58 protein-coding genes, 1 tRNA gene, 1 rRNA gene and 1 riboswitch (2 of these 61 running past the window's edge) are annotated in these 54,382 nt (G+C 72.7%); of the genes, 30 read left to right on the top strand and 30 right to left on the bottom strand.

Annotation, left to right across the window (positions count from 1 at the left end; translation table 11 throughout):
- The 10 genes from OIE51_RS12635 to OIE51_RS12590 all read left to right on the top strand — a co-directional run.
- Positions 1–116: the final stretch of a phage tail tube protein gene (locus tag OIE51_RS12635; RefSeq protein ID WP_326597749.1), read on the top strand. The gene continues 295 nt to the left of window position 1, outside the view; 116 of the gene's 411 nt are visible here — the last part of the coding sequence; its start codon lies beyond the left edge, outside the window; the stop codon is at positions 114–116.
- Positions 116–619: a hypothetical protein gene (locus tag OIE51_RS12630; RefSeq protein WP_326597748.1), complete on the top strand. Its 504-nt coding sequence runs from the start codon at positions 116–118 to the stop codon at positions 617–619. The genes OIE51_RS12635 and OIE51_RS12630 overlap by 1 nt, the downstream gene beginning before the upstream one ends.
- Positions 620–628: 9 nt before the next feature.
- Positions 629–1,036, top strand: coding sequence for a hypothetical protein (locus tag OIE51_RS12625; protein WP_326597747.1), 408 nt, complete (start codon positions 629–631; stop codon positions 1,034–1,036).
- 156 nt (positions 1,037–1,192) lie between these two features.
- Positions 1,193–3,100, top strand: coding sequence for a phage tail tape measure protein (locus OIE51_RS12620; protein ID WP_326597746.1), 1,908 nt, complete (start codon positions 1,193–1,195; stop codon positions 3,098–3,100).
- A gap of 16 nt (positions 3,101–3,116) precedes the next feature.
- Complete coding sequence (locus OIE51_RS12615; RefSeq protein WP_326597745.1) at positions 3,117–5,915, top strand: hypothetical protein; 2,799 nt, start codon at positions 3,117–3,119, stop codon at positions 5,913–5,915.
- A gap of 19 nt (positions 5,916–5,934) precedes the next feature.
- Complete coding sequence (locus OIE51_RS12610; protein WP_326597744.1) at positions 5,935–6,438, top strand: hypothetical protein; 504 nt, start codon at positions 5,935–5,937, stop codon at positions 6,436–6,438.
- 24 nt (positions 6,439–6,462) lie between these two features.
- Positions 6,463–6,723 carry a hypothetical protein gene (locus OIE51_RS12605; protein ID WP_326597743.1) on the top strand — a complete coding sequence of 87 codons (261 nt, stop codon included), beginning with the start codon at positions 6,463–6,465 and terminating at the stop codon, positions 6,721–6,723.
- 71 nt (positions 6,724–6,794) lie between these two features.
- Positions 6,795–7,799 carry a LysM peptidoglycan-binding domain-containing protein gene (locus tag OIE51_RS12600; RefSeq protein WP_326597742.1) on the top strand — a complete coding sequence of 335 codons (1,005 nt, stop codon included), beginning with the start codon at positions 6,795–6,797 and terminating at the stop codon, positions 7,797–7,799.
- A gap of 3 nt (positions 7,800–7,802) precedes the next feature.
- Positions 7,803–8,135 (top strand): hypothetical protein, encoded by a 333-nt coding sequence (locus OIE51_RS12595; protein ID WP_326597741.1) that lies wholly within the window; start codon positions 7,803–7,805, stop codon positions 8,133–8,135.
- Positions 8,132–8,479, top strand: a complete 348-nt coding sequence (locus tag OIE51_RS12590) for a hypothetical protein (RefSeq protein ID WP_326597740.1) — start codon at positions 8,132–8,134, stop codon at positions 8,477–8,479. Before OIE51_RS12595 ends, OIE51_RS12590 begins: the two co-directional genes overlap by 4 nt.
- A 90-nt stretch (positions 8,480–8,569) precedes the next feature.
- Here OIE51_RS12590 and OIE51_RS12585 read toward each other — a convergent pair whose 3' ends face one another.
- Together OIE51_RS12585 and OIE51_RS12580 are read right to left on the bottom strand one after the other, a co-directional pair.
- Positions 8,570–9,055, bottom strand: a complete 486-nt coding sequence (locus OIE51_RS12585) for a hypothetical protein (protein WP_326597739.1) — start codon at positions 9,053–9,055, stop codon at positions 8,570–8,572.
- Positions 9,056–9,083: 28 nt separating this feature from the next.
- Positions 9,084–10,520 carry a helix-turn-helix domain-containing protein gene (locus OIE51_RS12580; protein ID WP_326597738.1) on the bottom strand — a complete coding sequence of 479 codons (1,437 nt, stop codon included), beginning with the start codon at positions 10,518–10,520 and terminating at the stop codon, positions 9,084–9,086.
- A gap of 150 nt (positions 10,521–10,670) precedes the next feature.
- On the opposite strand from OIE51_RS12580, the gene OIE51_RS12575 reads away from it, so the two are divergent.
- The 3 genes from OIE51_RS12575 to OIE51_RS12565 all read left to right on the top strand — a co-directional run bounded on the left by OIE51_RS12575 (position 10,671) and on the right by OIE51_RS12565 (position 11,836).
- Complete coding sequence (locus OIE51_RS12575) at positions 10,671–11,222, top strand: hypothetical protein (protein WP_326597737.1); 552 nt, start codon at positions 10,671–10,673, stop codon at positions 11,220–11,222.
- Positions 11,219–11,509 carry a hypothetical protein gene (locus OIE51_RS12570; RefSeq protein ID WP_326597736.1) on the top strand — a complete coding sequence of 97 codons (291 nt, stop codon included), beginning with the start codon at positions 11,219–11,221 and terminating at the stop codon, positions 11,507–11,509. Before OIE51_RS12575 ends, OIE51_RS12570 begins: the two co-directional genes overlap by 4 nt.
- A gap of 147 nt (positions 11,510–11,656) precedes the next feature.
- Entirely contained in the window at positions 11,657–11,836 is a 180-nt protein-coding gene (locus OIE51_RS12565; protein ID WP_326597735.1) for a hypothetical protein, read from the top strand.
- Positions 11,837–12,467: 631 nt separating this feature from the next.
- On the opposite strand, the gene OIE51_RS12560 is transcribed toward OIE51_RS12565, so the two are convergent.
- From OIE51_RS12560 to OIE51_RS12515, 10 genes are all read right to left on the bottom strand, one after another.
- Positions 12,468–13,169 (bottom strand): hypothetical protein, encoded by a 702-nt coding sequence (locus OIE51_RS12560; RefSeq protein WP_326597734.1) that lies wholly within the window; start codon positions 13,167–13,169, stop codon positions 12,468–12,470.
- Positions 13,166–13,723, bottom strand: coding sequence for a hypothetical protein (locus tag OIE51_RS12555; RefSeq protein ID WP_326597733.1), 558 nt, complete (start codon positions 13,721–13,723; stop codon positions 13,166–13,168). Before OIE51_RS12555 ends, OIE51_RS12560 begins: the two co-directional genes overlap by 4 nt.
- Entirely contained in the window at positions 13,723–14,208 is a 486-nt protein-coding gene (locus OIE51_RS12550) for a hypothetical protein (protein ID WP_326597732.1), read from the bottom strand. Before OIE51_RS12550 ends, OIE51_RS12555 begins: the two co-directional genes overlap by 1 nt.
- Complete coding sequence (locus OIE51_RS12545; protein WP_326597731.1) at positions 14,205–14,366, bottom strand: hypothetical protein; 162 nt, start codon at positions 14,364–14,366, stop codon at positions 14,205–14,207. Before OIE51_RS12545 ends, OIE51_RS12550 begins: the two co-directional genes overlap by 4 nt.
- A gap of 2 nt (positions 14,367–14,368) precedes the next feature.
- Positions 14,369–15,721, bottom strand: coding sequence for a hypothetical protein (locus OIE51_RS12540; protein WP_326597730.1), 1,353 nt, complete (start codon positions 15,719–15,721; stop codon positions 14,369–14,371).
- Entirely contained in the window at positions 15,718–16,008 is a 291-nt protein-coding gene (locus tag OIE51_RS12535; RefSeq protein WP_326597729.1) for a hypothetical protein, read from the bottom strand. Before OIE51_RS12535 ends, OIE51_RS12540 begins: the two co-directional genes overlap by 4 nt.
- Positions 16,005–16,205 (bottom strand): hypothetical protein, encoded by a 201-nt coding sequence (locus OIE51_RS12530; RefSeq protein ID WP_326597728.1) that lies wholly within the window; start codon positions 16,203–16,205, stop codon positions 16,005–16,007. The genes OIE51_RS12535 and OIE51_RS12530 overlap by 4 nt, the downstream gene beginning before the upstream one ends.
- Positions 16,202–16,375: a hypothetical protein gene (locus OIE51_RS12525; RefSeq protein WP_326597727.1), complete on the bottom strand. Its 174-nt coding sequence runs from the start codon at positions 16,373–16,375 to the stop codon at positions 16,202–16,204. Before OIE51_RS12525 ends, OIE51_RS12530 begins: the two co-directional genes overlap by 4 nt.
- Positions 16,372–16,527, bottom strand: a complete 156-nt coding sequence (locus OIE51_RS12520; protein ID WP_326597726.1) for a hypothetical protein — start codon at positions 16,525–16,527, stop codon at positions 16,372–16,374. The genes OIE51_RS12525 and OIE51_RS12520 overlap by 4 nt, the downstream gene beginning before the upstream one ends.
- A gap of 100 nt (positions 16,528–16,627) precedes the next feature.
- Positions 16,628–16,858, bottom strand: a complete 231-nt coding sequence (locus OIE51_RS12515) for a hypothetical protein (protein WP_326597725.1) — start codon at positions 16,856–16,858, stop codon at positions 16,628–16,630.
- Positions 16,859–17,067: 209 nt separating this feature from the next.
- On the opposite strand from OIE51_RS12515, the gene OIE51_RS12510 reads away from it, so the two are divergent.
- Positions 17,068–17,155 (top strand) — tRNA-Lys (locus OIE51_RS12510).
- Between the two features lie 115 nt (positions 17,156–17,270).
- Here OIE51_RS12510 and OIE51_RS12505 read toward each other — a convergent pair.
- From OIE51_RS12505 to OIE51_RS12490, 4 genes are all read right to left on the bottom strand, one after another.
- Complete coding sequence (locus OIE51_RS12505) at positions 17,271–17,879, bottom strand: DUF305 domain-containing protein (protein WP_326597724.1); 609 nt, start codon at positions 17,877–17,879, stop codon at positions 17,271–17,273.
- Between the two features lie 81 nt (positions 17,880–17,960).
- Entirely contained in the window at positions 17,961–18,329 is a 369-nt protein-coding gene (locus OIE51_RS12500) for a DUF6153 family protein (protein WP_326597723.1), read from the bottom strand.
- 5 nt (positions 18,330–18,334) lie between these two features.
- The gene (locus OIE51_RS12495) at positions 18,335–18,880 is read right to left on the bottom strand and encodes a DUF4396 domain-containing protein (RefSeq protein WP_326597722.1); all 546 of its coding nucleotides are present in this window, start codon (positions 18,878–18,880) and stop codon (positions 18,335–18,337) included.
- Between the two features lie 189 nt (positions 18,881–19,069).
- Positions 19,070–19,564, bottom strand: coding sequence for an NUDIX domain-containing protein (locus OIE51_RS12490; RefSeq protein ID WP_326597721.1), 495 nt, complete (start codon positions 19,562–19,564; stop codon positions 19,070–19,072).
- A gap of 141 nt (positions 19,565–19,705) precedes the next feature.
- Between OIE51_RS12490 and OIE51_RS12485 the strand changes: the two genes are divergently transcribed.
- The 3 genes from OIE51_RS12485 (at position 19,706) to OIE51_RS12475 (ending at position 23,446) form a co-directional block, all read left to right on the top strand.
- Complete coding sequence (locus tag OIE51_RS12485; RefSeq protein ID WP_326597720.1) at positions 19,706–19,984, top strand: heavy-metal-associated domain-containing protein; 279 nt, start codon at positions 19,706–19,708, stop codon at positions 19,982–19,984.
- A gap of 53 nt (positions 19,985–20,037) precedes the next feature.
- A complete protein-coding gene (locus tag OIE51_RS12480; RefSeq protein WP_326597719.1) occupies positions 20,038–21,036 on the top strand; it encodes a hypothetical protein in 999 nt (332 codons plus the stop codon).
- A gap of 85 nt (positions 21,037–21,121) precedes the next feature.
- Complete coding sequence (locus OIE51_RS12475) at positions 21,122–23,446, top strand: heavy metal translocating P-type ATPase (RefSeq protein WP_326597718.1); 2,325 nt, start codon at positions 21,122–21,124, stop codon at positions 23,444–23,446.
- A 258-nt stretch (positions 23,447–23,704) separates the two neighbouring features.
- On the opposite strand, the gene OIE51_RS12470 is transcribed toward OIE51_RS12475, so the two are convergent.
- Positions 23,705–24,532: an endonuclease/exonuclease/phosphatase family protein gene (locus OIE51_RS12470; RefSeq protein ID WP_326597717.1), complete on the bottom strand. Its 828-nt coding sequence runs from the start codon at positions 24,530–24,532 to the stop codon at positions 23,705–23,707.
- A gap of 657 nt (positions 24,533–25,189) precedes the next feature.
- Here OIE51_RS12470 and OIE51_RS12465 point away from each other — a divergent pair.
- Entirely contained in the window at positions 25,190–26,296 is a 1,107-nt protein-coding gene (locus tag OIE51_RS12465; protein WP_326597716.1) for a PP2C family protein-serine/threonine phosphatase, read from the top strand.
- On the opposite strand, the gene OIE51_RS12460 is transcribed toward OIE51_RS12465, so the two are convergent.
- A complete protein-coding gene (locus tag OIE51_RS12460; protein ID WP_326597715.1) occupies positions 26,293–26,781 on the bottom strand; it encodes a pyridoxamine 5'-phosphate oxidase family protein in 489 nt (162 codons plus the stop codon). The two genes, OIE51_RS12465 and OIE51_RS12460, sit on opposite strands and share 4 nt — an antisense overlap.
- Before the next feature lie 15 nt (positions 26,782–26,796).
- Positions 26,797–28,263, bottom strand: a complete 1,467-nt coding sequence (locus OIE51_RS12455; RefSeq protein ID WP_326597714.1) for an MFS transporter — start codon at positions 28,261–28,263, stop codon at positions 26,797–26,799.
- A gap of 75 nt (positions 28,264–28,338) precedes the next feature.
- Between OIE51_RS12455 and OIE51_RS12450 the strand changes: the two genes are divergently transcribed.
- From OIE51_RS12450 to OIE51_RS12440, 3 genes are all read left to right on the top strand, one after another.
- On the top strand, positions 28,339–28,800 hold the full coding sequence (locus OIE51_RS12450) for a winged helix-turn-helix transcriptional regulator (RefSeq protein WP_326597713.1): 462 nt from the start codon (positions 28,339–28,341) through the stop codon (positions 28,798–28,800).
- A gap of 213 nt (positions 28,801–29,013) precedes the next feature.
- Positions 29,014–29,184, top strand: a riboswitch (cyclic di-AMP (ydaO/yuaA leader).
- Positions 29,185–29,194: 10 nt separating this feature from the next.
- Positions 29,195–30,262, top strand: a complete 1,068-nt coding sequence (locus OIE51_RS12445) for a M23 family metallopeptidase (protein WP_326597712.1) — start codon at positions 29,195–29,197, stop codon at positions 30,260–30,262.
- A 60-nt stretch (positions 30,263–30,322) separates the two neighbouring features.
- Positions 30,323–31,264, top strand: coding sequence for an aldo/keto reductase (locus OIE51_RS12440; protein ID WP_326597711.1), 942 nt, complete (start codon positions 30,323–30,325; stop codon positions 31,262–31,264).
- A 461-nt stretch (positions 31,265–31,725) separates the two neighbouring features.
- Here OIE51_RS12440 and OIE51_RS12435 read toward each other — a convergent pair whose 3' ends face one another.
- Genes OIE51_RS12435 through OIE51_RS12420 form a run of 4 tightly spaced genes read right to left on the bottom strand, consistent with a single transcriptional unit; the run spans position 31,726 to position 34,442 of the window.
- Complete coding sequence (locus tag OIE51_RS12435; RefSeq protein ID WP_326597710.1) at positions 31,726–31,860, bottom strand: hypothetical protein; 135 nt, start codon at positions 31,858–31,860, stop codon at positions 31,726–31,728.
- A 28-nt stretch (positions 31,861–31,888) separates the two neighbouring features.
- A complete protein-coding gene (locus OIE51_RS12430; protein WP_326597709.1) occupies positions 31,889–32,410 on the bottom strand; it encodes an NUDIX hydrolase in 522 nt (173 codons plus the stop codon).
- Between the two features lie 58 nt (positions 32,411–32,468).
- Positions 32,469–33,194, bottom strand: coding sequence for a bifunctional diaminohydroxyphosphoribosylaminopyrimidine deaminase/5-amino-6-(5-phosphoribosylamino)uracil reductase RibD (gene ribD, locus OIE51_RS12425; RefSeq protein ID WP_326597708.1), 726 nt, complete (start codon positions 33,192–33,194; stop codon positions 32,469–32,471).
- A 36-nt stretch (positions 33,195–33,230) separates the two neighbouring features.
- On the bottom strand, positions 33,231–34,442 hold the full coding sequence (locus OIE51_RS12420) for a helix-turn-helix domain-containing protein (protein WP_326597707.1): 1,212 nt from the start codon (positions 34,440–34,442) through the stop codon (positions 33,231–33,233).
- Positions 34,443–34,682: 240 nt separating this feature from the next.
- On the opposite strand from OIE51_RS12420, the gene OIE51_RS12415 reads away from it, so the two are divergent.
- The 3 genes from OIE51_RS12415 to OIE51_RS12405 all read left to right on the top strand — a co-directional run bounded on the left by OIE51_RS12415 (position 34,683) and on the right by OIE51_RS12405 (position 36,537).
- Entirely contained in the window at positions 34,683–35,135 is a 453-nt protein-coding gene (locus OIE51_RS12415) for a hypothetical protein (RefSeq protein ID WP_326597706.1), read from the top strand.
- Positions 35,132–35,362, top strand: a complete 231-nt coding sequence (locus OIE51_RS12410; protein WP_326597705.1) for a hypothetical protein — start codon at positions 35,132–35,134, stop codon at positions 35,360–35,362. The genes OIE51_RS12415 and OIE51_RS12410 overlap by 4 nt, the downstream gene beginning before the upstream one ends.
- Before the next feature lie 68 nt (positions 35,363–35,430).
- The gene (locus OIE51_RS12405) at positions 35,431–36,537 is read left to right on the top strand and encodes an MrcB family domain-containing protein (protein WP_326597704.1); all 1,107 of its coding nucleotides are present in this window, start codon (positions 35,431–35,433) and stop codon (positions 36,535–36,537) included.
- On the opposite strand, the gene OIE51_RS12400 is transcribed toward OIE51_RS12405, so the two are convergent.
- A complete protein-coding gene (locus OIE51_RS12400) occupies positions 36,445–37,119 on the bottom strand; it encodes a hypothetical protein (RefSeq protein ID WP_326597703.1) in 675 nt (224 codons plus the stop codon). The two genes, OIE51_RS12405 and OIE51_RS12400, sit on opposite strands and share 93 nt — an antisense overlap.
- A gap of 132 nt (positions 37,120–37,251) precedes the next feature.
- Here OIE51_RS12400 and OIE51_RS12395 point away from each other — a divergent pair, with 132 nt between their 5' ends.
- On the top strand, positions 37,252–38,211 hold the full coding sequence (locus OIE51_RS12395) for a hypothetical protein (RefSeq protein ID WP_326597702.1): 960 nt from the start codon (positions 37,252–37,254) through the stop codon (positions 38,209–38,211).
- Between the two features lie 54 nt (positions 38,212–38,265).
- Here OIE51_RS12395 and OIE51_RS12390 read toward each other — a convergent pair whose 3' ends face one another.
- Entirely contained in the window at positions 38,266–39,432 is a 1,167-nt protein-coding gene (locus OIE51_RS12390; RefSeq protein ID WP_326597701.1) for a PrsW family intramembrane metalloprotease, read from the bottom strand.
- Positions 39,433–39,473: 41 nt separating this feature from the next.
- The gene (trmB, locus tag OIE51_RS12385) at positions 39,474–40,250 is read right to left on the bottom strand and encodes a tRNA (guanosine(46)-N7)-methyltransferase TrmB (RefSeq protein WP_326597700.1); all 777 of its coding nucleotides are present in this window, start codon (positions 40,248–40,250) and stop codon (positions 39,474–39,476) included.
- 128 nt (positions 40,251–40,378) lie between these two features.
- Between trmB and OIE51_RS12380 the strand changes: the two genes are divergently transcribed.
- Entirely contained in the window at positions 40,379–41,722 is a 1,344-nt protein-coding gene (locus OIE51_RS12380) for an outer membrane protein assembly factor BamB family protein (RefSeq protein WP_326597699.1), read from the top strand.
- Between the two features lie 755 nt (positions 41,723–42,477).
- Here OIE51_RS12380 and lhgO read toward each other — a convergent pair.
- On the bottom strand, positions 42,478–43,722 hold the full coding sequence (gene lhgO, locus OIE51_RS12375; protein WP_442812053.1) for an L-2-hydroxyglutarate oxidase: 1,245 nt from the start codon (positions 43,720–43,722) through the stop codon (positions 42,478–42,480).
- The gene (locus OIE51_RS12370) at positions 43,722–45,203 is read right to left on the bottom strand and encodes an MFS transporter (protein ID WP_326597697.1); all 1,482 of its coding nucleotides are present in this window, start codon (positions 45,201–45,203) and stop codon (positions 43,722–43,724) included. Before OIE51_RS12370 ends, lhgO begins: the two co-directional genes overlap by 1 nt.
- A 587-nt stretch (positions 45,204–45,790) precedes the next feature.
- On the opposite strand from OIE51_RS12370, the gene OIE51_RS12365 reads away from it, so the two are divergent.
- Positions 45,791–47,866, top strand: a complete 2,076-nt coding sequence (locus tag OIE51_RS12365; RefSeq protein WP_326600610.1) for an asparagine synthase-related protein — start codon at positions 45,791–45,793, stop codon at positions 47,864–47,866.
- Between the two features lie 57 nt (positions 47,867–47,923).
- On the opposite strand, the gene OIE51_RS12360 is transcribed toward OIE51_RS12365, so the two are convergent.
- Both OIE51_RS12360 and OIE51_RS12355 read right to left on the bottom strand, forming a co-directional pair.
- Positions 47,924–49,765 carry a sigma-70 family RNA polymerase sigma factor gene (locus OIE51_RS12360; RefSeq protein WP_326597696.1) on the bottom strand — a complete coding sequence of 614 codons (1,842 nt, stop codon included), beginning with the start codon at positions 49,763–49,765 and terminating at the stop codon, positions 47,924–47,926.
- A gap of 211 nt (positions 49,766–49,976) precedes the next feature.
- The gene (locus OIE51_RS12355; RefSeq protein WP_326597695.1) at positions 49,977–50,678 is read right to left on the bottom strand and encodes a TetR/AcrR family transcriptional regulator; all 702 of its coding nucleotides are present in this window, start codon (positions 50,676–50,678) and stop codon (positions 49,977–49,979) included.
- Between the two features lie 190 nt (positions 50,679–50,868).
- On the opposite strand from OIE51_RS12355, the gene OIE51_RS12350 reads away from it, so the two are divergent.
- From OIE51_RS12350 to OIE51_RS12340, 3 genes are all read left to right on the top strand, one after another.
- Positions 50,869–52,227 (top strand): NAD(P)/FAD-dependent oxidoreductase, encoded by a 1,359-nt coding sequence (locus tag OIE51_RS12350; RefSeq protein ID WP_326597694.1) that lies wholly within the window; start codon positions 50,869–50,871, stop codon positions 52,225–52,227.
- Between the two features lie 119 nt (positions 52,228–52,346).
- Entirely contained in the window at positions 52,347–54,035 is a 1,689-nt protein-coding gene (locus OIE51_RS12345; RefSeq protein WP_326597693.1) for an ATP-binding SpoIIE family protein phosphatase, read from the top strand.
- Positions 54,036–54,373: 338 nt separating this feature from the next.
- Positions 54,374–54,382: ribosomal RNA gene (locus OIE51_RS12340) — 16S ribosomal RNA — on the top strand (it continues 1,521 nt past the right edge of the window).

Here is a 54,382-nt window from a genome sequence, read left to right as displayed (position 1 = left end):
ACACGGGCAGCGTGCTGATCAACGGGTGGAACCCGATCGAGGGCAGCGTGGGTGATGAGGCCAGCGTCGGCGTCGGGTACCCGACGTCCGGCGCGGTGACCCGGGCCACGGCCTGATGGCCGGCGATGGGCCGCCGTTCGACGTGTCGGTACAGCCGGAGGGCCTGGACGCCCTGGTCCGCCGCATCCGCGACGAGGAGGACGGCAAGAACCTCCGCAAGGAACTCGCGAAGAACCTCCGTGAAGAACTCAAGCCCGCCGCGACGCTCGCGAAGTCCGGGATCATGTCGATGAGCAGCAGCGAGCCGGGTACAGCCCCGGCGCTGCGCTCCTCGATCGCCAAACGCATCAAGCCCGAGGTGAAGCTCGGCGGCAGGTGGACCGGCGCCCGGGTCAAGTCCCGCAAGACGCCGGGGATCAGGGGCTTCGCCAACGCGCCCAAGCGCACCCAGGCCAAGGCCGGATGGCGCACCCAGTCCTGGGGCAACGGCACCTGGCGCACCCAGCAGGGCAAGGTCGACTGGTTCGACCGTGCGATGGAAGGCCGCCTCAACCAGTATCGGCAGGCGTGCATGAAAGCGATGGAAGCGATGGCCGCGCGGATCGCGGGCCGAGGATAGGAGCAGCCCGTGTATCTCGTCCACCACCCCGAAGGCCAGGAAGAGCCGACACGCTACAAGTACCTGCCGCGCAAACTCCGCGCCGTCGACCGGGAGGAACTGGAGCGCCGCTCCGGCATGAACTTCGCCGAGTTCACCCAGGCCGTCGTGCAGGGCAACGCCCTGTGCCGGCGCGCGCTGCTGTTCATGTTCCAGCGCCGCGACCACCCGAGCCTGCGGTTCGATGACGTGGACTTCGCGTGGGACGAGCTCAAGCTGGAGTATTCCCGGGGCGAGCTGGCCAAGATGCGTGAGGGCATCGAACAGTCGGTGCCGGCCGCGCAGCGCGCCGCAGTCCTGGCTGCCCTCGACGAGCAGATCGCCACCGCCTACAACGAGGTCGACGAGGGAAAAGCGAGTCTGCCGATCGCCGACTGAGGCGACTCGGCGACGCCGCGCACCTCCTCGGGATCAAGGCCCGTGACTGGGATGACCTGACGGTCGAGGAAACCGACCACTACCTCAACTGGCTCGACGCCTACGAAAAGGCGCAGCGCGAGGCCAGCGAAAAAATGAAGCGGGGACGGTGACCTGATGAGCTCGGATACGTCCCTGATCTTCAACATCATCGCCAAGGACAAGGCGTCCGCCGCGCTCGCGAGGTTCCAGGAGCGGGTGGACACGGCGGCACCGGCGATCGGCGCGGGCGTGGCGGCTGGTCTCGCCGCCGGGCTGATGTCCGAGCTCGACGTCTCCGCGGCGAACGACCGGCTCGCCGCGCAGCTCGGCGTCGGCCCGGCGGAGGCCGCCGAGCTGGCCGAGGTATCCGCCTCCGTCTACACCCAGGCGTGGGGCGACAGCACCACGACGGTCAACAACGCCATCCGCGGCGTCTACCAGAGCATCGGCGACACGTCCGAGGCCGAGGGCGGCTTGGAGGGCGTCACCATCAAGGCCCTGGCGCTGGCCGACGTCCTGGAGCAGGACGTCGGGCAGGTCACCACCGCAGTGGGCCAGATGCTGTCCACCGGCCTGGCCGACAACGCCGACCAGGCGTTCGACCTCATCACCGCAGGCATGGAGGCCGGGGCGAACCGCGCCGGCGACTTCCTCGACACGCTCATCGGCGGCGCCGACAACCTCAAGACCTTCGGCTTCGACGGGGCAACCGCGACCGGGCTGATCGTGCAGGGCCTCGACGCCGGCGCCGAGTCGGCCGACTCCGTCGTCGGCCTGTTCGAAGAGCTCGTCGGCAACGTCGCCGCGGGCGGCGACGACCTCGCGCAGATCTTCACCGATCTGGGGCTGAACGCCGCCGAGGTGACGGCCGGCCTGACCTCCGGCGGTCCCGAGGCGAACGCCGCCCTCGACCAGCTCCTCGACGCCCTGCGCGGTGTCGAGGACGGCACCGAACGCGCCGCCCTCATGGCCAGCCTCTTCGGCGAGGAGGGCGCAGCCATGCAGAACACCCTCATGGCGATCGACCCCAGCAGCGCAGTGCAGGCCCTCGGTCAGATCGAGGGCGCGGCGGGCGAGATGGCCGAGACCCTCGGCGACAACCCCGCCGCCGCGCTGGAAAGCTTCAAGCGCCAGGCGCTGATGCAGCTCGCCAGCATCGCCGGCGGGATCGCGTCGTGGGCGATGAACAACCAGGGCATCGTCCGTCCCCTGGCCGTGGTGCTGGGCGTGGTGGCCGCGACGATCCTGCTCGTCAAGGCCGGCACCATGGCGTGGGCGGCAGCACAGACGATTGCCACAGTGGCTACGACCGTCTGGCAGGGCGCGCAGTGGCTCCTCAACGCCGCCCTGTGGGCGTCGCCTGTCACGTGGATCATCGCCGGGATCATCGCCCTGATCGCGATCGTGGTCCTGATCGCCACGCAGACGACCTGGTTCCAGGACATCTGGCGCGTCGCCTGGGACTGGATCAAAGACGCGGCAGCCGGAGTGTGGAACTGGATCACCGGGCACTGGCCGCTGCTGCTGGGCATCCTGACCGGACCGATCGGCCTCGCGGTCGGCCTGATCACCGACAACTTCGATCGCGTCGTGGGATTCGTGCGCAGCCTGCCGGGCCGCATCAGCTCCGCCGCGTCGGGCATGTGGAACGGCATTGAGGACGGGTTCCGCTCGGCGGTCAACGGCATCATCTCCGGCTGGAACAGCTTGAGCTTCACCGTCGGTGGCGGAAGCTTCATGGGCGTCGGAGTCCCCTCCTTCACGCTGGACACCCCCAACATCCCGATGCTCGCCACGGGCGGCATCATCACCCGCGCCGGAGCGGCGATCGTTGGCGAACGCGGCCCGGAACTGCTGTCCATGCCGCGCGGCGCCGCCGTCAACCCGCTGCCGCGCGGCGGGGGCCGGGGCGGAGGCGGGGGGATCTACCAGATCAACCTCAACGTCGACGGGCGGACGCTGGCGCGGCTGCTGATCGACCCGATGCGCGGCGAGATCCGGCACATCTCCGGCGGCAACGTCCAGGCAGCACTCGGACAATAGACAGGGGGCGAGCACCGTGACGACCTGGCCGCAGGGCCCGCTCGGGCAGCGCTACACCATCTGGGACGGCACGCAGTGGGTGGACGTCACCGGCGATGTGCGCACAGTGGAGAACACCGTCACCACCCGGGGCCGGCCGGACGAGGCGAGCCAGCCCACCCCCGGCCGCTGCGCCTTCCACATCAACAACCGGGACGGCCGCTACACCCCGCGCAACCACCGCAGTGACCTGTACGGGCTGATCGGCCGCAACACCCCGATGCGGCACGAGGTACGCGGCCCCGCGCCCTACCTGCTGGTGCCCGACCTGGCCGGCGCGCGGGCCCGCGTCGCGTCCACCAGCGCCCTGAACATCTCCGGTGACCTGGACGTGCGCGTCGACGCCGCGCTGGACAGGGTCGCCGCCCAGGACCCGGTGCTCACTCCCTTCGCTCCGTTCGCCCAGGAGGTCATCGCCCGGTACAACGTCACGGGCAACGCCCGCATGTGGCGCCTGCTGATCTCCAGCCTCGGGAGTCCGGTACTGACCTGGTCGACCACCGGCGCGGACCTGAAGGAGCTGGCGGCCACGGAGGTGCTCCCGGTGGCCGCCGGGGAGCGGTTCGGGCTGCGCGTCACCTTCGATGTCGACAACGGCGCCGGCGGCCACACAGCCCGGTTCTTCATCGCCCGCGACCTGGACGGGCCGTGGCAGGAGCTGGGGCTGCCGGTCACCGGCAGCGGCACCACCAGCATCAACACCACCGGCACCGCCGACCTGGAGATCGGCGACATCGCCAGCATCGGTTTCTCCCGCGGCCCCGGCCGCTACTACCGCGCCCAGATCCGGTCCGGGATCGACGGCACCGTCCTCGCCAGCCCCGTCTTCAGCAGCCAGATCACCGGTACGACGAGCTTCAGCGACTCCGCCGGCCGCACCTGGCTCATCTCCGGAGGCAGCGAAATCACCGACTATTACCAGAGGTTCAGCGGCGAGATCCCGTCCTGGCCGCCACGGTGGGACGTCTCCGGAACGGACGTATGGACCGGACTCGAGGCCACCGGCCCCCGGCGTCGGCTGAGCCAGGGCCAGAAGGCACTGAAATCGACGCTGAGCCGGCGGGTGCCGTCCTACAGTCCGGTGGCGTACTGGCCGATGGAAGAGGCACGCGAAGCCACCCAGGGATACAGCCCCATCGAGGGCGTGACACCGCTGGCAGCCACCGGCCTGTCCTGGGCAGCGGACGACACGCTGCCCGGCTCATCGGCGCTGCCGACCATCAACGCCGGGGCCACGATGCGCGGCGCTGTCCCCGCCCCCACCGGGGCGCCGACCAGCTGGCACACGGAGTTCGTCGCCCGTCTGGACTCGGCGCCGGCCACCTACCGCACCGTCATCCGCTACCAGAGCACCGGCACCATCGCGGACTGGTGGATCCAGCTCCAGACCGGGATCGCCAGAGTGCAGGGCTACGACGCCGACGGCAGCCTGGTCGTGGACCAGGCCGTCGGCATCGGCTCGGACGTCTACGACGGCCGCTGGAACCGGTGGCTGTTTTACGCCTCCCAGTCCGGCGGTACCGTCTCGTGGACGATCCGATGGCTGTACGTCGGATCCGGCGGCGGCTCGTTCTCCAGCTCCTATACCGGGACTCTCGGCCGGATCACCGGCGTGTCCTCACCCCCCGCCTGGCATTCCGACCTGGCCGGGATAGCGATCGGGCACATCGCGGTCTTCGCCCCGCAGCAACTCGACGCGTTCGAGGCCGCCGACGACGGGTTCGCCGGCGAGGCCGCGACCATCAGGATGCGCCGCCTGGCCCAGGAGGAACGCCTCCCCCTCAACGTGACCGGCGCCGCCGCGAACGCGGCGGCGATGGGGCCGCAGCGCCCGGCCCCCCTGCTGGCGCTCCTGGACGAGTGCGCAGCCGCCGACGGCGGCCTGCTCACCGAGCGGCGCACCGGGATCGCGCAGGAATACCAGATCCGCCGGCTGCGCTACAACCGCCGCCCCGCGCTCCAGCTCGACTACGCCGCCGGGCACATCGCCCCGCCCCTGGAACCCGTCGATGACGACCTCGACGTCCGCAACGACGTCACCCGCACCCGCCGCGGCGGCTCCTCGGCCCGCGCCGTCCTGGAAACCGGGACCCTGTCCGTGCAGGACCCCCCGGCAGGGATCGGCCTGTACGACGAGGCCGTCGAACTCAACGTCGCCCGCGACGACCAACTCGAGGGCCTGGCGTGGTGGCGGCTGCACCTGACCACAGTCAATGAGACCCGCTACCCCAAAGTCACGCTCAACCTGCGCAACCCCGCCAGCCAGGCGTGGCTCCAGGAATACCTCGACCGCGTCGACATCGGCGCACGCATCACCATCGCCAACCCCCCGCAATGGCTGCCGGCCGACCCCATCGACCTGATCGTGCAGGCGTACACCGAGACGGTCAACGAGTACGACTGGACCGTGGAGCTGACATGCACCCCCGCCTCCCCATGGACGGTGGCCACCACCGCCCCCGACGCGCCCACGGCCACATCCCCGCCCCACCGCGCCGACACGCTGCTCTCCACGCTCGCCGCCCCCGCCACAGCCGCCGCCACCACCCTGTCCGTGGCCACGGACACAGCCGCCGGCGGCTACACCTGGACCACCAACGCCGCCCACTTCCCCTTCGGGATCGTCGCCGGCGGCGAGCCCATGACCGTCACCGGCATCACCGGCACGTCCAGCCCGCAGACGTTCAACGTCACCCGCACCCCGGCCTGGGCCGCCGACCACAACCCCGGCGAACCCGTCCACCTCGCCCCGCCCGCACCCGCCATCGGCCTGTAGAGAAGGAAGGGGACCCCCGATGCCCTGGCCCTACCGCCCCGGCGAACCGATCCTCGCCGAGGAACTGAACACCGCGCTCGGCAAACGGGTCGAACTGATCGCGGACAGCGCCGGCGTCACCAGCTCCATCGCCCTGGTCACCACCGGCCTCGCCGTCCCCATCGCCGCGAACGCCCAGTACGACTTCCGGGTCCGCGTCGCCTACAGCAGCTCCCAGGCCGGCGGCGCCCGCTTCGCCTGGACCGTACCCAGCGGCGCCGCCATGTCCCGGCACGTCCTCGGCGTCACCGACGGGCAGTCCGCCGCGTCCGGCACCGTCGTCATGCGCGCCCGCGACATCGGCACCGAACAACTCGTCGGCGGCGGCCTCACCTTCGGCTCCTACTGGGAAGACGTGCGGGTCGTGACCGCCGGCACCACCGGCAACTGCACGCTCATGTACGCCCAGGCCAACAGCAACGCGACCGCGACCATCATCCGCGCCCTGTCCTTCGTGGAGTACCGGCGCGTCAACCCAGCCTGAACACCGAAGGGGACCACCACCGCCATGGCCGCACCGAACGGCGCCACCAGCGTCATCTACACCATCCACCTGTCCGAGGGAAACCCCGACCTCGAACAGGACTACACCTTCCCCGTCGGCACCGGATCCGTCGGCGGCGACCTCCGCGACGACCTCGCCCAGACCGCCGCCAACGCGATGGTCGCCTTACTCCAGCAGCGGTACCCCAGCCGCACGGTGTACGCCTCCCGCCGCTACCAGGGAGCCATCGACGGCACCCCCTGGCCCACCCCCGAGGAAGCCTGACCCACCCTCCACCCACGCCCCCGAAGCCGTCCCGGCCCGGGGGCGCACTGCTGCCCGAAGGAGGCACCGCCATGCCCTGGTATCCGGGGGCCACCCGTATCGAGCTGAAGCCGGAGAGCAGCCAGCCGCATATCCAGCCGACGCAGCTCATCCTCCACTCGATCGTCGCGCCCTGGTCGCCGCGCAGGCTGTACGAATACTGGGCCAACTCCACGTCGCTGGAGTCCCACTTCGGCCTGGGCTACAGCGGCGACCTGGCCCAATATCTGCCGACCACGATCCGCGCGGACGCCAACGCCGCCGCCAACAGGCGGCCGGACGGCACCGGCGCCATCTCCGTGGAGACCGCCAGCAACACCTCGGCCTCCGACCCGTGGACGGACGAGCAGGCCGAGGAACTGATCGCGCTCGGCATCTGGGTCCACCGCGAGCACAACGTGCCGCTGAGGATCTGCCGCACCGCGTCCGACCCGGGCTACGGCGTCCACAAGCTCCACCGCGCGTGGTCGACTTCCGGCACCGCCTGCCCAGGGCCGAAGCGGGCCGACCAGTTCGTGCACGACATCTTCCCCGAGATTGTGCGCGGCGCCGGTGGCAGCCAGAGCGGCGGCGGGACGTACACCGTCCGCTCCGGCGACACCCTGTCCTCCATCGCCCTGGGATTCAAGGGCGTCACCTGGCAGGACATCGCCCGAGCCAACCGCCTGACCGAGCCCTACGTCATCCACCCGGGGCAGCGCCTCACCATCCCGGCCGGCGGGAAGACCGCCCCGGCGACCCCGCCGCCCAAGCCGGTGGTCGACCTCTCCCGCCTCCGCGAGGCGGCCCGGACCGATCCCGCGAAGCGCGGCACCGCCGTGTCGTACAGCGGCGCCCAGGTCGTGGAGCTGGCGCTCGTGGCGGAGGGCCTGCTGTCGCGCAGCTACGCGGACGGGCACTTCGGGACCGCCACCGTCCGCGCCTACGCCCAGTGGCAACAGCGCCTCGGCTACACCGGCACGGCCGCCGACGGCGTGCCCGGCAAGACCTCGCTCACCAACCTCGGCAACCGCCGCGGCTTCACCGTGAAGGACTGAACCATGGACGTTGAACTGGATACCGCCTACTGGCTCGGGCTGGCCATCTCCGTCGCGCTGCCCGTGCTCGTCGGCCTGGTCACCACCCGCGTCACGCACGCCGGATGGAAAGCCGTGCTGCTGCTCGCGCTGTCCTCGGCGAACGGGCTCCTGGTGGAACTGTCGGCGGCCGGCGACGACTACGACCTCGGCACCGCCGCCGTCGCCACGCTCGTCAGCTTCGGCATCGGTGTCCTGACGCACTTCGGGCTGTGGAAGCCCACCGGCATCGCGGGCGCCGCGCAGGACATCGGCCCCCGCCGCGACCCGCTCACCGGCTGGAGGGCAACCCGGTGACGATCGACCGTATCGGGCTCTACACCGGCGCCGGTGTCGGTGTCCTCGGACTGCTGACCCTGGCCTGGCAGCTCGTCCGCGGCGCGGTCCGGATCGCCGCCCGCGTGGACGAGGTCGTGGACGACTGGCAAGGCGTCCCCGCCCGGCCGGGAGTGGCAGCCCGCCCCGGCGTACTGGAGCGCATCTCCCACATCGAGGAGCGCGTGTGCGACGTCGCCGACCGCGTAGGGCGCGTCGAGGCCCAGCTCCGTCCCAACGGCGGCAGCTCACTGCGGGACGCGGTCAACAGGGTGGACGCCCGTACCGCCCAGATCGCGTCGGACATCTCACCGGACACCGAATAGCCCGCGCATACGAAGCCCCCGTCCGCCAGGCCCTCACGGCCCGGCGGGCGGGGGCGTTTCATCGTGTCTCGGATCGGACGGCGCGGGGCGTCAGCTGCGTCGCTCGGCCCCGTCCGGCCACACCACGTCTACCGGGATGCCGGCCGCGCGTGCTTCGAGCACCACATCGGCGGTGCCACCCTTGCCGTTGGGCGGTGAGCCGCTCCATACCGCGACCAGCCGGTCTGCCCGCTGAAGCAGTTCCTTGCCCGCAGCCTCGTAGGCTTCCCTGCCAGCCCGTTCGTGCGGCATGGTGACCACCTGCGCTGCGGACAGGACGAGCCGGTCGAAGATGGGTGCCTGCTCCGGGTCGACCTTCCGGGCCCGGTAGTCCTTGGAGGGAATCACCAGGATGAGCCGCCCGCCGACGTCCAGTACGGCCTCGGCGAAGAGGGTGTCCGCCCCGGCGGCGACGCAGGAGACCCCTACCAGGTCCCCCGTGTCGTGGGCGGCCAGCAGGTCGCGCAGCGCGTCACGGACCAGTGGGACCGTGGCGTCGGTGATGTCCATGTGCCCGGTGACGGCGATGGTCGTCATGCGGTCCTCGTTCTCGTTCTCGTGCGGGTCAGGTGGACAGTAGATCGCGGATGCGGTGCCGGGCCTCACGCACCTTGCCCGACGCGGAGTGCCCCACGGTGTAGGGGTACAGCCGACCGAGCTTGGTCCGCACCTGGGTGGACTGGGTCAGCGCGGCCACGTCGATCGCGTGGTGCGTCTGCTCCAGCGCGATCCTGATGTCGCCCATGAGCCACGAGCACTCGGCCAGCCCAGCCCAGTCGAGTGCGTGACTGCGCGCTGCCTCAGTGCCCCGCGCTTCGACTGCCGTCCTGATCTTCTCGGCGGCAGCCCCGGCGTAGCGGGCGGGTTCGTGCCGCGCCATGTCCAAGAGTCGGCCGCCGGTGACCCCGGCGAGCTCCGCGGCGCCGAAGTAGTCGATCCAGTAGGGCTCTTCGCCGTCCCGCGCGTCCGCCAGAGTTTCGGCAGCCTCCTCGGTGGCGCGGTGAAAGGCGGCCGGACGGCCGCAGGAGGCGTAGGCCCACGCCTCGCGGGTGAGGAGCATTGCGCGGACGCGGGGGCCGGCGACACCGCGCGCGCCGGTCTGCGCGAGCCTCACCAGCTCCAGCGCGTCTTGCGGCCGGTCCTGGTCCCGGTAGAGCATCTGCCGCGCCATGGCGGCTAGGACGTTGGCGCCGAAAGCGCGGTCATCCCCAGCGTGCGCGGCGCGCAGGGCCAGCCGGTAGTAGTCCTGCGCTGTCCGGTGCATCCCGCTGTCCCATGCCATGCCAGCCGCCGTGCCGGCGAGGTCCGCCATCACGCAGTAGAGGCGCCGTTCGATCTCCTCGGCCTGGGGCTCGCGGAGGGCATCGGCCACCTCGGCGAGTTGGCCGACGACGGCCCGGCGGCGGAGGCCGCCGCCGTGCTGGCGGTCCCACTGGCGCATCAGGCGTGCGATCTCCTCAAGCTGCTCGATCTCTCGCTGGCCGAGGCGCCCGACGCGCCTGCGTTCGCCTGCGGCGGCGGGCTGAAGCCAGCCCTCGACCCCGTCGAGCAGGGCGGCGCCTATGGTGACCGTGGCGATAGAGCGTGAGGCGGTGCGGCGGTCCATTAACAGGTCTGTCCTCGTCATGCGGGCCGCGAGCTGCACAGCGGCGGCCGGGGTCCAGGGTGCTGCCGTCCCGGCCGGCACGGTTGGTTCTGGCGGTGGGCCCTCGGTGTCGTCGTGGGTCTCCCAGGGGCGGGCGGTGAGCCCGACCATGTGCCCGGGGATGCGCAGGCCGTCCGCGATGCGTGCGATGACGTCGTAAGACGTCACCTGGTGGGTGCCTTTGATGATCATGGAGACCTTGCCGGGGGTGAGCTGGCAGGCGGTTGCGATTCGGTTCTGGCTCAGGCCGCCCCACTTCTTCAGCAGGGAGAAGACGGCCGCGAAGTCGTGTTCGATGAGGGCATCTTGTAAGTCCTTCCGCTTCAGCAGCTCGGGCTTGACGGGACCTTGAGTCATGGCAGCCACCTCCCGGCAGCGATGACCATCATCGCCGCCTTCCGCGCGGAGACTATTACCGACTAGGTAACCCTCGTCGGGTATCCCGGAACCTTTCGCCCTCGCGGAACTCTGTGACTGTCAGCGCACGACAGCTCACAGGAGAGCCGTATGGCGACACCCGCTCAGGCAGTACCGCCCCCCCTTCCGGTCTGGGTCCCTTCCGGCCGCCTCGCTCGGCCGCACCCCTGCGGCGAAAGCTTCGACGCCGTGGGCGTCGGCTACTTCGAGGGCATCTGCGCGATAGGGCGTCTCGGTCTCGCGTCCGCGGCGGTGATCGAGGACGCGGAGGCCGGCCGGATCACCTGGCTCGTCACGCCGGGCTCGGCCGACGGCTGGGACCTCCCTGACGTCGTCGTGCTCGGCCAGGGCCGGCGCATCTACATCCCGCCGCTGGACCCGCCGGACACCGCGACCCTGCGGTGGGCGATCAGGCCGGACGCGGACTTCCTGACGTGCCCCCGGGCGCTCTACCGGGCGCTCGTCCATGTGACCGGCGGACGGCCCGACGCGCGGATCCTGTCTACGTACACCAGCCCGGAGTGCGCCATGGCGGAGCACGAGGTGTGTTCCAAGGGCGAGGTGCGGTCGACGCCGCCGGATACCGGGGTCGTGGAGGAGCCGTGCGTGTGTACCTGCCACAGCACGGGGGCGGGTCGGTGAGCACCGCCACCGCCGAGCGGATACCGGAGTTGGTGGAGCTGAGCCCGCTTCAGCTCCAGGCGCTCGCCTGCGCCCTGTGCGGCGTGGACCTGGAGCCGGCGTGGACCTGGGACTGGGCAGGGTTGCGGCTCCTCGGGCCGGTGACGGACGCAGACGGCGTCGAGCACGACCTCGCGGCGTGCGCGCCCCGGTGCGTCCCTCCGCAGCGTGCCCCGGGCCAGCACTGGCCCGCTGGCGGCCCGCCGCGCGTCCAGCCGCTCGGCACCCGGCCGCTGGCCGGGTCCTGATCTCCTGCGCCCGCCCGGTGCGGCACCCCCCTCAGCCCCTGGTGCCCTGCCCTCGGTTCGGGCTGGCGCAGGCCACCGCCCGCCTCCTGGCACCACCCACCCCTGCCGGGGGGCGGGCACCCACCCACCACAAGGAAGGACAGCCGTATGGCGATATTCAGGCGGAACACGAGCCGGCCAACGGTCCAGGCCGCGCGCTCCACGGCGACGCGCGAGTCGACGGACCGCGAGCAGGCGCACGAGCGGCAGAACCGCGTCGTGGGCCGCTGGGCAGGCCGCCGACACATCACCGACGACGACGAGGAAAGCCCGGAAGACGCGGGCTGACCTGAAGGCCCCGCCCGTCCCCGGCCCCGCTGGTCCCCGGGGATCGGGCGTCCCGCTCCGGCGGTGGCTGCCATACCGGCCGCCGGAGCCGGGCCCCGGCCGCTGTCCCTCCGTGCGGCCGGGGCCCACGCACGGTGCTCCTTTGCTCCCGCGCGCCCCTGCGCGGGCCCTGTCCGCTCCCGCACACTGGGAAGGAGGTGAGACCCCCATGCCCGATGAGGTGAACGGCTACGACGTGGCCGAGCAGGAGATCGTGATGCCTGCCGAGCCGCCGCAGGACGACCAGCCCCAGCAGGACACCGATGGCGACTAACCCTGTTGATCCCGATCAGCCGCCGCGGGTCAAGGACATGTTCCACCGCCCGCTGATCGACACCGCGCCGGAACCCCCGGTGTGCGAGCGGCACCCCGATGTCACACCGCGCCGTGTGCTGCGCGCCGGGTGGGTGTGCGTCGCTTGTGTACGCGAGGGCCCGGCAGGTATCTGACAACGCGCCCCGCTCGCCGGAAGATCCGGCAGGCGGGGCGCGTCGTGTGTGCGGTCAGCCGTGGCGGTGGCGGTCGGGGTACCACCATCCGCAGTGCGAGCAGTAGTGGGTCTCGAAGCCGCGCAGGACGGCGGCCAGGCGCTTCACCGCCCGCCCCGCACAGTGTGGTGCCGGGCACGGTCGGCGGGGCGGCGGATGATCGCCAGCCCCTCTCCGTGCCGGTCGACCGTCACGTTGTCGCTGTTGTTGTTGGCGGTCTGACCTGCGGCAACAACCCCGGAAGGGGCGGCGCCGACATCGGGGGAGGGGGGCGGCAGATCCCGCGCGCGGATGCCCGTGCTGGATCCCGCGCGGGTGCGGGAGCGGGTGGGGTTGACCGGGACCCCGGCGAGCGCGGCCAGCTCCCGCACGTCCGCCGTGTCCCAGGCGCGGCCCGGCTCCACTTCGGCCAGCCGCTCGGCGACCTCGGCGAGATGCACCCCGGAGCCGGGCCCGATCAGGGCGCGGACCAGCTCCACGAACTCCGTCCCGGTGATCGTCCCGGCGTCGTCCGGCTGCTCCTGCGCCCCGTCCTCGGGGCCGCTGCCTCCCCCGGCGCGCCACGCGGCGTAGAGGCCGATGCCGGTGGCGGGCCACATGAGGCGCGGATCGCCCTGGACGGCTGTGGCGCCCCAGCTGGTGAGGAGCCCGGATCCGGCGAGGCGGAGCGCCAGTGCGGTGACGGACCGGCGCTCTTCGTCCCTGGGCCACAGCCAGCGGCCGTAGCGGCGGGCGAGGACTCCCCCGCCGTCGTAGGCCCGCGCGGCCGGGCCGGTGATGGCCGGGCCCGGCCGCAGGCGGGTCACAGGACACCCACCAGCGGGTCACCCAGCGAGTTGAGGAACGGGGAGACGGTACGGCCCAGGACGCCGGACGCGCCGGCGCCGAGAGCGAGGGACGCGCCGGCCCACAGCCCGGAGCCCAGTTCGACACGGGTGCGCTTGGGGAATTTCTTCCACAGGGCGATCAGTGCCACCAGGCCGAGGGCGACGATGATGGAGCCGCCGCCGTTGAGGTAGGTGATGCTGTTCTGCGGCATGGCGTCGGACTGGGCGCCGGTGGTTCCGGCGAGTGCGCGGTCGCCGACGGAGCTGTTGATATTGCTGATGGTGTAAGCGGCCCAGCCCAGGACCCCGCCGACGCAGGCGACGCAGGCGGAGCCGAACGCGAGGCCGTAGCCGAGGGGGGCGAGGTCGCGCCAGTCGCGGCGGCTGCTCTCGGCGGTGTCGTCGCCGCCCTTCTTGCTCTTCTTCTTGCGGCCCTTGTACCACCAGGGGATGAGGTGCCAGGCGAGGATGCCGAGCCCGATGAGGATGCCGCCGAGGCTGACCCGGCCAGTGGGTGAGTTGAAGAGGTCCATCAGGGGTTCACTCCGGTGAGCAGGGAGACGGCGGTGTCGAAGACGGGCAGCGTCAGGCAGGCGCCGGAGATCGCGGCGCACAGCACGGCGCGGGCGAGCCATGCGGGGCGCCAGGCGTACTTGTCGGGGTCCCAGCGCCGTCGGCCCCGGTCGGCGGCGAACGCCCCGGCGACGGCGGCTGCGGCGATGGTCCAGGCGGCGCCCATGGACTGTTCGGCGGCGGCGTCGCCCAGGACGAGGGCCCAGCGGGCGGCGGGGGCGCCGATGTGCGGGAGGGGGGTGAGGCCGATCGTGGCGGCGAGGGCGGTCCGCAGCGGGTAGGCGGGGCGCCACCACGGGGTGTCGGCCTCGACGGGCCTGGGGTCGGGCTCGCCGGACGGCAGGTACACGTGGACGTGGACGACGTCCGGCGGCGGCGCGGACGGCGGCGGCGGCTCGCCCGGGGCGAGGATGCGGCCCTCCAGCGGGCGCGGCTGATCGGTCATGGGGTACCCCCGAGGAAGACGACGGCCACGGCCGCCACGAACGATGTGATGAGCAGGCCGGTGCCGAGCACCGGCAGGAAGGCGGCGCGGTCCACCACGGCCAGGGCGACCAGCGCCCCGCCGGAGACCAGCGCCCACCCGAGCAGGGAGGGCGACACGGCTACTCCCCCGCTCGGTCGAGCTGCTGGCGGATGCGCTGCGCGCGGCGCTGGCCGATGCGCAGCTCACGCTGGAGAGTGCGCAGCCCGATCGGGCGGCCGTGCCCGGCCAGGTGCGCGGCGTCCAGCGCCCGCGCCTCATCGAGCAGCGGGTCGGGATCCAGACCCGGACCGTCCTCATCGGCGCTGTCCAGCTCGGCGTCGCACTCGTCCGGATGCGCATCCGGGTCGTCCGAGTGCGCAGCCGTGCCCTCGCCCGGGTCGTACCGGGCATGGACCGTCAGACGGCGCTGACCTGCGGCGGATGCGCGGGCGAGTGCGCGCGGCTGCGCATCCCGCAGCGCGATCTCCACCGCGTTCGCGGACACCACCACGCCGTGCGACACAGCGATCGACGCCAGCTCAGGCGCGTCCGCATCCGGGTGCGCATCCGCCAGCAGATGCACCGCATCCCACGGGTCCATCCGGCGGAGCTGCGCACCCGCCACGGCGACCGGGGACCGCCCCGCCGGGTGCGGGTCCGGCACCCACCACGGCGAGCTCAACTCGATCGTCGCCAGGGCGGCGGAGTGCCGGCGCGCGGCCAGCAGCTCCAGCAGGCGCCGCCGCTGCCCCATGCTCGCGCCGACCCCTGCCCGGCCCACCGCGCGGGACAGGCGCCGCTTCGTGCGCCGAGCCCGGCGACTGCCCGACTTCGTGTCGGTCAGTTCCGCGGCCAGGGTCACGGCCCGCTCCGTCCACCGGTCGCGGGTGATCTGCTCCGCGGTACGGTTCCGCGCGGCGACGCCGAGGCGGGACAGCGCCCGCTCCCGCGCCTCCCGGGCGAGGATGGCGAGGAGGCCCTGGGAGGCGGCGTCGGGGCGCTCGTGCCGGATCTCCAGGCCCATGGCCAGGTGCCACAGCACCGCCGCCCCGACGGGGCCGAACGCGGCCCGCAGGAGACCACCCGCGACGCCCGACTCGGCGAACGCCGGGACGAGCTGCACGACCGTGATCGCCCAGACCAGCACCCCGGGCATGCCGGCGGTCTCGGTCTGGCGGACGTTCTCCCGGGCCATCAGCGCGCACGCGAACAGCGCCAGCTCCCCGGCGAGGAACAGCCCTGCCCGCTCGGCGGTGTTGACCATGTCCAGGTGATGGGCCGCGAACCGCCAGGACGTGTCACCGCTGTACGCCGTGCACGCCACCGCCGCGACCGCCGCGACCCGCACGGCACCCGGTGTCTGCGCGAGCCCGGCACGGGCCGCAGCCACCGCGCGGGCCAGGACCCACGCGGCGGCCAGCAGCACGAGCAGCAGCAGCCCGACGACGAACAGCCGGTACTCCTCCGGCACGGAGGCGAGGAAATCCGTCACGTCTCCGCCCCCGTCTCGTCGGGCCGCTGGTACGGGGTGTAGGTGACGGGGTACTTGGCCATCAGCTCTCGCAGGCCCTCGGCCAGCCGCGCGGGCGGGGACGTCGGCGCCCCGGCGGCCGGGCCGGTCAGGTATCCGCTCACCATGGCGGCCCGGGTCGCCAGCAGCATCCGCTGCTGCTCGCGGTCCTCCCACCGGTCCGCGATCGGAACGTCCAGCGCCTCGACGATCGCGCCCAGCAGGTCGCACACACCGCGCGGCAAGGGCTTCGTTCCGTAGCTCGTCATCGTCCGGCCTCCCGCTGCTCCTCCACGACCTCGATGAGGTCGCGCAGGGACTGGGCGAGGCCGCCGCAGATCCTCGCGAGGACGGCCACGTTCGTGGCCTCCAGGTCGACCTTCTCCGCGTCGGCCAGGTGCCGACGGGCGACGATCATGACCACGTCGCGGAAGGCGTCCGCCGGGACGCCGGCAGGGCGGCTCACCGCACACCGTCCGTCCGGTCGATGACCGTCACCGCGGCGCGCATCGCCTGCGTCAGCTCGCCGACGCGGCCGGACAGGCTCCGCACCCGGTGGGTGCTGCCGGTGTCCTCGCCGCCGAGGGCGTCCATGAGGAGGTCGCGGACGAGCTGGAGGGCTTCCTTCTCGCTCATCGGGCCACCCCCGCCCGGATGATGCGGCCGGTGACCCCGGCCTGGGTGGCGGTGAAGGTGAGGGTGCGGCCGTCACGGCGGCGGACAACGCCGACGGCGATAAGGCGGCGGGGGTTGGAAGCGCGCGAAGACGCGCGCATGCGAACATGCATGGTGCCGGCTCCTTGGTGTTGTCAGGGAGTTCGGAAGGGGGTCGGGCGGTGCGCGCGCCTCGGGTGTTCCAGCACCCGGGAGCTACCGTCCGGCCCTTCTCTATTCGGTTGTGGCAGGGCCCGAGCCGGGCCCGTGCTTCTTGATGGCCTTGTCGATGGCCTGCCAGCTGCGGCCGAGGTCCTTGGCGACCGCGTACACGCTGCCCAGCTCGGCCACGCCATCGGCCAAGGCCGCAGCGCGGCGCTTCGCGGCGTGCGAGGTCTGAAGTCGGAGCCGTTCCAGCAGCTCTTCCTCCGCTCGCACCCGCTGGCGCCAGGATGTGGTGTCCATCGCTGCCACAGTATCTAACCTAGGGCTAGACATCAAGGGCGGGGGAGTCATTGCCCGTCTGCGCCGAGTGCGAGACAATGGGAAGTGCCTGGTCAGCGCCCCTGCGGGAAGCTCTTCGTGCGTGAGCGATGCGTGAGCAAGCGTCCCGGAGTGGGGTGGAGTCCGGTGGAGCGAGGTGGAGTGAACCCCTCCTAAAACCGGGCAATATGGAGCCGGATAGGGTCGGATGGAGCGGGGTGGAGTAGGACCTGAGGACTTTTAATCCTTTGGTTGTGGGTTCGAGTCCCACACGGCCTACTCCTCCTCCTCTCGGCCGGGTGCCGTGCCCCGGCGTTCCGCCCCTGGGGCTTGTCTTCCGAGGGGCGGCCATCATCTGATCGCCGCCCGCCGCCCCGGGGACGCGGGTGTGGGGTCAGTCGGCCGGGAGCAGCTCGGCCATCCGCTCGATCTCGGTGCTCTGCGAGGTGACGATGGCCTCGGCCAGGGCGGTGGCGGGCTCGTAGGAGCCTTCGGTGCGTTCGGCGCGGGCCATCTCGATCGCGCCCTGGTGGTGCTCGATCATCAGCTCCAGGAACGCGGCGTCGAAGGCCGGGCCGGAGGCGTTCGCCAGCTCCGCCATCCCGTCCATCCCGTCCATCCCGTCCGTGCCTGGCATGTCGTGGTCGGCGTGGCCCGAGTGGTCCATCGCGGCGGCGGGCGCCTCCTCGCCCCAGGTGTCCAGCCAGTCGGTCAGCGTGTCGATCTCGGGGGCCTGGGCCGCCCTGATCTCCTCGGCGAGGGCCCGGACCTCTTCGGAGGACGCCTGGTCGAGGGCGAGTTCGGCCATCTCCACGGCCTGCTGGTGGTGGGGGATCATCGCCTGGGCGAACGTGACGTCCGCCGCGTTGTGCTCGTCCCCGTTGTCGCCACCGCTGCCACCGCCGCCGCCGTTGTCGCCGTTGTCACCGCCGCAGGCGGACAGGGCCAAGGCGGTGGCGAGGGTGACGGCGGCCGAACGGTACGGGGTTCTGTGCGTGGTCATACGACTGCTTTCTGCGCGTGATGAGGGAAGAAACGGCATGCCGGGGCGCGGCGCCGGAAGTCCGGCGCCGCGCGGGCGCGCCTATATGCGCGGGGTTCGCGGTCCGCTCGGGGGCGGTGGCGGGGCCCAGCCGTCGGCGGGCGGGGCCGAGGAGTGCGCGACCCACGCCGGTGCGGCGTCGGCGGCGAGGGCGGGCGCCGGCGCGGGGAGCACCGGGCCGGCGGTCACCGCGCCCGCCGCGCAGGTGGTGTCCGCGTGCGCGGCGGGCCCGCCGTGGCCGGCGTCCGCGTGGACGCGGTGGTCCTCGGCGGCGGCCGACATCGGGGTGGCGGGCGTCCCGGGCGAGAGTCCACGCATCGCCGGCAGCCCGGCGAGGACCGCCGGCACGAACAGCGCCCACCGCCTGCGCGCCCGGCGGGGCGCGGTCGCTGGTGGGCGCGGCTGGAACATATCGGTCATCGTATGCCGTGGTACCGGTGCGTCACCGCATGTCCCTTGCCGCGGCCGATCAGCCACTTGTTGACGGGCGTGGTGACGACGAACGCCACGGCGAAGGCGAGGGCCAGGGCGCCCCAGAACAGGGCGTCCGACAGGTGCGCGTCCATCGCGCCGGGGACGATGAGGATCGTCGCGTTGTCCACGATCTCCATGACCGTGATGGACAGCGTGTCGGCGGCCAGGGCCACCCCGATCGCGGCACCGAGGGCGACCCCGGCCCGGGTCACGGCGTAAAGGGTGAACGAGTACCCGAAGATGAAGGCCAGCACGATGGCCAGCGCCATCGTCGGGGCGGTGCCCCAGCCGAGCGACGTGCCGATGACCATGCCGAGGACTTCGCCGATCGCGCAGCCGGTGAGGCAGTGCAGGGTGGCGCGGGCGGCCATGCCCCAGCCGGTGGCGGCGGGGCCGTGGTCCGCGTGGTGATCGCCGTGGCCGTGGCTGTGGTCCGCGTGGTCCGCGTGGTCCGCGTGGTCGTGCCGCATGGAATGCCCCAAAGTCATCGGATCGTGCGCTGACATCGGGGAATTTATACCCCCAGGGGGTATAAAGCAAGCAGATTCGATCTCCGGCGCCCGGGTGCGCGCGCCCGGATGGGTGCTCTTCTCGCGCTGGTGTCGGCGGCTGCTCCGGCGTCGTCGACTTCGCCGGCGGCCCGCTGTCCCGCCGGTCCCACGTCACCGTCGTCACGTTCACCGGCCAGGTCGGCCGGCCGGTGGTGGGGAGGCGACGTAGCCCAGGTCCACCGGTGGCGCGTGCGGTGTGCGGGACGGCTGGGCGGGGAGCTGCGGCGGCCACAGTGGCTCGGGTGCGGCGGCCGGCCCGTCCGGGGGCCACCAGCGCCACGCCAGGATCTTGTCCTCGGTGTGAGCCGCCGCGAGGTGGTCGGCCGGGCCACGGCGTGGGCCCGCGGCGCGGTCAATGTGCTCGTGTTGCCGAACGGGAACGCCCGCGCGCGTGTCATCGTGCTCCCAGGCGCACAGCGGCGGGCCGGGCTCCAGTTCGGTCCAGCCGGTCTCCTCCCGCAGCTCGCGGCGCGCCGTCTTGTGCGGCGTCTCGCCGGGTTCGAGGCCGCCGTCCGGCATGGCCCAGTGGACGCCGACCCCCCTCGTTGTCGTGGCGGAGCAGGAAGACCGCGCGGCCGGGTCGAGTAGGGCGACGCGGGCCGCCTCCCGGGGGATTCGCATGGCAACATCCTGTTCGCGGCTTGACAGATACCCCCCTGGGGTATTTAGTGAGGGCGTGCCGGCCCATCCTGAGGTCGGTGCGGCCCAAGAGACGCGAGCGATCGAGAGATCGCCGGACGCAAGAGACCAGGAGAGTCCGTCATGAGCACTTCCGCTCCCGCCCCGGCCACCGTCGCCACCTACGCCGTCACCGGCATGACCTGCAGTCACTGCGTCGGGTCCGTGACGACCGAGCTCGGCAAGATCACGGGCGTCGGCGGCGTGGACGTCGACCTGCAGGCCGGCACGGTCACGGTGACCAGCGCCGCGCCGCTCGACGACGCGGCCGTGGCCGCGGCCGTCGAGGAGGCCGGGTACGAGGTCGTTCCGGCGCCGGACGCCGAGGCGTCGAGCTGCTGCGGGGGCGGCGGCTGCCACTGAGGCATCGCCCGGAGAGATGTGAAGCACGCGGAGAGCAGGAAGGAGAACGAACGATGAACGCCGCGACCAAGGTCGGCGCCTTCGGGGCGGGGCTCGTCCTGACGTTCGGCGTCGCGTTCGGCGTCGGCAGCGCCTTCGGCCCGATCGGTTCCGACCCGGAGCCGTCCCGGCACGGGGGCCACGGGGACGAAGCGGACGACGGGAACGACGGGGATCAGGAGACCCACGGCGGCCACGGGAGCGCCGGCCCAGACGCCGGGGCCTCGTCCGCGACCTCCGCCTCGTACCGGGGGTACTCGCTCGTCCCCGCCGGCGAGCCGCTGACGTCCGGCGAGCCGGCCGACTTCCGCTTCCGCGTGCTCGGCCCGGACGGCGACCCGCTCACCCGTTACGAGCGGGCGCACGGCAAGGACCTGCACTTGATCGTCGTCCGGCGCGATCTCTCGGAGTATCAGCACCTCCACCCCGCGCTGGACGACGACGGCACCTGGTCCGTTCCGCTGACCGTGGACGCGGCGGGGGAGTACCGGGTGTTCGCCGACTTCGTGCCGGCCGGTGACCCGGACGGCCCCCTCACCCTGGGGGTGGACGTGCCCGCCGCCGGGCCGTACGAGCCCGAGCCGCTGCCCGCCCCGGAGCGCGCCGCGACCGTCGACGGCTACACGGTCACCCTGGACGGCGACCTGGCGGCCGGTGCCGAGAGCGAGCTCACCCTGTCCGTCAGCAGGAACGGCCGCCCGGTCACCGATCTGGAGCCGTACCTCGGCGCCTACGGCCACCTGGTCGCGCTGCGCGCCGACGACCTGGCCTATTTGCACGTTCACCCGGAGGGCGCGCCCGGTGACGGCGAGACCCCCGCCGGGCCCGGCATCACCTTCCACGCCCAGGCCCCGAGCGTCGGCGCCTACCGCCTCTACCTGGACTTCCAGCACAACGGCACGGTCCGCACCGCCGAATTCACCGTCGAAGCCGTCGAAGCCGTCGAGACCACTGAGACCGCTGAGACCGCTGAATCCGCCGAGGGCGGGAACGCGGACGGGCACGTCCACTGAGCCCGTTCCGGCGTCCCGGAACGGGCCGGCGGCTGACCCCTGGATACCCCTACCGGGGTATCCATCGGACCAAGGAAGAAGAGCGATGAACGTGTCCGCCAACCGGACGAACCGGACCGACCCGACCGACCCGACTGGCTCGACCGACCAGACCGACCAGACCGACCAGATAGAGCTGGCCATCGGGGGCATGACCTGCGCGTCGTGCGCGGCGCGCATCGAGAAGAAGCTCAACCGGATGGACGGCGTGACCGCCACGGTCAACTACGCCACTGAGAAGGCCAAGGTCTCCTTCGCCTCCGGCGTCACCGTCGAGGAGCTGGTCCACCAGGTGGAGGCCGCCGGCTACACCGCCGAACCACCCCGGCCGCCCGCCCCGCCGGAGGAGGGCGCCCCCCCGGAGGACGACCGGCTGCGCGGGCCGCGCGACCGGCTGCTGATCTCGGCCGTGCTGACCGTGCCGGTGATCGTGCTGGCGATGGTCCCGGCCTGGCAGTTCACCAACTGGCAGTGGATATCCCTCGCCCTCGCCTGGCCGGTGGTGGCCTACGGCGCCTGGCCGTTCCACAAGGCGGCCTGGACGAACCTCAGGCACGGCTCCTCCACCATGGACACGCTCGTGTCGGTGGGCACGCTGGCCGCGCTGGGCTGGTCGCTGTACGCCCTGCTGTGGGGAACGGCCGGAGTCGCGGGCATGACGCACCCCTTCGAGCTCACCGTGGAACGCACGGACGGCTCGGGCAACATCTACCTCGAAGCGGCGGCCGGGGTCACGACGTTCCTGTTGGCCGGGCGGTATTTCGAGGTGCGCGCGAAGCGGCGGGCGGGCTCGGCGCTGCGGGCGCTGCTGGAGCTGGGCGCCCGGGACGTGGCGGTGCTGCGGGCGGACGGGCGTGAGGAGCGCGTCCCCGTCGAGCAGCTCGCCGTGGGGGACTCGTTCGTGGTCCGGCCCGGGGAGAAGATCGCCACCGACGGGGTGGTGGTCGAGGGCTCCTCGGCGGTGGACGCCTCCATGCTGACCGGGGAGTCCGTCCCCGTGGAAGTGGGGCCGGGGGACGCGGTGACGGGCGCGACGCTCAACGCGGGCGGCCGGCTCGTGGTGCGCGCCGTCCGGATCGGCGCGGACACCCAGCTGGCGCGGATGGCCCGGCTGGTGGAGGAGGCGCAGAACGGGAAGGCGGCCGTGCAGCGGCTGGCCGACCGGGTCTCGGCCGTGTTCGTGCCCGTCGTCATCGCCCTGGCGGTCGCGACGCTCGGGTTCTGGCTGGGCAACGGCGCCGGACCCACCGCCGCGTTCACCGCCGCCGTCGCCGTGCTGATCATCGCCTGCCCCTGCGCCCTGGGTCTGGCCACTCCGACGGCTCTGCTGGTGGGCACCGGGCGCGGCGCGCAGCTCGGCATCCTCATCAAGGGGCCGGAGGTCCTGGAGTCCACCCGCCGCGTCGACACCGTCGTCCTGGACAAGACCGGCACCGTCACCACGGGCCGGATGACCCTCCAGGCCGTCCACGCGGCCGAGGGCGAGGACGCGGACGAGGTGCTGCGGCTGGCCGGAATCCTGGAGAACGCCTCCGAACACCCCATCGCCCAGGCCGTCGCCACCGCCGCCGCGAAGACCGGCGGCCCGCTGCCGGCCCCCGGCGAGTTCACCAACGTGCCCGGGCTCGGCGTCCAGGGCCTGGTGGAAGACCACGCCGTCCTTGTCGGCCGCCCTCGTCTGCTCGCCGACTGGGCGCTGACTCCACCGACCGAGCTGGAACGCGCCCTCGCCGCCGCCGAGACCGAGGGGCACACCGCCGTGGCCGTCGCCTGGGACGGGCAGGTCCGGGGCGTCCTCACGGTCGCGGACGCGATCAAGGAGAGCAGCCCCGAGGCCATCACCCGGCTGCGCGCCCTGGGCCTGACCCCCATCCTCCTCACTGGCGACAACCGCACCGCCGCCGCCTCGGTCGCCCGGCAGGTCGGCATCGACGCCGAGCACGTCATCGCCGAGGTCCTGCCGAAGGACAAGGCCGATGTCGTCGCCCGCCTCCAGGCCGAGGGCAAGGTCGTGGCCATGGCCGGCGACGGGGTCAACGACGCCGCCGCGCTGGCCACCGCCGACCTCGGCCTGGCGATGGGCACCGGCACGGACGTGGCCATCGAGGCGGCCGACCTCACCCTGGTGACCGGCGACCTGCGCGCGGCGGCCGACGCCATCCGCCTCGCCCGCCGCACGCTGGGCACCATCAAGGGCAACCTGTTCTGGGCCTTCGGCTACAACATCGCCGCGCTCCCGCTGGCGGCGGCCGGCCTGCTCACCCCGATGCTCGCCGGCGCGGCCATGGCGTTCTCGTCGGTGTTCGTGGTGAGCAACAGCCTCCGCCTGCGGACGTTCCGCCCGGCCCCCGCTCAGGCCCACGCTCAGTAGGTCACGACCGCCCCCACCCCGGCGGCGGCGACGGCGACCGCGTAACAGGCGGTCGCCGCCGTCGCTGCCGCTGCCGCCGTGTCGCTGCCGCCGTCGTCGTCGCTGCCGTCGTCGTCGTCGCTGTCGCTGTCGCTGCCGCCGCCGTCGCTGCCGCTGCTGCCGTCGCTGCCGTCGCCGTCGCCGTCGTCGCCGCTGGCGCCCTGGCGGGTCGGCGCCCGGCTCGCCGCGCGGCCCGGCTCGACGTGCTGCGCGCCATCGCTACGGAGTAGCGGCGAGCCGCACCAGGGCCTGCACCGGGGTGTGGTCCGAGGGCCAACGGCCGTCCACGCGGAAGGTGTTGATGGCGACCTTGAGGACCTCGACGTGCCGGTTGACGAGAATCCAGTCGATGCGCGTGCCGCCGGGCACCGGGTCACCGTAGTGGGGGAACGTGCCCCACGCCGGGGTGACCCGGCGCCCGGCGAGCCACGTGTCGGCCAGGACGCCGTCGCCCGTGAGCGTCCGGTACGCCTCGGAGGTCTCGGCGGGCGCGTTGAAGTCGCCGGTCAGCACGACGGGCAGGGCCGGGTCGAAGCCCGCGATCCGGTCCCGGATCAGGACGGCGCCGCGCTGCCGGGCGTGCTCCGACCGATGGTCGAGGTGGGTGTTGACGTGCGCGAACAGCCTGCCGGTGCGCCGGTCCCGGAAACGTACCCAGGTCGCCATGCGGACGATGGTGTTGCCCCAGGACGTGGACCCGATGACGTCCGGGGTGTCCGACAGCCAGAAGTGGTCGTAGTCCAGCGGCTCGACCCGGCGGGTGTCGAAGTACACGGCCATGAACTCACCCCGGCCGCCGCCCTCCCGCCCCAGCCCGATCCAGTCGTAGTGCCGGGGCAGGTCGGCGGCCACTTGCCCGACCTGGTGATAGAGCGCCTCCTGCACCCCGAGAACGGTCGGCCGCTCGCCCCGGAGAAACGCCGCGAGCACCGGCCGACGGTCGGCCCACGAGTCGGGCGTGCCGACGCCGGCTCCGGCGTCGTACCGGACGTTGCAGGAAACGACGTGCAACCGGTCCCCACCGGCGGCCCCGATCACTGTCGCCATGGTCGTCCTCCAGGTTCCACGCCCCGGGAGAACTCTCCCCCACAGCGCTGTCTCCCCCACCGAGGCAGGGGCCCGATCACCCATCTGCCATAGGTGGCGCCGCCCCACGAGACGGCCGGATGACGCGCGCTCGCGCCGCTCGGGCCCTCTCACGGCTGGGCGCCTCGCATCGGGCGGCGTGATCCACAGCCGCGGACGGATCCGCCGCCGCCGGCGGATGACACCGGCGTCTCGGGCACCGAGCGGACACCGCGCCCGGCCACCGAAGCACGGGGCCCGTCCCACCCGCGCGGCGTGGTCCTCAAACCCGCGAGCGTGTCCTGCTCCTGCTCCTGCTCCTGCTGCTGCTGCCGCCGCCGCCGCCGCTGCCGCTGCCGCTGCCGCCGGGGGCCGGGGGGCAGGGGCAGGGGCAGGGGCGCGTCATCGGTCGCGCACGGCGAGCGGGAGCGCCCACCCACCTTCGGCCGGGCGATCGGGCGATCGGGCGCCCGACGCTCGTCGGTCGCGCGCGGCGGCGGGGTCGAGCCCGCACCGCGAAAGCGCCGGCCCGGACACCTGGCGCGCCCGGCCCGGTGCCTTTCTCGCGACCACCCATACCAGCACATACCACGTGAAGATCGACTCGCCGTCCCTCCCGCCCGGCGGCAGATTGGGACCGTGCAGACGAGAGCGCCGTGGTGGGCCGGGGGACGGGCCTACGCCCTGCTGCCCGCGGCGTTGATCGCCATCGGGCTCATGCTCGACTTCGTCACCCCGCCGCGCCTCACCCTCACGCCGCTCTACGCCGCCGCGCCGCTGCTCGCGGCCCCCGTGCTGTCCCTGGTGGTCACGGCCGGATACGGCCTGCTCGCCACCGCCGCCGTCGTCGCCGAGATGACGTGGCGTTCCACCGTCCAGTGGAGCGAGGTCGGCGTCAAAACCGGCACGGTCGCGACCATCTCCCTCATCGCCATCGCCGTCAACCGCATCGTCGCCGCCCGCGACCAGCGCGTCGCCTCCGCCCGCGAGATCGCGGAGGTCGTCCAGCGGGCGGTGGTGCCCGAGCCACCCGCGCGCGTCGGCGCGCTGCGCGTGGCCGCCCGCTACCAGGCCGCGCAGCGGAACACGATGGTCGGCGGCGATCTGTACGCCGTCCGGGAGACCCCGCACGGCGTGCGCATGCTGGTCGGCGACGTGCGCGGCAAGGGCCTGGCCGCGACCGAGGCGGTGGCCGTGATCCTCGGCGCGTTCCGCGAGGCCGCCGAGTGCGAGCCGGAGCTGGCCACGGTGGCCGCCCGGTTGGAGACCGCGCTGGCCCGCGAACGGCGGACCCGGACGAACCTCGACCCGGTCGAGGGCTTCACCACGGCCGTCCTGGTCGAGGTGCCGGACGACCCACCCGTGCGCGTCCGCTTCATCAACCGCGGCCATCCACCGCCCGTGCTCCTCGGTCCCGGCGGTGACGCCAGCTACCTCGACCCCGGGCAGGCCGCCGCCCTGCCGCTCGGCCTGGGGGACCTGCTGCCCAGCCCCGACCGGTCGGACACCGTCCCGTTCCCGCCCGGCACCCACCTGTTGCTCTATACGGACGGCGTCAGCGAGGCCCGGGACGCCCACGGCGTCTTCTACGACCCGCTGGACGGGCTGCGCGGCCTGGTCTTCCCCGGACCGGCCGCGCTGCTCGACCACGTCGTCGCGGACGTCATCACGCACACCGACGACGGACTCCAGGACGACATGGCCCTGCTGGCCATCCAGCACCCGGCGGAGGCGGCGGTCGGCTAGCCCCAAGGGTCGTCCGCGCGCCAGATCGTGTTCCGCAGGTCCGCGCCGCGCACGATCTGCACCCGCCAGGGGTCCAGCCGCAGCAGGTGGTACCGCGGATCGTCGGGCCCGCTCCAGAACGCGCCCGGGTCGTAGCCCACCCCACCCGGGCTGCCGGTGCGGAACAACTCCCACGCCCGCCGCTTCGCCGCCGCGTCCTCCACCCACACGGCGGTCGCGTCGATGAAGACGGCGTTCTGACGGGGGCTCCAGTAGGAGAACGTGGTGTGCGGGTTGGCGGCCAGATGGGCGGCCTTGACCGGCGTCCGGTAGGTGACGAGCCAGCCGAGCGGCCGGCCGTCGACCACCTCCCAGACGGCGACCAGCACCCGGGCCCGGGGGCGCCCCTTGGCGTCGACGGTGATCATCGAGGCGTAACGGATCTCGCTGAGGTAGTCGCGGAACCGCGGCTCGATCTCGGCGAACGACTTCACGGTGGCGGTCATGACGGAACGCGCTCCCTAACGTGAGACGGACGGAGCCGGCACGGACTCCCCAGCCGGTGGGGTGGCCACCGTCGCCGCCGCGCCCCCCACCACCGGGGCCGGACGCCGCCGCGTCGGCCCCGCCGCGATGACGGCGGCGGCGAGGATCGCCGCGCCCAGCGGCACGAGCAGCGCCGCGTGGAAGCCGTCGAGCATGGTCTGCGCCGAGGCGGCGACGCCGCCCGCCTCCGGCGCGACGGCGACATTGACGGCGGTGGCGGCGGAGAGGCCGAGCGCCGCGCCGAACTGGAAGGAGGTGTAGAGCAGCCCACCGGCCAGCCCCTGCTCGGACTCCTCGATGCCGTCGGTCGCGGAGATGGTCAGCGGCCCGTAGGCGAGGGCGAACGAGAGCCCGACCAGCAGCATGGACGGGAACATCGCCAGGTAGACGGTGTCCAGGCCGATCGGCAGGAACAGCCCGTACCCGGCCACCGCCAGCAGCAGCCCGCCGAGGATGACCCGCGCGTTGCCGTAGCGGTTCACCAGGCGGGGCGTCAGCGTCGGCGCGAGGACCGCGTCGATGCCCATCACCAGCATGGCCAGGCTCGTCTTCATTGTTGACCAGCCGCGGAGCTCCTGGAGGTAGAGGACGGCGATGAACTGGAAGGCGAAGAACGCGGCGGCCAGCAGCAGACCGGCGGCGTTGACGCGCAGCAGCGTCCCCGAGCGCAGGATGCCCAGCCGCAGCAGCGGGGCGGCGGAGCGGCGTTCGACGGCGACGAAGGCGGTGAGGGCCGCGAGCCCGGCGGCGAGCGTCGCCGCCGTCCAGCCGATGCCGGTGTGGGTGGCGCGCTCGACCGTGACGGCCAGCAGCATGAGGGCGACGGTGATGAGCAACGCGCCCGTGATGTCGACGGGTTGGCTTCCCGGCGCGACGGGCTGCTCCGCCGGGCGCGGGATGAGCACGAGGGCGGCGAGCAGGACGACCAGCGAGACCAGGACCGGGGCGAAGAAGACCCACCGCCAGTCGACCGAGGAGAGCAGTCCGCCGAGGACGAGACCGAGCGAGAAGCCGCCGGCGGCGGTGCCGGAGTAGATCAGCAGGGCGCGGTCGCGCCGCGGACCCTCCGGGAAGGTCGTCGTGATGATCGACAGGCCGGCCGGGGTCATGAACGCGGCGGCCACGCCCGTCACGAACCGGGCGGCGATGAGCATCCAGCCCTCGGTCGCCAGCCCGCCGAGGCCGGAGAAGAGCAGGAAGACGCTCAGCCAGCCGACGAACATCCGCCGCCGGCCGAGGAGATCGGCGGCCCGGCCGCCCAGCATCATGAAGCCTCCGTAGCCGAGGACATAGGCGCTCATCACCCACTGGAGTTCGCCGGTGGACAGACCCAGATCGGCGCGGATGGAGGGGAGGGCCACGTTGAGCATGGCCACGTCGATCCCCTCCAGGAAGATGGCGCCGCACAGGACGAACAACATGCCCCAGGCACGAGTGGACATGGGCAGGTTCCCTTCGGGGCAGATCAGAGACGGTTCCTCCTTGTAACCGACAGCATCATGGGGAACCATCTCCGCATGGAAGAAGGCACTTCGAAGTCCCTCGGGAACACCGGGGATACCGTGGGCCCGACCTGCGATGACGGCGGCGGCTCCGACGCGTACGCGTATGACGTGAAGCAGTGGGATGTGCGCGAGGACTGCGAAGTCCGCCAGATCCTCGACCGGATCGCGGACAAGTGGTCGCTGCTCGTCATCGCGCTCCTCGACTGCCAGAGCCTGCGGTTCACCGAGCTGCGCCGCGAGATCGACGGCGTGAGCCAGCGGATGCTGACCCGGACGCTGCGACACCTGGAGCGTGACGGCCTGGTGAGCCGGACCGTGCGCGCGACCGTGCCGCCGCGCGTCGACTACGCGCTGACGCCGCTCGGTTCCACGCTGCACGCGACGATCCAGTCGTTGGTCACCTGGACCGAGGAGCATCAGCGCGAGATCGCCGCCGCCCGTGCCACATACGACGCACGCGACCACGAGGGGTGAGCATGTGGCGCTCCTCACATAACAATTGACGTACTGTCAGATGCTCAGCCCCCTATAAATCGGCGTCGATTTGCCGGATTTGCAGCGCTTCGGGACTGAAAATCCTGGTCAAGGGCTCGGGTTTATTCCCTCAAGCACTTGGAATCTGGCGGCAGCTTCTATTAACGTTCGATAACGCAGCGCGGTCGTCACCGCCGTCACAAGAGACGGCGCCGTGCTCACTCGCCGAATCCGGCACGTGCGAAACAACTGCACCAATGGAACCGGGGACCCACCACTTGGGGTGAATCGGACTGTCGGCAGCCACCAGCCGCCGCCCTTCCGTAGGAGACCTTCCTGCTCCGAACCCGTCAGCTAACCCGGTAGGCGGAAGGAAGGAAAGGAGAGCGCCTCCGTGGCGTCGAACCGGCATGCCTCGATAGAGGGCACGCACTTGGACACGTACGGCTCGCCCGGCACGTACCCGGCCTACTTCGGGCCGAAGGCCGACGACGGCGAGACGTACGGCGAGTGGAATCCCAGCGAGGACACCCTCCTTCCGGTGCGCGGGCGGCACCGTGTCGCCCGCCAGCGTGGCGGCACCATCGCCCGCAGCCGCGCGGTGCTCGGCGTCGGCGTGTTCGCCGCGGTCGGCGCGGGCGGCATGGCCACGGCCAACGAGGAGGGCGCGAGCGCCGTCGCCGGCGTGGACACCGCCGCGGACGAGATGGCGACCATCCCCGTCCTCGGCGACCTGCTCACCGGCACGGACTCCGGTGCCGACACCGCGACCGCCGACACCGCGACCGCCGATACCGCGACCGCCGACTCCGCCGCCGCTCTCGCCGAGGCACCGTCCGGGCCCGCCGGTGTGCTCGACGCGGGCGAGGCCCTGCGCACCCGCCTCCTCCAGCAGGCCGACCAGCAGGACGCCAACGCGGAAACCCAGGCCGTCACCGCCGCCGTCCAGGAGGCCGAGGCCGCCGCCGCCGAGGAAGCCGCGGCCGTGGCCGAGGCCGAGCGGGCCGCCGAGGAGGAGCGGCGGCGCGAACGCGAGGAGGCCGAGCGGCTGGAGCAGCTGCGTGCCAGCTTCACCCTGCCCCTCAACGACTACCGCCTCTCCACCTACTTCGGTGAGAGCGGCTCGATGTGGCAGACCACCCACACCGGCACCGACTTCGCCGCCCCGACCGGCACGCCGGTCAAGAACGTGCACACCGGCACCGTCACGGAGGCCGCCTGGGCCGGCTCGTACGGATACCGCGTCATCGTCGAGTTGGAGGACGGCACCGAGGTCTGGTACTGCCACCTGTCCTCGATGAGCGTGTCCACCGGGCAGGAGATCGTCACCGGCGACACCGTCGGCCGCGTCGGCTCCACGGGCAACTCCACCGGTCCCCACCTCCACCTGGAGGTCCGCCCCGGTGGCGACACCGCCATCGACCCGCTGCTCTGGCTGCGCGACAAGGGCATCACGGTCTGACGCCTCCGATGGCCCTGGCGGCTCCCCTGACGCCAGGGCCACCGAGTTTACGCTGGCCGCATGACTGCACAGAGGCACGCCGTCGGCGCTTTCGAGGTCTTCCCCCTCTGCCTGGGGGGCAACGTCTTCGGCTGGACGGCCGACGAAGCGGAGTCGTTCGCCGTTCTCGACGCCTACGCCGAGGCCGGCGGGAACTTCGTGGACACCGCCGACAGCTACTCCGCCTGGATCGAGGGCAATGCGGGCGGCGAATCCGAGACGATCATCGGCCGCTGGCTGGCCCGGCGCGGTCGGCGCGACGACATTGTGGTGGCCACGAAGGTGGGCGCGCATCCCGACTTCAAGGGCCTGTCCGCCGCCACCATCAAGGGCGCCGCCGAGGAGTCCCTGCGCCGGCTCGGCACCGACCGCATCGACCTGTACTACACGCACTTCGACGACGAGTCGGTCGAGGTCGCGGAGATCATCACCGCCCTGGACGACCTCGTGCGGGCCGGCAAGGTCCGCGAGATCGGCGTCTCCAACATCTCCCCGGCCCGCCTCGAAGCCTCCCTGGAGTTCTCCACCCGGGAGAACAAGGCCCGTTACGTCGCGATCCAGCCCCACTACAACCTCGTCTCCCGCGACACCTACGAAGGCCCTCTCGCCGACCTGGCCACCCGCTACGGCCTGGCCGCCATGCCGTACTTCGCGCTGGCCGCCGGCTTCCTCACCGGCAAGTACCGCCCGAACGCCGCCGTTTCGAGTGCCCGCGCCGGCCGCGCGGCCCAGCACCTGGAGACGGAGCACGGCCGCCGCGTGCTCACCGCCCTGGACGAGATCGCCGCCGCCCACCAGGCCGAGGTCGCCACGATCGCCCTCGCCTGGCTCGCCGTCCAGCCCACGGTCGCCGCCCCCATCGCCAGCGCCCGCACCCTCGACCAGCTCCCCGCCCTGCTCGCGGTGGCCGATGTGACCCTCACCGACGCCGACGTCACCCGGCTCACCGAGGCGTCGCTCTGACGATGCGACTCTTCCGCCACCGCCGGCCCCAGACCGACCGCCTCCTGGCCTGATCAGACGCGGCTCAATGTCGTAGCGCGCTTTCGCCGCTTCCAGCAGCGCTTCACCAAGGGCGGTGCGTAAGCGTCGTAGGTGCCGCGGTCGCGGTGGGCCGGGGCCGCCGTGAGATCAAGGCCCGCGTATCCGGCCATCGGGTCCAGGTGTGGCGCTCGGCGTCGGGGTAGGTGGTGCGGGAGAGGCGGAGGGTGTCGATCACGCCTGCCGGTTGCCGGCCCGGAAGGTGGCGGCCGAGGGCGCGGTAGTCGGCGGTGGCGTTGTGGGCGGCGGATCCAGGTGTCGTCCAGCATGGCCGTACCTCGTCGGCCACGGCCGTCCAGGGCGGGCAGGTGGTCAGACGCTCGTTCGTCAGCTTGTGGACGCCGGTGGCGAACGGGGTGACGGATCACGGGCGGTTGGATGAGTCAGGACCCGGCGGTGGTGGTGTCGGGGGTGCCGTTACGGATGGCCAGGGCGGCGACTTCGGCCAGGTCGGGCGGTGTCGCGCTGTTGCCCTCGACGTCCACGACCAAGAGCCGGGGCCAGTCCTCTGAGGTCACGGTGATGTGGGTTCCTCGAAGCGGGATTTCAGAGTGATCCCCAGTCGGCCGCGCCATCGCGAAGATACGCTGGCTGTCCGCTGCCGAGGGCGCGTACGGCCGCGTCGAGTCTGCGGCGCAGTCTTGGATTGAGCAGGTCGCGGGCTGTTTCCAGGGGCATGAAGGCGGTTGCGGAGAGTTCGGTGTCGTGAGGCCGCAGGTGGGCGGCCTGGGTGTCGGTGAGGGTGCCGCCGTCGAAGACGAAGGCGAGGAGGTCGTCCCAGGGGCCGTGGGGCGGGACCCAGTCCACGACGAGCAGTTGACGGAGGTTGGGTGTGTGGCCGAGTTCTTCGCGCAGTTCGCGTACCGCAGCGTCGTGGGGGGACTCGTTGGCTTCGGCCATGCCGCCGGGAAGGTCCCAGCCGGGTTTGTAGGTGGGGTTGACCAGAAGGAGTCGGTCGGCCTGGTCGCGCAGGAGGACATCGGCGGCGACGCGTTTGCGTGCCTGCTTGGCGTTGCCCTCGGCGAGGTAGGCGTTCCACGCGGCCGGGTCGGCGGGGCTGGGCCTCATCGGCGGGGTTCTCCGACTCGGCACAGCCCCGGACTGAGTACACACCGGGAACTCGCCGTCAGGGCCGCTGAGGCCGAGCGAGGAGCCGTACGTCGGGCCCGGATCGCGCGACGTCCAGCAGGTCACAGCGCAGAATGTCCGCCATGGTCTCGACGGTCCCGCCCTGGAGCGCGCTCTTGCCGTTCCCCAGCAGGGCGGGCGCGATGTACGCGATGATCCGGTCCACCAGCCCGGCCGAGACGAACGAAGCGGCCAGCGTCGGCCCCCCTTCCAGGAACATCCCGCGCACCCCGCGCGCACGCAACTCCTCCAGCAACGCGGGCAGTTCCAGACCGCGCCCGTCGGCGGCGCGCGGCAGCCGTACGACGGTGGCCGCATCTTCGAAGTGCCGTGCGTCCGCGTCCTCCGCGACGGCGATCAGCGTGGGCGCGACATCGTCCAATACCCTCGCCCCCTTGGGGGTACGGGCGTTGGTGTCCACCACAACACGCCACGGCTGCCGCTCGACCTGGACGGGGATCTGGAGCCGAGGATCATCCCAGCCCGACCGAACCGCGAGGTGCGGGTCGTCGGCCTGCTGGGTCCCCGAGCCGACGACGGTCGCCTGACAGGCGGCGCGCAAGGCGTGAACCTCCGCCCGCGACTCCGGACTCGTGATCCACTGACTGGTGCTGTCCGCCGCCGCGATCCGGCCGTCCAGCGTCGCGGCGTACTTGTAGACGACATAGGGCCGCCCTTCGACCGTGCCCCATTCATCGACCCCGACCAACTGGCTGATCCGCACAGACCCTCCCGACGACTGTCCCGGAACAGATCCTAGTTACAGCACGGAGACCGCCTCGGTAAGGTCGCGCACCGCAGACATCCGACGCCACGGCGCCAGGCCCGTCACCACACGCTGCAACTCCGCCTTCGTGCGCCGCGATGCCGTCTCGCGAATGATCTCCAGTGCTTGGCCGCCTACGGCACACGCCTCGTCCGGATCCCGATTGGCCGCGTGAGCGTTGGCGAAGCGCGCAAGATGCAGGCCGCGTTCACGCTCGTACTGTGACGGCCAGGTGCCGAGGGCCCGTTCGTAAACGGTCACGGCCTCGGCGGGTTTACCCAGCCGCAGCAGGCAACTCGCGCGCTGTATCTCAACGTAGGCGGGCACGCAGTAGCCGCCGAGTCCATCAGTCGGCGTCTCACCGTCATCGACCATCTCCCGGGCGGCGTCCAGAGCTCGGGCGGTCTCGGTCTGGTCACCACCCCACGCATGGCCGTGAGCGAGCTGAAGATGGGCCGAGGCCCGGACGCGTTGCGCGACGTCGCCTCTCACCCGCAGGGCGGCGGCGGCAAGACCAAGAGTCCGTTGGGGCTGCGACAGGTTGGCGGACTGCTGAGCCTTTCGCATGAGGATGAAGGACTGCCGGGCGGGATCGTCTGCCTCCTGCGCCCACTCCATCGCTCGGTCGGACCACCACAGACTGCGCTCGGGCTGACCGAGATCCTCGTGCAACCAGCCGGCGAACTCCGCCCATTCGGCACTCGTCTGAAGCAGGGCGCGGCGAAGCCGGCCCGTGGTGGCCGGGAGGAGCTGTTGCGCCAGAACCTTGAGGTGATCCTGCACCGTGCCGATGACCGAACGAGGTCCGTACAAACTGTCCGACTGCACGAGTGTGGCCCGCAGACGCCGCAGATGGTCGACCACGGCGGGGTTCACAGCCCGATGAGCCGTCGCGATGTCGTCAGGGAGGGCGGGCATTCCGAGCGCGGCCGACGCGCCGAGAAAGTGGCGACGATTCACACGCTCATTCTGCGTCGATGCACCCTCGCTCGACAGTCCCACTCGCTCGTGAGCGATACCCAGCCGGTCGGCGACCAGCGCGAGCATGCGGACGTCGTGGACCGACTGAAGACCTCGTTCGAGCCGGCTGATCGTGCTCTGGCTGTATCCGCACAGGTCGGCCAGCTGCCGCTGCGTGAGACCACGATCTCGCCTGGCCTCCGCGATGGTCTCGCCGAGTCTGTGATTCCGTGCGAAGAGCCCCATACGCGGTCCTATGAGCAGAGGGGGGAAGTACGACGCAGAATACCCAACGTAGTGGAGCGCTCGCGTGCTGATGCGTCTCTCGCATACGGTCGTCGTTCCCCGCATCGGGAGCTGCGCTCCGAAGTCTCGCCGCGCTTCTGTGAACGCATGAGACCGCGAGAGACCGCAGCGGCTCCTCCGTGGATTCCGCTGGATGACCAAGGCGTGCGCGTTCTGCCATGCGGAAGGTGGTGGGATGCCGTGCGCGTCGTCCGTTCCGACGGCGTACGCGCGATCACCTGGCTGGATGGTCGATCGGGCCCGGTGGTCGAAGATCAGGCCCAGGGCACGATGTGCTGGCTGGTCGAGCGGGGCACGACGGGCACGTGGCGGCTGCCCGGCGTCCAACTGCTCGGCAGCGGCAGCGTGATGCCCATCCCCCCGCCGACCTGGATCAAGGGCCCGGCGACCCGCTGGCGCATCCCGCCGCGCGGGAGCTGCCTGACGCACCCCGGTCGGCTGTACGAGGCACTGGTCGTCGCCACCACTGAGCGACCTCGTCCGATCGAAAGCTTCCGCACGGCCGAGTGCTCCATGAACAGCCATGCCGCATGCACGAAGGCGGAGGCACCGCCGTCCCCTCGCGACAGCGCGGTGATCTATCAGGCGTGCGACTGCTGGTGCCACGCCTGGCGAGAGAGGAGGGGCCGATGAACGCCTCGAACGTCGGCGTGATCGTGACCGTGGAGGTCGACGCCTCCACGGTCCAACGCGGCGACCAACTGATGGTCGGCGGCTACCTGTTCACAGTCAGCGACATGATCACGCTCGCCCAGGGCGCGAAACGCCTGGAGTTCACCACCGGCGAGTCCTTCACGATGCGCCCCCCTACGATCCTCTGGGCCACCCGCCGTTCCCCGGCTCGGCGTAGGGGGAGGTAGCTATCGTGTGGCTGTGGAGATCACCCATTCGGGTACCGAAGGCGAGCTGTGGTTGACACCATGGGGTCATGTCGGCCAACGAGATGGACCTTCGCGACCTCCTCCTGCGTGTCGCGAGCACGTACGATCGGTCAGCGAAGACTACTAAAGGCACCCCTGGGCAGGAGTTGCTACGTCGGGTGAGCCACATGTCCCTACCCCTTCCTATCGGAACGTTCGCGGAGGGGCATGGCGGCCGAGGTGGTTCCGCTTTCTGCCCGTGGATTGGTGTCTTCGATCCGGACATCAATGAGAAGCCCCGAGAAGGGCTGTATTTGGCCTATATCTTCGCGAAAGACCTCACATCGGTGACGTTGACCCTGCAACAGGGTGTGGAAGGGGCGGGGGCCACTCCTCGCAAGAACCGCGCGGTACACAGGCGGCTCCGGGCTAACGCCGAGAGATTGCAGGCGGCTATGTTGCAGGACGCTCTCGACGGTTGGCGTGAGCGGCCTCGACTTGGTGTGAAGACTGCGGACTGGCGGCCAACTGCCTACGAAGAGGCAAGTATCGCCGCTCGCCGCTATGAGATACCGCATCTGCCCGCCGAAGCGGACCTTCGGGATGATCTCTGGGAAGCAATGGCGATTCTGCAACTCGCGGCTGCCGTCGATCGCGAGACGTGGAATTCCGAGGTGGAGGATCAGCTGCCCGCCAGTACGGCGAGGAAATGGGTTGACCAGGCGCCACGTAAGAAGCTGAGTGGCTTCCGGCCTAAGGATGATAGTGACTACCGAGTTCATACCCCGGAGCGCGATCAGGTGAGGACGCGTCGACATGAGACCCTGATACGTGCGTTCGGCGAATACATTCAGGCTCAGGGATTCGAAGCCGACACCGAAGTGCATCCCAGGGACCTCATGCTGACGTCCGTCGGAGGAGAATGGCTCGTTGAGGGTAAGGTTGTCAGCGCTCAGAATCCGACGAAAGCGGTTCGGGAGGCGGTTGGGCAGCTCTTCGAGTACCGACATTTCTACTGCCGCGAGAGCAACCCCTACCTCTTGGCGCTCTTCACCGAGGACATCGTCGCCTACGCGGACTATCTAGAGACCCTGCGCATTGGTTCTGTCTGGAAGACCCAGGAAGGCTGGGCGGGATCCCGCTCGGCCGTTGAGTGGGGGATCGTCGCTCCCTGACCGCTCCCGTGACAGCAGCGTCAAATCCGTGCTCGTCGCCACCGCCAGGGTGCGGCCCGTGGGGGAGAAGCCCACCGCGCGGAGGGGGGCGTGGGTCGTGTGGTGGATGTGCCACCAGTCGCCGCCCGCCGGGCCGTGGTAGAGGCCGCCGTCCGTGGAGAGCAGGACGCGGTGGTGGGGCCAGTCCGGGCTGACCACGTCCAGGGTCCAGCCGTCGTCCGTCGTCGCGTGCAGGCCGCCGCCGTGGAGGCCGGCGATGTGGACCGGGGTGCCGGTCAGGGGGCCGAGGCCGGGGCAGGTCAGGTGGGGGCCCGTCGGGTCGGTCGTGTCCGGGTCGGGGTCGCGGTCGCGGGCGAGCAGCGTGCCGGTGGCGGCGTCGAACAGGCCGTGGCCGTCCAGCGAGACGACCATCACCAGGTCGTGCCCGGTGTCCGGGGCCTGCGCGAAGCCGATGCCGAGCAGGCCGCCGATCGGGATCGCCGGGAGGGACGGCCCGAAGACCGGGTGCCACGGGGCCGGGGCAGAAGAGACGGGGGCCGCGAGGAAGCGCTCCCGGAGCTGTACTTCGTACTCGGTGAACATCGCGCTCCATCCCACGCTTTCTGTGAGAGAGACGTTACGGTCGGTCGCCGCGACGCGCTAGACAGGTAACGTTCACCTTGTCGGTGTTTGCGAGTCACGTCCCGAGTCCGCCGCGCGGGCACAGTCGGGAACATGAAGGTCAGGCTGCGACCGGGAAGTGTGGCACGCGCGGAGGACTTGGTCACCGCGTGCGTGCGTGAGTGCGCCGGCTATCTGACGGCGCTCGACGGGCTGGGCGGGACGTTGGTGCCGGAGCGCGCCAAGCTCGTGTCGGCTATCGGGACGCTCGTGGCGGAGCACGCCGCGTACGAGCCGTCCCCGGATCGTTCGTTCGACGCCCTCCTCAACGTCGGCCGGATCGCCCTCGACGCCGGTGAAGTGCGGCTGGCCCGCCGGGTCGCCGACGCTGGGGTGGCGCTGCGCAGCCGGTCGCAGGACGCCTGGCGGCTGCGCGCCCAGGCGCTCGCCGCGGACGGGCGCGAGGCGGACTCCGTCCACGCCCACGGCCGGTCGGACGCGCTCGCGGGGGAGGAGACCCGGCACATCGGCGTCGAGGCGTTCCGCGCCCAGGTCGCCGGCCGCGCGGTCTGCGTCGTCGCCAACGGCGAGGAGGTCGCCGCCAGTGACCTGGGCGGGGTCATAGACGGCTACGACCTGGTGATACGCCTCGACTCGTTCCAGACGCACACCCCCGGCACCGGCGACCGCACCGACGTGCACGCCGTCTCGTACCGCAGCGACGGCCCGGGCTGGCGGCGGCGCGTGGACACCCGGCTGGTCTTCGGGGACCGGCCCGCCGAGTGGCAGGCGGCCATCGCGCGGCACCTCGTGCCGGGCGCGCAGTCCCGCGTCGGCGATCGCTCGCTGAGCCGCCCCCTCCGCGACCCGGCCCTGATCGGCGAGACGAGTTGGGCGGCCGACGCCGGCACGGGTTTCACCATGGCGCGGCTGCTCGACTTCCTCGACGTCAGCCCGCGCATCGACCTCATCGGTTTCGGGCCGCCCGGCCAACTCCGCGCCGAGGAGCGGCAGTGGATCCTCGCCCGGGCCCGCGGCCGGAGCGCCGACGGCATGCGGCTCTCCCTGCGCTGACCGCTGACCGTGGATCCCTGACCGCTGCCGCCTTACCGCTGACCGCGGACCGCTTCAGAGCCGGGCCGCCGCCACCGTCGGCGGCCCGGCCAGCTCGCGGTGGCGCCGCACGCGGTCGAGCAGTTCACGCTCCCGGGCGGCGAAGTCGGGCGAGGCCGCGCCCCGTTCGGCCTGCTCGCGCAGCAACGCCAGTGACGTGGCCGCCGCCTGGTACCCGGCGACCGCCCGCCACCCCGCCTGTCCGTGCTCCTTGTGGGCCAGCCGCCGCGCCAGCGAACGCCGCCGCGCCGAGCCCAGCATCGGCGGCTCCGCTGCCGACAGCCACCCCGCCGCCGCGTACAACGGCAACATCTCGCGCACGGCACTCAGTTGGCGCTGCCGTGCCCACACTGTCAGCCAGCACAGCAGGCCGAACGCCGGGAGCATCACCAGCCCGTACATCGCGCCGAAGCCCGACAGGTCCATGGAGGCCGAGGCGTTCCACGCCGAGTGCAGGCCCATCGCCGCGGCCAGCCCGCCCAGCGGCAGCAGCGCGCGCGGTGCCCGCCGGTGCCGGGCCAGCACCGCCGCCAGCCCGAAGCCGACGCCGGTCAGCGCCGTGAACATCGGGTGCGCGGCGGGCGCGACCACGACGCGGACGAAGAACGTCACCGCCGTTCTGGAGCCCAGCAGATCGACGCCGACGAGACCCGCCGACCGGTCCTGGGCGAAGGCGCTGCCCAGATACAGGATGTTCTCGGTGAACGCGAAGCCCGTCGCCGTGACGCCCGCCGTCACGATGCCGGCCAGGATTCCGTTGAACGCGTGCGGTCGGCGCAGGAACAGCAGCAGCACGGCCACGGCCTTGCTCGTCTCCTCCACCACCGGGGCGATAACGGTGAGTTCGAGCGTGTTGGCGTGCCTGGGCGCGATCGTCGCTGCCTCGTCCGTCAGCCAGCGCACCAGCAACCCGTTGGCCAGCAGTGCGAAAAGCGTCGCCGCGCACGCGCCCCAGCCGAACGCGAACGCCAACGTCCGCCATGGCTTGGGCGCTTGGGCATCCACCCAGCGCAGCGCCCCGAGCAGGAACGGCACCGGCAGCAGCGCGAGCAGCAACCCCGTCCAGAACCCCTCGGCGCCCGTCTCCCGGCACACCAGACCGGCCACCACCAGCCCGCACAGCGGCAGCGATACGGCGATCGCCCGGCGTGCGGTGAGGCGTGGGGGGAACGGTGAGCGCACCCGATGACCTTACGGCGCGCGGGGGGCGCGTCGACAGGCCGTCACGCGGGGGAAGTCCGGCGGAAGAGAACGTCGCGCACCACATGTCCCTTGGCCAGGCCCTGCCGTTCGAAGCGCGTCAGCGGACGGTCGGCGGGCCGCGGCGCGAAGCCGTCACCGGCCGCGTTGGCGAACGACGGGCTGGCCGTGAGCACGTCGAGCATCGACTCCGCGTACGGCTCCCAGTCCGTCGCGCAGTGCAGCAACGCGCCCGGGGCCAGGCGGGAGGCGGCCAGCTCGACGAACTCCGGCTGCACGATCCGCCGTTTGTGGTGCCGCTTCTTCGGCCACGGGTCGGGGAAGAACACCCGCACCCCGGCCAGCGCGCCCGGCGCGATCATCTCGCGGAGCAGGATGATCGCGTCGCCGTTCGCCACCCGGACGTTGGTCAGGCCACGTTGCTCGGCCAGCCGCAGTAAGTTCCCCTGGCCCGGGGTGTGCACGTCGGTGGCGAGGATGCCCGTGCCCGGGTCGGCCGCCGCCATCTCGGCCGTCGCCTCGCCCATCCCGAAGCCGATCTCCAGCACGACCGGCAGCCCGCCGAACAGCGCGCCCAGGTCGAGCCGCTCCCGCCCGTCGATCTCCAGGCCCCAGCGCGACCAGAGCCGCAGCAGCGCGTCGCGCTGCGCGGACGTGACGCGGCTGCGGCGCGGCTGGAAGCTGCGGATGGTGCGCTCGTGGCGCCCGCCGACCGGATCGGCGGCCGGACCGACGCCGGGCGGGAACATCGGGGCTCGCTCGGTCGTGGTAGGCGTGAGACGGTTGCTGCCGTTGGTCATTTCAGTCACAATGCGTCCGATTTTACGGCGAAACCGCGAAACGGTGATGCGGTGATTCGAACATGGAACCGGCCGGCCGGCCGTTGACGTCGAACTCCGTGACGAAGCTCGTGACTCGGGGGAGTGTCATGGCGGAGGGCAACAGTCGAATGGGGCTGATCGTGCTGCCCGTGGGGATGGCCCTGCTGGCGCTGCTGACCGTGTGGGTCGTGGTGTTCAGCCGCGAGGCGGGGCGCACGGCGACCGAGGACGTGGACGGCGGTCTCGTGGCGGGCACGGCGGCCACCACGACCGGCGACGAGCCGCCCGCCGAGCTGGCCCAGGTCTGGCACGCGCCCGCGATCGCGGCCGGGATCGGCGCCCAGGACGCGACCGCCACCCGGCTATGGGCGAACGATGAGACGGTGACGGTCGTCTCGACGGCGGGCGTCAGCGGCTACGGAGCGGTCGACGGCGAGCCGCTGTGGGACGCCCCGCTGCCGGAGGGCGCGACCCGGCCCTGCGCGGCGGCCGAGCGGGTCAACGCGGCGGGCACGGGCGCGGTGCTCTACGCCGCCGCGGACCCGGTCGGCGCGGACCCGCCGGGAAGCTGCTCGGTGCTCGGCGCGATCGACACGGAGAGCGGCGAGCTGCTCTGGTCGGCCGACCTCCTCACCCCGGACGGCCGGGCGGTCGAGGCGGGTGGTGTGACGGTGACGGTCGGGAACGACACGGTCACCGTCAACCTGGACACGGCGGGCAGCCCGACCGGCTTCCACCGCTTCGAGGCCGAGACGGGAACGGAGCTGGCCGCCCCCGAGCCGCCGGGCGGCCTGGCGTGGGACTGCGCGACCGGTCGCCAGACGCTGGCCATCCGGCACGCGGACTCGCGCGTCGTCGCGCTGACCCGCTGCGGCGGGGAGCCGGAGCTGAGCGTGTACCACGCGGACACGGGCGGGCTGGAGTGGACGCACCCGGGGTCGGACCCGGACCTCGGCTTCACGGACATCGTCGCGGGCGACCCGGTGCTGCTGCACCAGGACGACGACCTCGTGGGGTATTCGGAGAACGGCGACGAGCTGTGGCGCCTGCCGATGGCCGACCTGGTGCCAGCGGAGTCGGCGGTGGTGGGCGAGGTGCTGGTCGCCCGCCGCGCCCCGGCCGAGGAGGCCGCGGACGCCGCGGTCTTCACCGGCTACGACCTGACCGACGGCTCGCCGCTGTGGGAGGCGGAGCTGCCCGAGGACGTCCGGCTCTTCGACGCGGACGACAACGGCCGCCTGCTGCTGGGCCACCCGACCGCCGACAGCCTGGAGCTCCTCCGCCTCTCCCCGGCCGACGGCACGGACACGCCCGCCGGCGCGGTTCCCCTGGACACCCGCCGGACGAACGACGAGCCGTACATGGTCCACGACGAGCACCAGCTGTACGTCATGGCCACGATCGAAACCCCCACCGCCCAGGGCCTGCGCCTGCGCGCCTTCGAACGCTAGAACGCACCGCGCGCCGGTCCCTCCCGGCCCGGCCCCGGGCAACGGCCCCGGCCCCGGGCAACGGCGACCCCCACCGCCCAGGGCCTGCGCCTGCGCCTGCGCGCCTGGCACCGCGCCTGCGCGCCGCGCTGCCCGCGCTGCCCGCCCTTCGGCCCCCCGGCCCCCCGTACCTCCCGGCCCGGCCCCGGGCAACGGCCCCGGCTCCGGGCAACGGCCACCCCCATCGCCCAGGGCCTGCGCCTGCGTGCCGGCACCGCGCCTGCGTGCCGGCACCGCGCCTGCGTGCCGGCACCGCGCCTGCGTGCCGGCACCGCGCCTGCGCGCGGGCACCGCGCGTCCGCTCCGCGCTGCCCGCGCCGGCCCCCCGTACCTCCCGGCCCGGCTCCGGGCGACGGCCCCGGCTCCGGGCAATGGCCACCCCCACCGCCCAGGGCCTGCGCCTGCGCGCTGGCACCGCGCGTCCGCGCCGGCACCGCGCTTCCGCTCCGCGCTGCCCGCGCTGCCCGCGCGGGCCGCCCCCCGTACCCCCCGGCCCCCCGTACCTCCCGGCCCCGGCTCCGGGCGACGGCCCCGGCCCCGGCTCCGGGCGAAGGCCACCCCCGCCGCGGGCCTGCCCCCGGGCCGGGTCGGCCACGCTTCCCTTCACGGCGGCGGGGGCCCGGCCCGACCGCGCGCCGTCCCCGCCACCCGGGCCGCGTCGCGCCGCCCCGCCGGGCCGGGCCGCCGCGCGGGCACCCGCTCCACCCGGCCCCGCCTCAGCTCTCCTCCAGTCCCCGCAGCAGTCGGGTCGCCACCTCCTGGCCGATCGGGAGGCAGGCCGTCGCCGCTGGGGAGGGGGCGTTCAGCACGTGGACCGTGTGGGGGGCCTCCATGATCCGGAAGTCGTCCGCCAGCGTGCCGTCCGGAAGCACCGCCTGGGCGCGGACCCCGGCCGGGGACGGCTCCAGGTCGTCCTCCGTCACCTCCGGCAGCAACCGCCGCACCGCCGCCGTGAACGCCCGCTTCGACCACGACCGCCGCAGCTCCTCGGCGCCCGCCCGCCAGTGGTGCCGCGCCATCCGCCACAGCCCTGGGTACGTCAGCGCGTCCGCCAGGTCGCGCGGCCGGACCGTGCGCCAGTCGTACCCCTCACGCGCCAGCGCCAGCACCGCGTTCGGCCCGATGTGCACCTCGCCGTCCAGGCCCGTCGTCAGGTGCACGCCCAGGAACGGGAACGCCGGGTCCGGCACCGGATAGACCAGCCCCCGCACCAGCGACGCCCGTTCCGCCCGCAGCTGGTAGAACTCGCCGCGGAACGGCACGATCCGCAGCCCCGGATCGTCCCCGGCCAGCCGCGCCACGCGGTCGCTGTGCAGGCCCGCGCAGTTCACCAGCGCACGCGCCCGCAGCACCTCGCCGTCCGCCGTCCGCACCGCGACACCGTGCCCCACCCGCCGGTCCACGGCGACCACCTCGGCGCCCGCCCGCACCGTCACGAGCTTCGCCAACTCCCGTGCCACCGCCGCGAAGTCGCACTGCCCGGTCGTCTCCACCCGCAGCGCCGCGACGCCGCGCACCGCCGGCTCGTGCTCCGTGATCTGCGCGGGTCCCAGCTCCCGCACCGGCACGCCGTTGCGCCGCGCCCGCTGCGCCAGCTCGTGCAGCCGGGGCAGCTCGGCCGGCTCGGTGGCGACGATCAGCTTCCCCGGCACGGCGTGCGCCACGCCGTGCTCGGCGCAGAACTTCACCAGCGCCGCCGCCCCGCGTACCGCGAACGTCGCCTTGAGCGAGCCGGGCCGGTAGTACACCCCGCTGTGGATGACCCCGCTGTTCCGTCCGGTCTGATGGCGGGCGAGCCCGGACTCTTTCTCCAGGACCGTCACGCTCAGCCCGGGGCGCGCGGCGCGCAGCGCGTGCGCGGTGGCCAGGCCGACGATCCCGCCGCCGATCACCACCACGTCGCAGTCGAACCGTCCCGGCCCACCGGACCGGTCCCGAGATGCCCCTGTCATGTGCGCCATCATGCCGGAGCGGTCAGCAGCGGACGCGCCCGCTCCTGCAACTCCCTGACCAGCGGCTCGTCCCCGTAGGGCGCGAGCCGGTGCAGCAGGTCGCGTACATAGTCCGTGGTGCGCGCCGACGAGATCCGCCCGGCCACCTCCACGGCGCGCGTCCCGGCCGCGCAGGCCGCGTCCAGGTTCCCCGATTCCAGCTCCGCGACGGCGGCGACCACCAGCCGCAACCCGTGCGAGCGGACGAACTCCTCGGTCGGCTCGGACAGCGCCTGCTTGGTGAAACGCCGCACCTGGCCGGGCACCTTCAGATCGATGTAGCACTCGGCGGCGTCGGCGGCGAGCCGGTCGTAGGCGTAGAAGTCGAGCCAGCTGGGGTCCCCGTCGCCCTCGCGTGAGCGCTCCAGCCAGCCCTCGGCGGCCGACAGCGCCGATCCGCAGCCGGCCGCGTCGTTGGCCTTGGCCAGCGCCCGCGCCTCGACCAGCTTGAAGAAGCTCATGGTGCGGGCCGTGGCCAGCGAACGGTTCCGCTCCAGGGCCGCCTGCGCCAGGTCGACGCCCTCGTCCGCGAAGCCCCGGTAGACCGCCTGCAACGCCATCGACGCCAGCACATACCCGCCGAGCGGCACATCGGCGGCGGCCCGCGCCAGCCGCAGCGCCTGGATGTAGTACCGCTGGGCGGCCTCGTGCTGGCCCGTGTCGAACGCCATCCAGCCCGCCAGCCGCGTCAGCTCCGCCGTGGCGCGGAAGAGGGAACGGCCCACGTCGTCGCTGTAGCCGCTCTGGAGCAGCGGCGCCGCGTCCGTCCGCAGGCACTCGGGCACCATGGACGAACGCCAGTCCCCGCCACCGTACTTGGAGTCCCAGCGGCGGGCCTCCTCGGCCGCCTCGCGCAGCTTGGACACGTCCGAGTGCCCGACCCGGACCCGGGCCGCGCTCTCCCGGTCCCGGTCCCGCTCCGGGCCACCGGGCCCACTCTCCCGCGCCAGGCCCTCCCGCGAGAGCGGGGGGCGCGGTGGCGGCGCGTCGCGGGCGACGGAGGCGTCGGCGGGCGTTATGAGCCAGCGCGACACGGGAGTGGCGTACGCGCTGACCGCGAACGACCCCGCCAGCGACTGCCAGACCCCCTTGCCCGGCGTGACATCGAGCCGGTAGAGCTCGGTCGCCGAGTCGACGGCCGAGGGCACGTCGCGCGGGAACGCGAGCCCCACCTCGGGCGTCGGATCGGTGTCCGCGAGGCCGATCTCCTGCAACGGCACCGGGCGGCCCAGCTTGCTGCTGATGGCGGCGGCGATCAGGTGCGGAGCGGAGCCCTGCGGCACCATGCCCTTGGTGACCCACCTCGCGACCGATGTCTTGTCGTAACGCAGTGTCAACCCCCGCTGAGCGCCGAGGTCGTTGACGCGCCGGGCGAGTCCCGCATTGCTGATTCCCGCAAGAGCGAGAACCGCCCCCAGCTTTTCGTTCGGCCCGCGTGGATCCCTGGACATGCGCGCACCCCTGACACACCAACGGCAGCCCCGCGACCAGCGCAGGGCTTTCCCGTACCTCCGCGAACCCAGCGTAGTTCGGCGCCTGCTGACCGTTAAGGGGTTGCCTCCCGGATGGCGGATTTATGACCGTACGGGCGTACGAGCGCTCCCCGGCCCGGGATTGTGCTCCCGGCATGTGGCCGTGCGCCCGGCTGTGCGCTCTGGGCACGGGTGGCGGCGGGCGCTTGGATGGGAACGCGTGGGTCGGCCTGCTGCCCTGAGGGATCCAGTGGGCCGGGAGAAGCCGTCGTCTCATTCCCCGCGGGCGGCGGCCTGGTCCGGGAGACGACCAGCGTCTCCCGGACCACAGCACTCCTGCCCCAGGCGTAGCCCCGCCATGAGCCGTTCTCCGGCCACACTTTGGCCGAAACCAGTCGGTTTCCGGAAGCCTGTGGCACGAAACACGGGAAACCGGTCAACACGTCAGGTAGTTCGCCATGTGGACGAACTGCCTCCTCGCCATGCCCCGTTCACACCCGTCCCATGGCAGCATGGGCGTACACACCTACGCGGCGGTCCATGGAACCTCATCGGGGGAGGCGGCGATGCGGTGGTTGGTTGGGTGGTGCGGGGCCTCGGCGAGTGCTGCCCGCGACATCCAGCCCCTCGGCGCGCAGCTCCTGTGGGAGGGCCCCGACCCCCTCTGGGCGGTCGGTGACTGGCGCTCCGACGAGATCCGCCTCGTCCACGCCGATGGCGACACGCACCTCGCTGTCTTCGGATATTGCGGCGCCGACGACGCGACGCTCCGGCGTTCCCTCGTCTCCGCGCGCGCCGGCGCGCTGCGCCAGCTCACCACCTGGCCCGGCAGCTATACGGCGGTCGCCCGCTTCGGCCGCCGCACCGTGATCCCGGCCGATCTGGCCGGCACCAAGCCGGTGTTCCACACGAGCTGGGCCGGTGGCACCGCGTACGCCACCGCCGCCCTGCCGCTGGCTGACCTCACCGAGGCCCAGCTCGACGTCGGCCACCTCGCCGCGCTGCTTGCCTGCCCCGAGTCCCCCGAGGCGGTCGGGACCGGCACGCCGTACCGGGGCGTCAGCCGCGTCCCGCCGGGCCACGCGCTGCGGCTGCGCGAGGGCGGCAGCCGCGACGTGCTGGACTACGAGCCGGCCGCGCCCTCCATCGTCGCCGCCCCGCCGGTCGAACGGGAGGCCGCCGTGGCCGGCGTCCGCGAGGCCCTGGTCGAGGCCGTCCGCACCCGGCTCGCCGCCCCCCGCCACGCGCCCGAGCGCGACGCCGGGCCCATCCCCGGCATGGGCCCCGCCGACCGGCGCGCCGCCCGCCTCGGCCCCGAGCCCGCGCCCGGCGTCGGCGCCGACCTCTCCGGCGGCAGCGCCTCCGCCACCCTCGCGCTGCTCGCCGCCGGGCTGCCCGGCATGCCCGGCACGGTGTTCGGCACCGGCGCCACCCTCGCCGGGGAGCGGCTGCGGGCCGTCACGTTCAACGACCTGACCATCGCGGGCGGCGGCCCCGCCGGCATCGCCCGCGCCGCCGAGATCGAACGCGCCCGGATGATCGCGGAGAACCCGCGCCTGCACCACGTCGTCGTCGCGGCCGGCGAGGAGGCGCTGCCCTACGCCGACCTCGACGGCGGGCCGCTCACCGACGAGCCCGGCCCCTCCCTCATCACCGCCGCCCGGCACCGGCACCGGCTCGCCGCGGGTAGCGCCGACCACCTCATCGGACATGGCGCCCGCCAGGTCCTCGACGCCCACCCGGCCCGCCTCGCCGACCTCCTCATCGACCGCAGACGCCGCCATCTGCTGCGCCCGGTCACCGCGCTGGCGAAGGCGGACGGCGGCGGCAGCCGTTCGATGCTCGTCCCGTTCACCGTCTACCGCGCGGCCCGCAGACTCGCCCGCACGCCCTACCCGGAGGGCCTGTCCGACGCCGCGGTCCTCCTGCGCCGGCCCATCGACGACGCGCAGCTCGCCGACGGCGCGCTCGGCGCCTCGCTGGCCGCGCTCGCCTGGTGCCGACCCGGCCCGGCCGCCCGCTGGCTGACCGGTGAGGCGCTCGCGGAAGTGTCGATTCGGCTCGAAGCGTTCGCCGCGCGACCCCGAGCCGCCACGGCCACCGGCCGACCCGGCGTGCAGCGCGCCCGCGCCGTCCTCGCCCGGCACGCCGCCGACCACCGTGTGCTCGAACAGGCCGCCGAGGTCCGCCTCCAGCGGCTGCACGCCCCCTTTTACGACAACCAGGTGGTGCGCGCCTGCCAGGCCCTGCCGGAGACCATCCGTGTCCAGCCCGGGGCGCGCGCCGATGTGCTGCGCGCCGTCCTGGAGGGCGCGGGCGTGCGCGGTCTGCCCCCCGGCTGGGGCGCCACCAGCCACCCCTCCCACACCGAGTCCGTCAGGTCGGGGCTGCGCGCCTCCATAGGAGATCTCGTGGGGCTCTTCGACGCGCCGCTCCTCGCCGACGCCGGGCTCATCGAGGCTCGCGTCGTCCGCAAGGCCCTGCGCGCCGCCGCCGAGGGCGAACGGCTGCCACTGGACGGGCTGGCCGAGCTGGTCTCCACCGAGATCTGGCTGCGCCGGCTCCTCACCCGCCGCGGCTCCTGCTGGACCGCCGAGGGGAACCGCGACCCCAGGGCGGTCACCAGCGGCGTCAGCCCGTAGCGCCGCCCCTCGCCGACGCCGGGCTCATCGAGGCCCGCGCCGGCCGCCGCCCGCCCGTCATTCGCAGAAGATCTCCGACTCCGCCCAGTCCACCAGCGCCACCGGCCCCAGCGGGCTCTCCGGCCGCACCGTCAGCCGCAGCGTCTCCACCCCGGTCAGCGGCACGTTCACCGGCACCGCCGGCTCGTCACGGCGCAGGAGCGGGGACGTCCACAGCTCCACGTCGTCCCCGTAGACGCTGAAGACCGCCGCGCCGATGCCCAGCGTGAGGTCGTCCAGCCCCGCCCACGCCCGGTAGGAGACACACGGCCGGTTCAGATCGATGGTCACCGAGGACAGGGCCGACACGGTGATCCCGTGCGCGTACGCCCGGCCGGCGACGGACAGGCCGTCCCGCTGCCACACCGGGCTGCTGCCCACCAGCCGCACCGCCGGGTCCGTGCCGTCACCGAGCACGCCGTACTCCAGCTCCCGGAGCTGGAACGGCGCGGGCGCGGGCGGCGGCTCCGGGGTCGGCTCCTCCGGCTCGGGCTCCGGCGCGGGCGGCGCCTCGGGCGACGGCGTGGGCTCCGACTCCGACTCCGACTCCGACTCCGACTCCGGCGCGGGCTCGGGTGCGGGCGGCTCGGGGGCCTGCGCGAGCTCCGGGCGGGGAACGGACGCCGGCGCCGGGTCGGGCGCGGGCTCCGGCACCGCCTCCGGCGCGGGCTCCGGAACGGGCCGCGGCTCCTGCGACACCTCCGGCGGCGGCGCGGCGGCCTGCGGCCCTTCGTCCGGATCCCCGCCCATCATCGCCAGCGTGATCGCCGCCGCCACGGCCGTCGCCAGCACGCCCGACGCCAGGCCCGCCTTCACCGGCGCGCCCAGCCCCTCCGCGACCGCGCCGCCGACCGCGCCCGCCGTGGCGCTCCCGCCACCCGTCGCGGCGGCGGATCCGGCGGCACCGGCGGCTCCGGCCCCGGCCGTGCCGGTGACCACCGCCGCGCCCTTGAGCCAGGTCTCGACCACGAACCAGCCGATGATCGCGATCGGCAGCACACCACCCAGATGTTCGTTGAGATCGCGCACCTCGGACGCGGCCGTCTCGCACCGCGCGCACTCCGCCAGGTGCTTGCGCAGCCCGCGCTCCGCCCGCGTCCGCAGCCCGCCCCGGGCATACGCGCCCAGCCGGTCCGCGTACCGCGCGCACTCGCCGCCCTCGGTCAGCGCCCGGCTCACGTGCTCCTGGAGATACGCCTGCCGCAGGCCCTCGCGCGCCCGGTGCGCCAGCACCGCCGTCGCGTTCGGCGTCAGCCCGAGCAGTGGCGCCACGTCGCGCGGTGACGCGTCCTCCACCGTGGTGTGCCACAGCACGGTCTGCCAGCGCTCCGGCAGGCTGCGGAACGCGCGCACCGCCATCGACTGCTCCGCCTGGCGCATGGCCCGCACCTCGGCGCCCTGATCGAGCGCGTCCGTGCCGCCAGGCTGCGCCGCCGCCGAGACGGCGAACGTCGCGAAGTCCTCAACGAGCTGTTCACGCTTGGCCGTTCGCGCCCAGTCCGCCGCCACCCGGCGCACCGAGGTCAGCAGATAGGCCCGCACCGCCGTCTCCGGTCCCGTCCCGCGCCGGACCGCCTGGAGCGTCGCGGCGAACACCTCGTTGGTCAGGTCGTCCGCCGTGTCCGCGTCCCGGCAACACGTCCGCGCGTACCGGCGCACGGCGTCCGCATGGCGCCGGTAGAGCTCGTCATACGCTTCCGGCATGCCCCGACGCATCCGCTCGACCAGCTCCAGATCGGCGGTGTCCCGGCCCCGCGCCCGCTGCCGGGGCACCTTGGAGCCGGCGGCCATCCCCCCGGCGCCCGGGGATCCCGGCCGGGCGGACTCGGCGGATTCGGCGTCCTGGCCCTCAAAGCCCATAACGGGAAGCCCCCCGGAGTATTCACATCGGTGTCAGCGGTAAGGGCAAGGCTGCCACACGAATGGCCCACAGCCGCCCGGCATCGGACGGAACCACCCGTCCGTGGGTCTCTTCCCACGTCGGGGCCCGGTCACCGTGATATAGACGCCCTTTCTCCGCCATGTGGCCGCCGCCGCGCCGCTGCCCGGGCTTCCCCGCTGCCCCGCCGGCTCACCGCCCGCGGGCCCGCAGGCCCTGGAGCAATATCTCCAACAGCCGCGTCTCGGCGGCCGTCTGCCGCACCGGGTCGTCCAGCCGGGGCGGCGTCGTCGCTATCACCAGCATCAGATCGGCCACCGTCACATCCGCCCGCAGCTCCCCGGCCGCCCGCGTCCGCTCGACCAACTGCCCCACCGCCGACAGCAGCTCGCGCGCCCCCGGGCCCACGTCACCGCCGCCCGGCGACCCCGCCGCCCGCTGCTGCGGCACCCGCTGCTCCACCGCCCCACTCGCCGCCAGCAGACCGGGCGGCAGCAGACGCCCCGCCCCCGACGCCGCCGAGCCCTGCACGAACTCCGCCAGCGCGCCCCACGGCTCGTCCTCCAGCTCCAGCGCCTCCCGCGCCCTGGCCGCCAGCCGCTGGGTCTCCTCCTCCTCGATGTACCGCACGAGCGCCTCCTTGTTCGGAAACCGCCGGTACACCGTCCCCACACCGACCCGCGCCCGCCGCGCGACCTCTTCCATCGGCGCGCCGTACCCCTGCTCGCCGAACACGTCGCGCGCCGCGCTCAGCACATGCCGCAGATTCCGCTGCGCGTCCACGCGCAGCGGCGCCCCGGCCTTCCCGTCGCCCCCGGCGGAGTGCCTCTCGGCATCACACCGCTCCCCGGGGGACCCCGCGTCCGCGTCGTCCCCGGATTCCTTGCTCCGCATATTCATTTCCCCCGGTGCTGCGGACGCGCTCCCCGGAACGCCGCTCCGCGTCTGTTGGAACTACGAACATAGTTGAGGCCACTGACAGTGAGAAGGAGAGCCGCTCCGGCCCGGCCCCCCCCGCCCCGAACGGAGCAGCGCCCCGCACGACCTGTGGACAAACGCCCGCCCTCGGGTGCCTCATGGACGGGTGACAAAGCAACCCGCCCACATCGTCGTGGCCGGCGGCGGCTATGTCGGCCTCTACACCGCACTCCGCCTCCAGCGCAGGCTCAACCGCGAGCTCAAGCGCGGCGACGTCCGAATCACCGTCGTCAGCCCCGAGCCCTACATGACCTACCAGCCCTTCCTCCCCGAGGCCGCCGCCGGATCCATCTCCCCCCGGCACGTCGTCGTCCCGTTGCGGCGCGTGCTGTCCCGCTGCCGCTTCCTCCCCGGCGAGATCACCGCCGTCGACCCGGCCGCGCGCACCGTCTCCGTACGGACGGTGGCCGCCGAGGAGTCAGACGGTGCGCCACTCCGGGTCGAGTACGACGAGTTGGTGCTGGCCCCCGGTTCCATTTCGCGAACACTTCCCGTTCCGGGCCTCGCCGAGCACGGCATCGGCTTCAAGACCGTCGAGGAGGCCATCGGGCTGCGCAACCACGTGCTCGAACAGCTCGACATCGCCTCGTCCACCCGCGACACGGCCGTCCGCGCCGCCGCCCTCACCTTCGTCTTCGTCGGCGGCGGCTACGCGGGCGTGGAGGCCCTCGCCGAGCTGGAGGACATGGGCCGTTACGCCTGCCGTTATTACCACAACATCCGCCCGGAGGAGCAGAAGTGGATCCTGGTCGAGGCAACGGACCGGATCCTGCCCGAAGTGGGTGAGCGGATGGGCGCGTACGCACTCCGCGAGTTGCGCGCGCGCAACATCGACGTGCGCCTCGGCACCCGGCTCGAATCCTGCGCACACCGCACCGTCGTTCTCAGCGACGGCTCCCGCCACCCGGCCCGCACCCTCGTCTGGACGGCCGGCGTCAAGCCCAGCCCCGTCCTCGCCGCCTGCGGCGTCCCCCTGGACGACCGTGGCCGCGTCCGCTGCACGGCCGCCCTCCGCGTCGAGGACACCGACCACATCTGGTCCGCCGGCGACGCCGCGGCCGTCCCCGACCTGACGTCCGCCACCCCCGGCGCCCTCTGCGCGCCCAACGCCCAGCACGCCGTCCGCCAGGCCCGCCGCCTCGCCGACAACGTCGCCGCGACGCTGCGCGGCAAGCCCCTCACCGACTACCGGTACCGCTACGCCGGATCGGTCGCCTCCCTCGGCCTCCACAAGGGCGTCGCCCGGGTCTACGGCAGGCGCCTGAAGGGATACCCTGCGTGGCTGGTCCACCGCGTCTATCACCTGAGCCGCGTCCCCACCGCCAACCGCAAGGCGCGCGTGCTGGCCGAATGGACCCTTGCGGGATTGTTCAAACGTGAGATCGTCTCTCTCGGCTCCCTGGAACACCCGCGAGCCGAGTTCGAGCTGGCAGCAGGCACCGGGCGCCACCCGGAGGGCCCCTGACACGGCCGGGCGTGTGACCATGGGCGGGCCGCCGTCCATCAAAAAGTTGAAGAGACAAAGACCACGACGACGCCGAACGCACCACGACGCAGACGCGACACGAATCGGATCGGAACGCTGTGAATTTGACGCGCTGGGCCATCCGGCTGCCCGGGACACAGCGGCGCAACGCCGCCAGCCCCGAGGGAGGCGCCTCCCAGGTCGGCCGGGGCCCGGGGGACGAGCCCGGCGTCGTGCCGGCCGCCCGTGAGCACCACGACCCGACGCCCCCCGGCCCGCACGGCGGGCAGGGCGTCGACGCCCGCGCCATCCACGAGCTGCTCGGCCAGGTCCCGACCCCGGTCGCCGTCGTACGCGGCCCCGACCACCGCGTCGCCTATGTCAACGGCTCCTACGCCGCGCTCTTCGGCACCCGCGTGCCCGGCCGCCCCGCCCGCGAGTCCCTCACCGAGCTGGTCGACATCGGACTGCTCCCCCTCCTGGACCAGGTGCAGCGCAGCGGCACCCCCCGCACCCTGAAGACCCGCAGCGTCCCCGGCGACACCCGCGACAGCTACTTCACCTTCACCTGCACCCCCGTCCGGGTCGCCGCCACCGCCGACGACCCCGCCCAGCGTGGCGTCCTCGTCTTCGCCACCGACGTCACCGACCAGGTCGTCGCGGCCGAGCGTCTCCGGGAGAGCGAGAGTCAGCAACGCGCCGCGGCCGTCACCCTTCAGCACAGCCTGCTGCCGCAGCGCCTCGAACAGCCCGACGACCTGCGCGTGGCCGCCACGTACCAGCCCGGCGGCATCGACGCGGCGGTCGGGGGCGACTGGTACGACGTGATCACGCTCGGCGCCGGCCGCACCGCCGTGGTGATCGGCGACGTCATGGGCCGCGGCGTGCGCGCGGCGGCGGTCATGGGCCAGCTCCGCACCGCCGTCCGCGCCTACGCGCGTCTCGACCTGCCGCCGCACGAGGTGCTCCAGCTCCTCGACGGCCTCGCCGCCGAGATCGACTCCAGTCAGATCGCCACCTGCGTGTACGCCGTGTACGACCCGAATGAGGGCACGCTCACCTATGCCTCGGCCGGGCACCTGCCGATCTTCATCCGCGAGCCGGACGCGACCGTACGCCGGGTGTCCGATCCCACCGGCCCGCCGCTGGGCACCGGCGGCTGGCTGCACACTTCGGGCGCGGTCCCGTTCGGACCGGGCTCCAGCGTGGTCCTCTACACGGACGGCCTGGTCGAACGCCGGGACGCCGACATCGACGAGGGGATCGACACGCTGGAGCGGGCCCTGGCCGGGGCCGGCGACAGTCCGCAGATCGTCTGCGACCGCCTGCTGCGGGCCCTGGGCATCAGCGAGGACCACGACGACGACGTGGCGATCCTCGCGCTGACCTGCCCGGAGCGCCACGGCGACGAGGCCGACCTCTTCCGCGGCGCGGCCCTGGATCTCCTGGGCGGCATCGAGGCCGCGCCGAGGGCGCGGGCGTTCGCCGACGGGGTGCTCGCGAGCTGGCGGTTCCCCGAGGAGCTGCGCGAGCTGGGCGTCCTGGCCGCGAGCGAGCTGGTCGCCAACTCCCTGAAGCACGGCCGGGCCCCGATGGGTCTGCGTCTGCGCCGGACGGACCGCCGCCTGATCGTCGAGGTGACGGACGGGGACGAGCACCTGCCCCGCCGCCAACAGGCCGAGCCGGCCGACGAGGCGGGCCGGGGCATCGCGGTCGTCGCCACGATCGCGGCCGAGTGGGGCGCCCGCCGCCTGCCCGAAGGCGGCAAGGCGGTGTGGGCGGAGTTCGCCCTCCCGGGCGCAAGTTGACGGCGTAGGGGTGAGCGCGTAACGTTGCCCGAGCGCTCAGGAAGATTGAGTGCGTCTGCCACCGAGTGTGGCGCCCATGATGAAGGAAGCTTCTGCCCGTGAGGGTCTATTTCCGCTTGCCGGAAATGGGGTCTGCGGGGGCCGATTTGGAAAATGGCGGGGATTGCTTCTAAAGTAGTGGACACAGCGAAGGGAAGCGCCCGGGGGGTCCTGAGAGGGGCCTGAAGGAAGCGTCCGTTCCTTGAGAACTCAACAGCGTGCCAAAAGTCAATGCCAGACTGTTTAGCAAGTTTGAATGTTCAGCGAGAGATCGTTTCTCGGTGGATTGCTTTGAGGCATTCACGGAG

Origin of the sequence: Streptomyces sp. NBC_01803 (assembly GCF_035917415.1) — a bacterium.
In the GTDB taxonomy this organism is placed as follows: Bacteria; Actinomycetota; Actinomycetes; order Streptomycetales; family Streptomycetaceae; genus Streptomyces.
The sequence above is the reverse complement of the archived record's forward strand: the minus strand, read 5'-3'. Positions and strand labels throughout refer to the sequence as shown.

Bases quoted from the DNA above. Each gene is read 5' to 3' on its own strand.
- OIE51_RS12525 (WP_326597727.1), bottom strand. From the start codon at position 16,375: ATGAGCGAGAAGGAAGCCCTCCAGCTCGTCCGCGACCTCCTCATGGAC.
- OIE51_RS12620 (WP_326597746.1), top strand. From the start codon at position 1,193: ATGAGCTCGGATACGTCCCTGATCTTCAACATCATCGCCAAGGACAAG.
- OIE51_RS12475 (WP_326597718.1), top strand. From the start codon at position 21,122: ATGAACGTGTCCGCCAACCGGACGAACCGGACCGACCCGACCGACCCG.
- OIE51_RS12550 (WP_326597732.1), bottom strand. From the start codon at position 14,208: ATGACCGATCAGCCGCGCCCGCTGGAGGGCCGCATCCTCGCCCCGGGC.
- OIE51_RS12370 (WP_326597697.1), bottom strand. From the start codon at position 45,203: ATGTCCAGGGATCCACGCGGGCCGAACGAAAAGCTGGGGGCGGTTCTC.
- OIE51_RS12500 (WP_326597723.1), bottom strand. From the start codon at position 18,329: ATGTTCCAGCCGCGCCCACCAGCGACCGCGCCCCGCCGGGCGCGCAGG.
- OIE51_RS12405 (WP_326597704.1), top strand. From the start codon at position 35,431: ATGTCGGCCAACGAGATGGACCTTCGCGACCTCCTCCTGCGTGTCGCG.
- OIE51_RS12610 (WP_326597744.1), top strand. From the start codon at position 5,935: ATGCCCTGGCCCTACCGCCCCGGCGAACCGATCCTCGCCGAGGAACTG.
- OIE51_RS12585 (WP_326597739.1), bottom strand. From the start codon at position 9,055: ATGACGACCATCGCCGTCACCGGGCACATGGACATCACCGACGCCACG.
- OIE51_RS12365 (WP_326600610.1), top strand. From the start codon at position 45,791: ATGCGGTGGTTGGTTGGGTGGTGCGGGGCCTCGGCGAGTGCTGCCCGC.
- lhgO (WP_442812053.1), bottom strand. From the start codon at position 43,722: ATGGCGCACATGACAGGGGCATCTCGGGACCGGTCCGGTGGGCCGGGA.
- OIE51_RS12630 (WP_326597748.1), top strand. From the start codon at position 116: ATGGCCGGCGATGGGCCGCCGTTCGACGTGTCGGTACAGCCGGAGGGC.
- OIE51_RS12460 (WP_326597715.1), bottom strand. From the start codon at position 26,781: ATGACCGCCACCGTGAAGTCGTTCGCCGAGATCGAGCCGCGGTTCCGC.
- OIE51_RS12605 (WP_326597743.1), top strand. From the start codon at position 6,463: ATGGCCGCACCGAACGGCGCCACCAGCGTCATCTACACCATCCACCTG.
- OIE51_RS12410 (WP_326597705.1), top strand. From the start codon at position 35,132: ATGAACGCCTCGAACGTCGGCGTGATCGTGACCGTGGAGGTCGACGCC.
- OIE51_RS12565 (WP_326597735.1), top strand. From the start codon at position 11,657: ATGGCGATATTCAGGCGGAACACGAGCCGGCCAACGGTCCAGGCCGCG.
- OIE51_RS12480 (WP_326597719.1), top strand. From the start codon at position 20,038: ATGAACGCCGCGACCAAGGTCGGCGCCTTCGGGGCGGGGCTCGTCCTG.
- OIE51_RS12575 (WP_326597737.1), top strand. From the start codon at position 10,671: ATGGCGACACCCGCTCAGGCAGTACCGCCCCCCCTTCCGGTCTGGGTC.
- OIE51_RS12490 (WP_326597721.1), bottom strand. From the start codon at position 19,564: ATGCGAATCCCCCGGGAGGCGGCCCGCGTCGCCCTACTCGACCCGGCC.
- OIE51_RS12520 (WP_326597726.1), bottom strand. From the start codon at position 16,527: ATGCATGTTCGCATGCGCGCGTCTTCGCGCGCTTCCAACCCCCGCCGC.
- OIE51_RS12495 (WP_326597722.1), bottom strand. From the start codon at position 18,880: ATGACTTTGGGGCATTCCATGCGGCACGACCACGCGGACCACGCGGAC.
- OIE51_RS12395 (WP_326597702.1), top strand. From the start codon at position 37,252: ATGAAGGTCAGGCTGCGACCGGGAAGTGTGGCACGCGCGGAGGACTTG.
- OIE51_RS12450 (WP_326597713.1), top strand. From the start codon at position 28,339: ATGGAAGAAGGCACTTCGAAGTCCCTCGGGAACACCGGGGATACCGTG.
- OIE51_RS12400 (WP_326597703.1), bottom strand. From the start codon at position 37,119: ATGTTCACCGAGTACGAAGTACAGCTCCGGGAGCGCTTCCTCGCGGCC.
- OIE51_RS12580 (WP_326597738.1), bottom strand. From the start codon at position 10,520: ATGACTCAAGGTCCCGTCAAGCCCGAGCTGCTGAAGCGGAAGGACTTA.
- OIE51_RS12440 (WP_326597711.1), top strand. From the start codon at position 30,323: ATGACTGCACAGAGGCACGCCGTCGGCGCTTTCGAGGTCTTCCCCCTC.
- OIE51_RS12355 (WP_326597695.1), bottom strand. From the start codon at position 50,678: ATGCGGAGCAAGGAATCCGGGGACGACGCGGACGCGGGGTCCCCCGGG.
- OIE51_RS12420 (WP_326597707.1), bottom strand. From the start codon at position 34,442: ATGGGGCTCTTCGCACGGAATCACAGACTCGGCGAGACCATCGCGGAG.
- OIE51_RS12360 (WP_326597696.1), bottom strand. From the start codon at position 49,765: ATGGGCTTTGAGGGCCAGGACGCCGAATCCGCCGAGTCCGCCCGGCCG.
- OIE51_RS12470 (WP_326597717.1), bottom strand. From the start codon at position 24,532: ATGGCGACAGTGATCGGGGCCGCCGGTGGGGACCGGTTGCACGTCGTT.
- OIE51_RS12600 (WP_326597742.1), top strand. From the start codon at position 6,795: ATGCCCTGGTATCCGGGGGCCACCCGTATCGAGCTGAAGCCGGAGAGC.
- OIE51_RS12430 (WP_326597709.1), bottom strand. From the start codon at position 32,410: ATGAGGCCCAGCCCCGCCGACCCGGCCGCGTGGAACGCCTACCTCGCC.
- OIE51_RS12515 (WP_326597725.1), bottom strand. From the start codon at position 16,858: ATGGACACCACATCCTGGCGCCAGCGGGTGCGAGCGGAGGAAGAGCTG.
- OIE51_RS12380 (WP_326597699.1), top strand. From the start codon at position 40,379: ATGGCGGAGGGCAACAGTCGAATGGGGCTGATCGTGCTGCCCGTGGGG.
- OIE51_RS12535 (WP_326597729.1), bottom strand. From the start codon at position 16,008: ATGACGAGCTACGGAACGAAGCCCTTGCCGCGCGGTGTGTGCGACCTG.
- OIE51_RS12595 (WP_326597741.1), top strand. From the start codon at position 7,803: ATGGACGTTGAACTGGATACCGCCTACTGGCTCGGGCTGGCCATCTCC.
- OIE51_RS12455 (WP_326597714.1), bottom strand. From the start codon at position 28,263: ATGTCCACTCGTGCCTGGGGCATGTTGTTCGTCCTGTGCGGCGCCATC.
- OIE51_RS12505 (WP_326597724.1), bottom strand. From the start codon at position 17,879: ATGACCACGCACAGAACCCCGTACCGTTCGGCCGCCGTCACCCTCGCC.
- OIE51_RS12555 (WP_326597733.1), bottom strand. From the start codon at position 13,723: ATGGACCTCTTCAACTCACCCACTGGCCGGGTCAGCCTCGGCGGCATC.
- trmB (WP_326597700.1), bottom strand. From the start codon at position 40,250: ATGACCAACGGCAGCAACCGTCTCACGCCTACCACGACCGAGCGAGCC.
- OIE51_RS12485 (WP_326597720.1), top strand. From the start codon at position 19,706: ATGAGCACTTCCGCTCCCGCCCCGGCCACCGTCGCCACCTACGCCGTC.